50 protein-coding genes (2 of these 50 cut by a window edge) are annotated in these 57,671 nt (G+C 68.3%); 18 read left to right on the plus strand and 32 right to left on the minus strand.

Features of this window, described 5'->3' with window-relative positions:
• Window positions 1–1,798: the 3' portion of a ligase-associated DNA damage response DEXH box helicase gene (locus tag O9271_RS15765; RefSeq protein ID WP_298271755.1), read on the plus strand. It extends 797 nt beyond the left edge of the window; only the last 1,798 of its 2,595 coding nucleotides appear in the window; its start codon lies beyond the left edge, outside the window; the stop codon is at window positions 1,796–1,798.
• Window positions 1,795–2,484 (plus strand): ligase-associated DNA damage response endonuclease PdeM, encoded by a 690-nt coding sequence (gene pdeM, locus O9271_RS15770; RefSeq protein ID WP_298271757.1) that lies wholly within the window; start codon window positions 1,795–1,797, stop codon window positions 2,482–2,484. Before O9271_RS15765 ends, pdeM begins: the two co-directional genes overlap by 4 nt.
• 9 nt (window positions 2,485–2,493) lie before the next feature.
• On the opposite strand, the gene O9271_RS15775 is transcribed toward pdeM, so the two are convergent.
• Genes O9271_RS15775 through O9271_RS15785 form a run of 3 tightly spaced genes read right to left on the minus strand, consistent with a single transcriptional unit; the run spans window position 2,494 to window position 7,878 of the window.
• Window positions 2,494–3,387: a DUF808 domain-containing protein gene (locus tag O9271_RS15775; protein ID WP_298271760.1), complete on the minus strand. Its 894-nt coding sequence runs from the start codon at window positions 3,385–3,387 to the stop codon at window positions 2,494–2,496.
• 31 nt (window positions 3,388–3,418) lie between these two features.
• On the minus strand, window positions 3,419–4,690 hold the full coding sequence (locus O9271_RS15780) for a serine hydrolase (RefSeq protein ID WP_298271762.1): 1,272 nt from the start codon (window positions 4,688–4,690) through the stop codon (window positions 3,419–3,421).
• Complete coding sequence (locus O9271_RS15785) at window positions 4,687–7,878, minus strand: glycosyl hydrolase (protein WP_298271766.1); 3,192 nt, start codon at window positions 7,876–7,878, stop codon at window positions 4,687–4,689. Before O9271_RS15785 ends, O9271_RS15780 begins: the two co-directional genes overlap by 4 nt.
• A 147-nt stretch (window positions 7,879–8,025) precedes the next feature.
• Here O9271_RS15785 and O9271_RS15790 point away from each other — a divergent pair, with 147 nt between their 5' ends.
• A complete protein-coding gene (locus tag O9271_RS15790; RefSeq protein WP_298271769.1) occupies window positions 8,026–9,339 on the plus strand; it encodes a VanZ family protein in 1,314 nt (437 codons plus the stop codon).
• A 4-nt stretch (window positions 9,340–9,343) separates the two neighbouring features.
• Here O9271_RS15790 and O9271_RS15795 read toward each other — a convergent pair whose 3' ends face one another.
• Together O9271_RS15795 and O9271_RS15800 are read right to left on the minus strand one after the other, a co-directional pair.
• Window positions 9,344–10,804, minus strand: a complete 1,461-nt coding sequence (locus tag O9271_RS15795; protein ID WP_298271772.1) for an aldo/keto reductase — start codon at window positions 10,802–10,804, stop codon at window positions 9,344–9,346.
• 40 nt (window positions 10,805–10,844) lie between these two features.
• Window positions 10,845–12,341 carry an APC family permease gene (locus O9271_RS15800; RefSeq protein WP_298271774.1) on the minus strand — a complete coding sequence of 499 codons (1,497 nt, stop codon included), beginning with the start codon at window positions 12,339–12,341 and terminating at the stop codon, window positions 10,845–10,847.
• Between the two features lie 254 nt (window positions 12,342–12,595).
• Here O9271_RS15800 and O9271_RS15805 point away from each other — a divergent pair, with 254 nt between their 5' ends.
• On the plus strand, window positions 12,596–14,272 hold the full coding sequence (locus O9271_RS15805) for a DUF885 family protein (RefSeq protein WP_298271776.1): 1,677 nt from the start codon (window positions 12,596–12,598) through the stop codon (window positions 14,270–14,272).
• On the opposite strand, the gene O9271_RS15810 is transcribed toward O9271_RS15805, so the two are convergent.
• Window positions 14,238–14,543 (minus strand): hypothetical protein, encoded by a 306-nt coding sequence (locus tag O9271_RS15810; RefSeq protein WP_298271779.1) that lies wholly within the window; start codon window positions 14,541–14,543, stop codon window positions 14,238–14,240. The two genes, O9271_RS15805 and O9271_RS15810, sit on opposite strands and share 35 nt — an antisense overlap.
• Before the next feature lie 195 nt (window positions 14,544–14,738).
• Between O9271_RS15810 and O9271_RS15815 the strand changes: the two genes are divergently transcribed.
• From O9271_RS15815 to moeB, 3 genes are all read left to right on the plus strand, one after another.
• The gene (locus O9271_RS15815; RefSeq protein ID WP_298271782.1) at window positions 14,739–14,939 is read left to right on the plus strand and encodes a hypothetical protein; all 201 of its coding nucleotides are present in this window, start codon (window positions 14,739–14,741) and stop codon (window positions 14,937–14,939) included.
• Window positions 14,940–15,062: 123 nt separating this feature from the next.
• The gene (locus tag O9271_RS15820; protein WP_298271785.1) at window positions 15,063–16,673 is read left to right on the plus strand and encodes an alkaline phosphatase D family protein; all 1,611 of its coding nucleotides are present in this window, start codon (window positions 15,063–15,065) and stop codon (window positions 16,671–16,673) included.
• Between the two features lie 60 nt (window positions 16,674–16,733).
• Window positions 16,734–17,876, plus strand: a complete 1,143-nt coding sequence (gene moeB / locus O9271_RS15825; RefSeq protein WP_298271788.1) for a molybdopterin-synthase adenylyltransferase MoeB — start codon at window positions 16,734–16,736, stop codon at window positions 17,874–17,876.
• Here the strand turns inward: moeB and O9271_RS15830 are convergent.
• Both O9271_RS15830 and O9271_RS15835 read right to left on the minus strand, forming a co-directional pair.
• Window positions 17,838–19,151, minus strand: coding sequence for a RuBisCO large subunit C-terminal-like domain-containing protein (locus O9271_RS15830; RefSeq protein WP_298271791.1), 1,314 nt, complete (start codon window positions 19,149–19,151; stop codon window positions 17,838–17,840). The two genes, moeB and O9271_RS15830, sit on opposite strands and share 39 nt — an antisense overlap.
• Before the next feature lie 11 nt (window positions 19,152–19,162).
• On the minus strand, window positions 19,163–19,597 hold the full coding sequence (locus O9271_RS15835; protein WP_298271793.1) for a secondary thiamine-phosphate synthase enzyme YjbQ: 435 nt from the start codon (window positions 19,595–19,597) through the stop codon (window positions 19,163–19,165).
• 123 nt (window positions 19,598–19,720) lie between these two features.
• Here O9271_RS15835 and O9271_RS15840 point away from each other — a divergent pair, with 123 nt between their 5' ends.
• Both O9271_RS15840 and O9271_RS15845 read left to right on the plus strand, forming a co-directional pair.
• Window positions 19,721–20,761 carry a serine hydrolase gene (locus O9271_RS15840; RefSeq protein WP_298271795.1) on the plus strand — a complete coding sequence of 347 codons (1,041 nt, stop codon included), beginning with the start codon at window positions 19,721–19,723 and terminating at the stop codon, window positions 20,759–20,761.
• Between the two features lie 82 nt (window positions 20,762–20,843).
• Window positions 20,844–21,305, plus strand: coding sequence for a DUF1569 domain-containing protein (locus tag O9271_RS15845; RefSeq protein ID WP_298271798.1), 462 nt, complete (start codon window positions 20,844–20,846; stop codon window positions 21,303–21,305).
• 18 nt (window positions 21,306–21,323) lie between these two features.
• Here the strand turns inward: O9271_RS15845 and O9271_RS15850 are convergent, their stop codons facing one another.
• Window positions 21,324–22,154 carry an NAD(P)H-binding protein gene (locus O9271_RS15850; protein WP_298271800.1) on the minus strand — a complete coding sequence of 277 codons (831 nt, stop codon included), beginning with the start codon at window positions 22,152–22,154 and terminating at the stop codon, window positions 21,324–21,326.
• 123 nt (window positions 22,155–22,277) lie between these two features.
• On the opposite strand from O9271_RS15850, the gene O9271_RS15855 reads away from it, so the two are divergent.
• The gene (locus O9271_RS15855; RefSeq protein ID WP_298271803.1) at window positions 22,278–23,246 is read left to right on the plus strand and encodes an AraC family transcriptional regulator; all 969 of its coding nucleotides are present in this window, start codon (window positions 22,278–22,280) and stop codon (window positions 23,244–23,246) included.
• An 84-nt stretch (window positions 23,247–23,330) separates the two neighbouring features.
• Here the strand turns inward: O9271_RS15855 and O9271_RS15860 are convergent, their stop codons facing one another.
• From O9271_RS15860 to O9271_RS15870, 3 genes are all read right to left on the minus strand, one after another.
• Window positions 23,331–23,993, minus strand: a complete 663-nt coding sequence (locus O9271_RS15860) for a hypothetical protein (RefSeq protein ID WP_298271806.1) — start codon at window positions 23,991–23,993, stop codon at window positions 23,331–23,333.
• Between the two features lie 294 nt (window positions 23,994–24,287).
• Complete coding sequence (locus O9271_RS15865) at window positions 24,288–24,587, minus strand: Dabb family protein (protein WP_298271809.1); 300 nt, start codon at window positions 24,585–24,587, stop codon at window positions 24,288–24,290.
• Between the two features lie 68 nt (window positions 24,588–24,655).
• Window positions 24,656–25,543: a LysR family transcriptional regulator gene (locus tag O9271_RS15870; RefSeq protein WP_298271811.1), complete on the minus strand. Its 888-nt coding sequence runs from the start codon at window positions 25,541–25,543 to the stop codon at window positions 24,656–24,658.
• A gap of 160 nt (window positions 25,544–25,703) precedes the next feature.
• Between O9271_RS15870 and katG the strand changes: the two genes are divergently transcribed.
• Window positions 25,704–27,935, plus strand: coding sequence for a catalase/peroxidase HPI (katG, locus tag O9271_RS15875; protein ID WP_298271813.1), 2,232 nt, complete (start codon window positions 25,704–25,706; stop codon window positions 27,933–27,935).
• 86 nt (window positions 27,936–28,021) lie between these two features.
• Here katG and O9271_RS15880 read toward each other — a convergent pair whose 3' ends face one another.
• From O9271_RS15880 to O9271_RS15900, 5 genes are all read right to left on the minus strand, one after another.
• Window positions 28,022–28,858, minus strand: coding sequence for a creatininase family protein (locus O9271_RS15880; protein WP_298272201.1), 837 nt, complete (start codon window positions 28,856–28,858; stop codon window positions 28,022–28,024).
• Window positions 28,858–29,697: a creatininase family protein gene (locus O9271_RS15885; protein WP_298271816.1), complete on the minus strand. Its 840-nt coding sequence runs from the start codon at window positions 29,695–29,697 to the stop codon at window positions 28,858–28,860. The genes O9271_RS15880 and O9271_RS15885 overlap by 1 nt, the downstream gene beginning before the upstream one ends.
• 221 nt (window positions 29,698–29,918) lie before the next feature.
• Window positions 29,919–30,620, minus strand: coding sequence for a polyprenyl diphosphate synthase (gene uppS / locus O9271_RS15890; protein ID WP_298271819.1), 702 nt, complete (start codon window positions 30,618–30,620; stop codon window positions 29,919–29,921).
• The gene (locus O9271_RS15895; RefSeq protein WP_298271822.1) at window positions 30,617–30,931 is read right to left on the minus strand and encodes a transcriptional regulator; all 315 of its coding nucleotides are present in this window, start codon (window positions 30,929–30,931) and stop codon (window positions 30,617–30,619) included. Before O9271_RS15895 ends, uppS begins: the two co-directional genes overlap by 4 nt.
• Window positions 30,932–31,010: 79 nt before the next feature.
• Window positions 31,011–31,643, minus strand: coding sequence for a hypothetical protein (locus O9271_RS15900; RefSeq protein ID WP_298271824.1), 633 nt, complete (start codon window positions 31,641–31,643; stop codon window positions 31,011–31,013).
• Window positions 31,644–31,897: 254 nt separating this feature from the next.
• Between O9271_RS15900 and O9271_RS15905 the strand changes: the two genes are divergently transcribed.
• Window positions 31,898–32,035: a hypothetical protein gene (locus O9271_RS15905; protein ID WP_298271826.1), complete on the plus strand. Its 138-nt coding sequence runs from the start codon at window positions 31,898–31,900 to the stop codon at window positions 32,033–32,035.
• A 48-nt stretch (window positions 32,036–32,083) separates the two neighbouring features.
• Here the strand turns inward: O9271_RS15905 and O9271_RS15910 are convergent, their stop codons facing one another.
• Entirely contained in the window at window positions 32,084–33,826 is a 1,743-nt protein-coding gene (locus tag O9271_RS15910) for a DEAD/DEAH box helicase (RefSeq protein WP_298271828.1), read from the minus strand.
• 60 nt (window positions 33,827–33,886) lie between these two features.
• On the opposite strand from O9271_RS15910, the gene O9271_RS15915 reads away from it, so the two are divergent.
• A complete protein-coding gene (locus O9271_RS15915) occupies window positions 33,887–34,348 on the plus strand; it encodes an SET domain-containing protein-lysine N-methyltransferase (RefSeq protein ID WP_298271831.1) in 462 nt (153 codons plus the stop codon).
• Between the two features lie 20 nt (window positions 34,349–34,368).
• Here the strand turns inward: O9271_RS15915 and O9271_RS15920 are convergent, their stop codons facing one another.
• The 8 genes from O9271_RS15920 to O9271_RS15955 all read right to left on the minus strand — a co-directional run bounded on the left by O9271_RS15920 (window position 34,369) and on the right by O9271_RS15955 (window position 40,315).
• The gene (locus O9271_RS15920) at window positions 34,369–34,881 is read right to left on the minus strand and encodes a GNAT family N-acetyltransferase (protein ID WP_298271834.1); all 513 of its coding nucleotides are present in this window, start codon (window positions 34,879–34,881) and stop codon (window positions 34,369–34,371) included.
• 17 nt (window positions 34,882–34,898) lie between these two features.
• Entirely contained in the window at window positions 34,899–35,927 is a 1,029-nt protein-coding gene (locus O9271_RS15925) for a molybdopterin-dependent oxidoreductase (protein WP_298271837.1), read from the minus strand.
• 8 nt (window positions 35,928–35,935) lie between these two features.
• A complete protein-coding gene (locus O9271_RS15930; RefSeq protein WP_298271839.1) occupies window positions 35,936–36,289 on the minus strand; it encodes a TfoX/Sxy family protein in 354 nt (117 codons plus the stop codon).
• Window positions 36,290–36,399: 110 nt separating this feature from the next.
• On the minus strand, window positions 36,400–36,942 hold the full coding sequence (locus tag O9271_RS15935; protein WP_298271841.1) for a YaeQ family protein: 543 nt from the start codon (window positions 36,940–36,942) through the stop codon (window positions 36,400–36,402).
• Between the two features lie 285 nt (window positions 36,943–37,227).
• Entirely contained in the window at window positions 37,228–38,154 is a 927-nt protein-coding gene (locus O9271_RS15940) for a branched-chain amino acid transaminase (protein ID WP_298271843.1), read from the minus strand.
• A gap of 40 nt (window positions 38,155–38,194) precedes the next feature.
• Window positions 38,195–38,986, minus strand: coding sequence for an SDR family oxidoreductase (locus O9271_RS15945; RefSeq protein ID WP_298271845.1), 792 nt, complete (start codon window positions 38,984–38,986; stop codon window positions 38,195–38,197).
• Entirely contained in the window at window positions 38,986–39,393 is a 408-nt protein-coding gene (locus O9271_RS15950) for a cupin domain-containing protein (RefSeq protein WP_298271846.1), read from the minus strand. Before O9271_RS15950 ends, O9271_RS15945 begins: the two co-directional genes overlap by 1 nt.
• Before the next feature lie 283 nt (window positions 39,394–39,676).
• Window positions 39,677–40,315 (minus strand): NAD(P)H-binding protein, encoded by a 639-nt coding sequence (locus O9271_RS15955; RefSeq protein ID WP_298271847.1) that lies wholly within the window; start codon window positions 40,313–40,315, stop codon window positions 39,677–39,679.
• Between the two features lie 123 nt (window positions 40,316–40,438).
• On the opposite strand from O9271_RS15955, the gene O9271_RS15960 reads away from it, so the two are divergent.
• Window positions 40,439–42,124, plus strand: coding sequence for a formate--tetrahydrofolate ligase (locus O9271_RS15960; RefSeq protein ID WP_298271850.1), 1,686 nt, complete (start codon window positions 40,439–40,441; stop codon window positions 42,122–42,124).
• Window positions 42,125–42,139: 15 nt separating this feature from the next.
• Here O9271_RS15960 and O9271_RS15965 read toward each other — a convergent pair whose 3' ends face one another.
• The gene (locus tag O9271_RS15965) at window positions 42,140–42,736 is read right to left on the minus strand and encodes a YigZ family protein (protein ID WP_298271853.1); all 597 of its coding nucleotides are present in this window, start codon (window positions 42,734–42,736) and stop codon (window positions 42,140–42,142) included.
• A gap of 35 nt (window positions 42,737–42,771) precedes the next feature.
• Complete coding sequence (locus O9271_RS15970; protein ID WP_298271856.1) at window positions 42,772–44,226, minus strand: DEAD/DEAH box helicase; 1,455 nt, start codon at window positions 44,224–44,226, stop codon at window positions 42,772–42,774.
• Window positions 44,227–44,384: 158 nt separating this feature from the next.
• On the opposite strand from O9271_RS15970, the gene O9271_RS15975 reads away from it, so the two are divergent.
• Together O9271_RS15975 and O9271_RS15980 are read left to right on the plus strand one after the other, a co-directional pair.
• Window positions 44,385–45,731, plus strand: coding sequence for a sulfatase-like hydrolase/transferase (locus tag O9271_RS15975; protein ID WP_298271859.1), 1,347 nt, complete (start codon window positions 44,385–44,387; stop codon window positions 45,729–45,731).
• Window positions 45,731–47,860: a prolyl oligopeptidase family serine peptidase gene (locus O9271_RS15980; protein ID WP_298271861.1), complete on the plus strand. Its 2,130-nt coding sequence runs from the start codon at window positions 45,731–45,733 to the stop codon at window positions 47,858–47,860. Before O9271_RS15975 ends, O9271_RS15980 begins: the two co-directional genes overlap by 1 nt.
• Window positions 47,861–47,927: 67 nt before the next feature.
• Here the strand turns inward: O9271_RS15980 and O9271_RS15985 are convergent, their stop codons facing one another.
• Complete coding sequence (locus tag O9271_RS15985) at window positions 47,928–49,742, minus strand: ABC transporter ATP-binding protein (RefSeq protein WP_298271864.1); 1,815 nt, start codon at window positions 49,740–49,742, stop codon at window positions 47,928–47,930.
• A gap of 286 nt (window positions 49,743–50,028) precedes the next feature.
• Between O9271_RS15985 and O9271_RS15990 the strand changes: the two genes are divergently transcribed.
• Window positions 50,029–50,997 carry an acyl-ACP desaturase gene (locus O9271_RS15990; RefSeq protein WP_298271866.1) on the plus strand — a complete coding sequence of 323 codons (969 nt, stop codon included), beginning with the start codon at window positions 50,029–50,031 and terminating at the stop codon, window positions 50,995–50,997.
• Between the two features lie 81 nt (window positions 50,998–51,078).
• Here the strand turns inward: O9271_RS15990 and ppc are convergent, their stop codons facing one another.
• Together ppc and O9271_RS16000 are read right to left on the minus strand one after the other, a co-directional pair.
• On the minus strand, window positions 51,079–53,862 hold the full coding sequence (gene ppc, locus O9271_RS15995) for a phosphoenolpyruvate carboxylase (protein WP_298271869.1): 2,784 nt from the start codon (window positions 53,860–53,862) through the stop codon (window positions 51,079–51,081).
• A gap of 74 nt (window positions 53,863–53,936) precedes the next feature.
• Complete coding sequence (locus tag O9271_RS16000) at window positions 53,937–54,854, minus strand: glycerophosphodiester phosphodiesterase (protein WP_298271872.1); 918 nt, start codon at window positions 54,852–54,854, stop codon at window positions 53,937–53,939.
• Window positions 54,855–55,127: 273 nt separating this feature from the next.
• Here O9271_RS16000 and O9271_RS16005 point away from each other — a divergent pair, with 273 nt between their 5' ends.
• A complete protein-coding gene (locus O9271_RS16005) occupies window positions 55,128–55,796 on the plus strand; it encodes an ankyrin repeat domain-containing protein (protein WP_298271874.1) in 669 nt (222 codons plus the stop codon).
• 22 nt (window positions 55,797–55,818) lie between these two features.
• Here O9271_RS16005 and O9271_RS16010 read toward each other — a convergent pair whose 3' ends face one another.
• Window positions 55,819–57,671 carry the 3' portion of an efflux RND transporter permease subunit gene (locus tag O9271_RS16010; RefSeq protein ID WP_298271877.1) on the minus strand. Its footprint extends 1,258 nt past the window's final position, so the window shows 1,853 of its 3,111 coding nt (coding positions 1,259–3,111); the start codon falls outside the window, past its right edge; the stop codon is at window positions 55,819–55,821.

The following is a 57,671-nucleotide window of genomic DNA, read 5'->3' on the forward strand; positions in this document are numbered from 1 at the left end:
CAACACGAAATTGCTCCCCGAGGTCATGCGCCGCCTCGAGGCGGCGGACAGTGCGATCGTCTTCACCAATACGCGCTCGCAGTGCGAGATCTGGTTCCAGAGCATCATCGCGGCCAATCCGTCGTGGTTCGAGTTCACCGCCATTCACCACGGGTCGCTCTCACGCACACAGCGCGAGGACGTGGAAGACGGACTGCGTTCCGGTCGATATCGCGTGGTGGTGGCCACCAGCTCACTCGACCTCGGCGTGGACTTTGCCCCGGTGGACCTGGTGATGCAGGTGGGCAGCCCCAAGGGGGTGGCGCGCCTGCTGCAGCGCGCGGGCCGTTCCGGTCACAACCCCGGGCGCGTCTCGCGCATCGTGTGCGTGCCCACGCATGCCTTCGAGCTGGTGGAGGTCGCCGCCGCGCGCGCGGCCATCGAGGCGGGCGCCATCGAAAGCCGCGATCCGCTCGACCGCCCGCTCGATCTGCTGGCACAGCATCTCGTCACGCTGGCACTGGGCGGCGGGTTCACCCGCCACGACGTACTCGCCGAGCTGCGCACCACACGCGCCTATCACCTGCTCACCGAGCAGGAGCTGGACTGGGTCATCGATTTCGTCACGCGCGGCGGCGAGGCACTACGGGCCTACCCCGAGTACGCGCGTGTGGTAGACAACGCCGGGGTCTTCCGTGTGACCGACCGCCGTGTGGCGCTGCGGCATGTGCTCAACATCGGCACCATCGTGAGCGACGCGGCCATCGCGGTGCGCTATCTCAAGGGCGGACGCCTGGGCACCGTCGAGGAATCGTTCGTGTCGCGCCTCTCGCCGGGGGACACGTTCATCTTCGCCGGCACGCCCCTCGAGTTCGTGCGGCTGCGTGACCTCACCGCGTGGGTGAAGCGCGCCAAGGGCATGAGTGGGGCCATCCCCCGCTGGATGGGCGCGCGCATGCCGCTGTCCACCGAGCTCGCGGCCGCCGTGCGCGACCGCCTCGAGGAGGCGCGCCGCGGCGAGTATCGCTCACCCGAAATGCAGGCGGTGCGGCCGGTGCTCACCATGCAGGCCGAACGCAGTGTGATTCCGCGCCCCGACGAACTGCTCATCGAGCGCACCGAGACGCGCGACGGTCACCATCTGTTCGTCTATCCCTTTGAAGGGCGCCTCGTGCACGAAGGGCTGGCCGCGCTCTGTGCCTATCGCATGGCGCAGCTGCAGCCGTTCTCCTTCTCCTTCAGCTGCAACGACTATGGCTTCGAGCTGCTGAGCCCCGACCCCGCGCCGCTGGAGGAGGCCCTCGAAGCCGGGCTCCTGGCCACAGCGCACCTGCTGCACGACGTAACACAGAGTCTCAATGCCGCCGAGTTGGCACGTCGGCAGTTCCGGGAGATCGCGCGCGTGGCGGGGCTCATCTTCCAGGGCTACCCGGGGCAGTCGAAGAGCGTGAAGCAGTTGCAGGCCAGCAGCAGCCTGCTGTACGATGTCTTCGTGAATCACGATCCCGGCAATCTTCTGGTGGCACAGGCGCGGCGCGAAGTGCTGGAGCGGCAGCTGGAGGCGAGCCGGTTGGGGCGTGTACTCGAGCGCCTGTCGCGTAGTGCCGTGCGCGTGGTGGATGTGGAACGCCCCACCCCGCTCGCCTTTCCGCTCATGGTGGACATGACGCGCGCCAAGCTGAGCACCGAAAAGCTCGCCGACCGGGTGAAGCGCATGACGGCGGCCGCCGAGAAGCCGTCGAAGAGCGGTGTGGCGAGTGTGTTCCGCATTGGCGATACCGTCTCGCGCCTCATGAGCCACGACGAGCCGCGCCGTTGACTGCCGCGGAAGGTGAACTGAACGAGCAGCTGGAGGGAGCGCTCGAGCTGATCGTGGCAAACGAACGGGTGCTCCTGCTCCCGGAACGTGCGCTCTGGCTGCCGGCGCACGACACGCTGCTGGTGGCCGACCTGCATTGGGGAAAGGCCGCCGCCTTCCGCGCCGCACACGTGCCGGTGCCGATGGGTACGACAAGCAGCGATCTCGCACGACTGTCGAGCGCCCTCGAGTTAACCGGGGCGCGGCAGTTGCTCATTCTGGGCGACCTGCTGCATGCCCGCGGCGGCCGGCACGACGAAACGTTCCGCATCATCGCCGAATGGCGGAAGCGGCACGAGCACGTGACCATGACGCTGGTGCGCGGCAATCATGACCAGCATGCCGGCGATCCACCGGCAACGCTGCGCATCCGGTGCACCGATGAACCGGCGCGGCTGGGCCCGTTCGTGGGCGTGCACGAGCCGGCGCCTCACGCGCCCGGGTACGTGCTCTGCGGGCACCTCCACCCCTGTGTCACGGTACGCGGTCGCGGCAAGCAGTCGCTTCGCCTGCCGGCGTTCGTCTTTGGAGACACACGCGGCGTGCTGCCCGCCTTCTCCAGCTTTACCGGTGGCGGCATGTACGAAATGCAGACCGGCGATCGCCAGTACGCGATCGCCGGAACCGAGGTGGTGCCACTCGCCTGACAGTGCCGCTCAGGGCGTGCTCTTGCCGCGCCCCTTCTGCACCAGCGAGTAGAGCACCACCAGCACACCGCCGCTCACCACGCCCAGCAGCGCGTCCAGCACCGGCTTGGTCACCGGCGCCACCGGCCCAGTGCCCGCGGCCCACGACTGCAGCACTACATCCACCGCGTGCCAGCCGTGCGCAATGATGCCGCCACCCACGGTGAACATGGCGGCCGTGCCCAGCACGGAGAGCGTCTTCATGAGCAGCGGCGCCGCCTTGAGCAGCACGGCGCCAAGGGCGTTGCCTCGCTGGTGCAGCGCCAATCCGGCGTCGTCGATCTTCACGATCCCCGCCACGAGACCGTACACGAACACCACCGCGGCCAAACTGATGAGGGAGAGCGAAACGACCTGCTGGGACAACGGCGCCGCACTCATGGTGCCCAGCGCGATCACGATGATTTCCGCCGACAGCACGAAGTCGGTGCGGATGGCACCCTTGATCTTCCCCTGCTCGATGGCCACCAGCTGCTCCTCGGTGAGCTCCGGCTGCGTGAGGACCGGGGAATGAACCGTCGGCTCGTCGGCGTGCAGGTACTTGTGGACCAGCTTCTCCACCCCTTCGAAGCAGAGGAAGAGGCCGCCGATCATCATGAGCGGCATCACCGCCCACGGCGCGAAGGCGCTGATGAGCAGCGCCACCGGCACCAGAATGACCTTGTTCCAGAACGAGCCCTTCGCCACGGCCCACACCACCGGCAACTCGCGCTCGACGCGCACGCCGCTGGCCTGCTCGGCATTGAGCGCCAGGTCGTCGCCCATGACTCCGCTGGTCTTGCGCGCGGCCACCTTGGACAGCACGGCCACATCGTCCATCATGGACGAGATGTCATCGAGCAGGGCGAGGAGACTGGAGGGCATGAAGTGCAGGCAGTGAGGATGAGGAAGGTGGTCAGCGCAGCGACCCGAGCAACTTCTCGACGAACGTGTTCAGGCTTGCATTCGTGTCCATCCAGCGGATCACCGCCACGACATCATTGGCCGGATCAACATAGATGAAGTTGTTGCCGGCGCCCACATGCACAAACGCCTGCTCCGGTGCCGCCTTGAGATAGGTGCGTTCCGGATTCACGAACCAGTTCATGTAGCCATACGTGCGCTGTGTCGGCGTTGGCGTGAGCGCCTGGGCCACCCACGACTCGCTCAACAGCTGCTTGCCCCCCCAGTTGCCGCGCCGCAGCGTGAGCAGGCCGAACCGGGCCATGTCCCACGCGTTGAGCACCATGCCACCGCCCCAGTGTCCACCACCGCTTACGCTCTGCACTTCGCGGCCGTCGAGCACGATCCACGAGTTGTCGTAGCCGTACCAGCGCCAGGTATGCGACGCCCCGATCGGATCCATGATGCGCTCCTTGAGCACCTCGGGGAGCGGCCGCCGCCACACCTGCAACGCCGCGAGCGCCAGCACGTTCACGCGCGTGTCGTTGTACTCGTAGCTGCTCCCCGGCGCCCTGCGGGCCCTCGTGGTCCAGGTGCTCGCATCCGGCGCCGGACGATCAGCCCACTCGGGCTTCCCCCACAGCGTCCCCTCCCAGTCGCTCGTCTGACGCAGCAGGTCATCCCAGGTGATCGTGCGGTTGTGGGGGGTGTCGAAGGGCATGAGCAGCCGGTCGGTGCCGGGCCAGTCGCGCCCGTACGCCGTGCCGTTCGGCCGCGCCCGCACGATGGGGGGCATGTACGGGGCCACGGTGTCGCGCACACTGCGTATGCGGCCATCATCCACGGCCAACCCCACCACGGTGCTCAGAAAGCTCTTGGTCACGCTGTTGGTGGTTTCGTTGGCCGTCGGGTCTCCCCACGTGGCCACGACATAGCCCTTCCGCACGATCACGCCGGCGGCCGCGCCGCGCGGCGGCAGCGGCCCGATCGCGTCACCCAGCGGCTCGCGCCCGAACGACTGCAGATGATTGAGTTCGAGATCACGTGGCGTGCGGCTCTCCTTGCTCATCGCAAACGCCACCGCATCGGCCAGCTTCACCGAGTCCATCCCCACCGCCATCGGCGCCCGCCGCTCCCACGAGCCGGCCGGCGGTACGTAGGGCGCGGCCGCCCCACGCGCCTTCTGCGCCTGTGCCACGGGAGCGACGAGCAGCAGCGCAACCGCCGCGATACCCGCACCTGCGCGCCTCCCTCCCCACCGTGCCTCCTCTGCGCAGCAGCTCATGCGATCGGCCCCTTGCCCTTCACCTTGCTGATCACGCCGGGCACGTTGTTGGCCTTGAGCAGCGCGTTGAAGGCGGGCACATCGACGGTTTCGATCGCCTCGACTTCGGCGCGAATGCCGGCCCACACCTTCTCCAGCTCGGCCAGCCGCTCCTTCACCGGCTGCGTGAGGCGCGTGTTCCCCTCCACCTGCCCCAACAGGAAGCCGTACTGCCCATTGATGCCGTTGGCGTAGTTGATGATGTCCTGGCCGTTGGCCGCCTTGGTGGTGAGGCGCGGATCCATCTTGTCCAGCTTCCCCGTAAGCGCGCGCCCCGCCTTGCCGATGGTGTCGGCGGCCGTCGTTTCGCGCGCGCGCGTCACGTAACCCTGCACCTGCGTCTTCACATCGCGCAGCCGCAGCACCGACTCGTGAATCTCGTTGATGCGCGTCGCGAGCAGGTTGGCCACGCTGTCCCGCTCGGCGATCACCGCCGTTGGGGCGTCAATGCGGGGGTCCTGCTTCACGGTGAGCGGCTGTGACAGCACCGTCGAGCCCACCGTGAGGCGCACGGTGTAGTTCCCCGGCGAGACGCGCGCGCCGCCATCACCCGGCGCACCGAACAGCATGACGTTCCCGATGCGGGCCGGCATCGCGCGCCGCAGGTTCCACGTAAGCGTATTGAGGCCCGGCTTCACCGCCAGACGGCTCGTCGAGTCGCGCGTGGCGAAGCTGCGCACCACCATCCCCCTGGCATCGAGGAACTCGAGCGTGACGGCCGTGGCGCTGTCGGGCGCCGAGGCCAGACGGAAATGCACCGTGGCGCCATTGGGCGGATTCTTGCCGGCGTTGGCCGGGATACCGAAGCCCCCGCCGCCGGCAAAGAGCACCGCCTCGCGCGGCGCGTACAGATGCGCCTTGGCCTGTTCGAGGCTGTCGGCATGCTGCCGAAGGACCGACAGGTCGTCGAGAATCCAGAAGGCGCGTCCCTCGGTGGCGGCAATGAGATCGCCGTGCTTGACCTGCAGGTCGGTCACCGGCACCACGGGGAAGTTGCTGCGCAGCGGCAGCCACTGGGCGCCGGCGTTGTACGAGAGGTACACCCCCGTTTCGGTGCCCGCGTAGAGCAGCCCCTTGCGCACCGGGTCCTCGCGCACGACACGCACCGGCTCCCCGTCACGCAGTCCGTTCACGATGCGCGTGAAGGTGGCGCCGTAATCACGCGACACGAAGATGTGCGGCGTCGGGTCGCCCAGGCGATCCTTGCGGAACGACACATACAGCGTGCCCGCGTCGTGCGGCGAGATGGCGATTTCGTTCACGAGGCCGTCGCCCCATGCGGCGGGGGTGATGTTCGTCCACGTCTTGCCGCCATCGCGCGTACGCTGAATGAGTCCGTCGTCGGTGCCCACGTACATCGTGCCCACGTCGTGCGGCGACTCCTCGATCACCACGATGGTGCCGTACACCTCGCCACCAGCCCCCTCGTTGGTGATGGGGCCACCGCCCCATCCCTGACGGCTCTTGTCGTTCCGCGTGAGATCGCCCGAGATGGGCGTCCAGCTCTGGCCGCGATCGGTGGTCCGGAACAGCACGTTGCCACCATGATACACGACCTTGTCGTCGTGCTGGCTCACCTCGATGGGCGCGGTCCAGTTGAAACGGTACTTGGTCTTGTCCGTGGGCTCGGTGAGGTTCATCTCCGGCCACGGCATGATGGTGCGCAGCAACCCCGTCTGCGCATCCTGCTCGTCGATCAGTCCCTGATAGCAGCCGCCGTACACGTAGCGCGGATTCTTCGCGCTCACGCCCATGTTCGCGCTCTCGCAGCCCGGCCCCTCGGTCCAGTCCCGAATGCCGATGGCCCCGCCGTCGCTGCGCGACGTGATGATCACGCTTGTGTTGTCCTGCTGCCCACCGTACAGCTTGTACGGGAAGCCATCATCCACCGCCACGTGATAGAACTGCGAGGTGGGCTGGTTGTCCTGCGTGCTCCAGCTCTTACCGCCGTTGAGCGAGATGGAGGCACCGCCGTCGTTGGCGTTGATCACGTAGCGCGCATCGCGCGGGTTCACCCAGATGCCGTGATTGTCACCGTGCGTGGCCGGGACCACGGCAAAGGTGCGCCCGCCGTCGGTGCTGCGCAGCAGCGGCGCATTGCTCACCCACACGGCGTCGGCGTTCTGCGGATCGGCGGTGATGTGCATGTAGTACCACGACCGCGTTTGGATGAGCCGGTCGCCGTTCACCAGACGCCAGCTCTTGCCCGCATCATCGCTCCGGTAGAGGCCACCGTTTTCCGCCTCCACGATCGCGTACACGCGGTCGGGATTGGCCGGGGACACCGACACGCCGATCTTGCCCATCAGCTTCGGCAGCCCGTCGCTGAGGCGGGTCCACGTATCACCGCCATCGGTGCTCTTCCAGAGGCCGCTCCCCGCGCCGCCCGAGCGCACCATCCACGGTGTGCGCTGATGGTCCCAGAAGGCCGCGTAGAGGATGCGCGGATTGGTGGCATCCATGCTGAGGTCACTCGCGCCGCTCGTGGCGTTGGCACCCTTGAGCAGCTGCGTCCAGGTGCGCCCGCCGTCGGTGCTGCGGTAAATGCCGCGTTCGGCACTGCCCTGCCAGCGATCGCCCTGCACGGCGACATACACCACATCGGGGTTCCCCGGGTGCACACGCACCGCCGAGATCTGGCGCGAGGCCGCCAGCCCGATCTTCGCCCATGTGCGCCCCTGGTCGGTGCTGCGGTACATGCCGTCACCGTAGGTGCTCGATTGCCCGCGAATCGCGTGCTCCCCGGTGCCCACGTAGATCACGTTCTCGTCGCTCGGCGCCACGGCGATCGCGCCAATGCTGCTCGACGTGAAGAAGCCGTCGGAGATGTTGCGCCAGTTGGTGCCGGCATCATCGGTGCGCCACAGGCCACCCCCGGTGTAGCCGGCAAAGTAGGTCATCGGGTTCGACGGCAGCCCGGCCACCGCGACCGACCGCCCACCGCGCCAAGGGCCCACATTGCGCCACGGAAGGGCGGCGAAGGTCGCCGAATCGAACGCCGAGGGACCGCTGCGGACACTGGCGACCGGACGGGCACCGCGCGGCTGCGCGTCGAGGCGCACGGGAAGCGTGGCGGGGAGCGCGAGGGGAAGCGTCAGCGCCAGCAAGGCGACACCCGGTCGCTGCGGGAAGGGGGAACGACGAGCCATCGGGGCGAGCTCCTGAGGTGAGGGGTCGGGCGATGCTCAAAGATAGCGGGACTTCAAGCCGCCGTTCCTTGCGGCCGATACCCCTAAGGCGGTCCGGGACGCCCGTCCCGCACGCCGGCATCGGGCTTTGGCGCTTCATCACGGGACATGCAGGCAGGCAACGCGGCAGGAATCGGGTCGGAACCGGGCGTCACGCGCGACGCGATGTCTGCGGTCATCGAACGCATCGCGACCCCATCGGCGGCGACGTCGCGGTCACGGCGCCGGTTCCGGCGAGCCGCCGATGTCACCGCGTTGCGCCTCGGCCGCGCCGTGCTGGCGTACCTCGGCATCATGGTGGGCATCATCACGCTCGCGCCGTTCCGGTTCGCGAGCGCGCCGGTGCACGGCCTGTCGTTCGTCTGGACCTGGTCGGATCTCGTGCTCAATGTGCTGATGTTTGCCCCCGTGGGCTTCGTCCATCAGCTCACCCGGCCGCGGGGCGCCGCCCCCGACCTGTCGCGGGTCTTTCTTCTGGGCCTCGCCGCCAGCGGCATCATCGAGGTCGCACAGCTCTTTTCGCCGCTGCGCTACCCATCGCTCTTCGATCTCGCCACCAACTCCGGCGGTGCTGTGCTGGGAGCCGTGGCGTATTCCCGTCTCTCGGAGCGCGTCCCCGGACGAGCGGCCGTGCAGCGGCTGGCACTCGAACTGCCACTCATGGGCCTGGTCTATCTCCTCGTCCCCCTCTGCTGGCTCATCGGCTTGGGGAGCGAGGACGAGAGTCGCCGGGTGCTGGTGCTGGGCCCGGCGCTCATGGCGGGGGTCATTCTTGGCACGGTCCACGCGGCGGTAGTTCACCCCGCGGGCCCGCGGGGGTGGCTGGTGGGCACCACGCTCGGGTGGTCGTTCGTCGCCCTCGTCCCGGGCGGGCGTGGCGACCTGCCCTTCGTCGCACTGGCGTCGGCCGTGGTCGTGGCCGCAGCGCTGTGCTGTCACGTCGCCACCCGCCGCATGCGGCAGGGAGCGCCCGACGATGGCAGCCGCCGGTTCGAGGTACCCACGTTGCGGCGGGTCCTGCCCGTCTACGCCGCCTATCTCGCCCTGTCCGCCCTCTGGCCATTGGGTGACGTAGACAGTCACTGGCGCGGCACGCTGGCGCTCACCCTCACCGACGCGACCCTCACGCAGGCCACCGTCTTTCGCGCCCTCGAACAGGTCGCGGCCTTCACCCTCGTGGGGTACATGGCCGCCGAACTCCGCGGGCGCGACCGGCGCGCCGAGCGTACGGCCGTGCTGCGCGTCCTGACGTGGAGCGCCGTCGTGTCGGCACTGCTGCAAGGGGCGCGCGGGTTCCAGCCAGCCACGGGTGCCAGCCTCGTGCTCTTCCTGCTCTGTCAGGTGGCGTCTGTGGCCGGCTGCCACCTGTATACGCTGCAACGTGACCACGTGCGGGCGCTGCTCAAGCGGCAGCGAACCTAGGGCGCTACGGCGCCCCCAGGTCTGCCTCCGCCTCGATTTCCACGAGGTACTCGTCGCCGATGAGCGGCGCCTGCACCATGGTGTTGGCCGGCAGGATGTGGCCGAAGCGTTCGCCGTGCGCGCGAGCCACCGCCTCCCAGTCGCGCTCCACATTGGCCACGAACACGCGCGTGCGCACCACGTCTTCGAGCGTCCCGCCCAGCGACTGCAGCGCCCCGGCGATCTTGTCGATGCAGAAGTGCGTCTGTGCGGCGGCATCGTTGCCGCCGATGGCGCGGCTGCCGTGCGTGGCCGTAGTCCCCGAGACATGAATGCGCGACCCCTTGCGCACGGCCCGGCTGTAGCCGGCCATGGGTTCCCACACGGTGCCACTCAGGGCCAGGGTGCTGCCGTTCACACCGGGCTGCGTGGTGAAGGGCGCCGGAAAGCTGGCCAGATGATGTGACAGGTCGCCACTGGCGGTGAGGTACGGCGGCGTGCGGTACTCGTCGCCGCAATCCCCCGGAATGGGCCACAACGCGGCCTGTGCCTCCGCCAGCATCGTGCGATCGGCGTCGTCGAGCGCAAACGAGAACAACCGCGCGGTATCGGCAACATGCTGCGAATGGCTCAAGCGTGCCCCCACGATCACCCCGGCCACGCCCGGCTGCTCGAGCACCCAGCGGCTGGCAACGGTGGCAATCGAGACGCCGTGCCTGGTGGCCACCTGCTGCGCCGCGCGAAGCACCTGCTGGAAGGGCGCCCAGCCTCCTGCGGCCCGAATGAACCGCCCGTACTTCATCTGCGACCACGTCTCCAGCTGTGCCCAGTCCGGTTCCGGCGCATCCACCCAGCGTTCACTGAGAAAGCCGCCGAGCACCGTGCCGTAACACAGCAGCCCCACGCCGTGCTGCTGGGCGAACGCCGACAGCTTGCCGGTGAATCGCCGGTCGATGAGGCTGCCGCTCACCTGGTTGCTCACCAGGCGAATGCCCGACGCCATGGCCACACGCAAGTGCGCCGTGTCGAAGTTGGTTACCCCCACGGCGCGAAGCCGCCCTGCCTCGCGCTCCCCTTCCAGGAGCCACAACGCATCGAGCCACCGCGGATCGGCGAAGGTCCAGGCGTGGAACTGCAGCAGGTCGATGGTGTCGGTTTGCAGCCGCTGACAGGCCTTGTCCACGGCGGCGCGCACGTCGGCCGCCGTCACGGGGCCGGGTTCGGGCACCCACTTCGTGAGGCACTGCACCGTGGCGGCGTCGCCCACCACAGCGCGGCGGAAGCGCCCCGCCACGATCTCCGCCGACCCATAGTGATCGGCCATGTCGAACGTGGTGAGCCCCGCCTGGTGGTAGGGCGCCATGGCCCGCGCGGCGGCATCGAGATCGAGCGTGCGACCATCACGCTCCATGTCGGCGATCTGCCAGAGACCGGTGAGCGCGCGCGAGATGGTGAGGCTGGGGGCCAGGGCAATGCGGTCGATCATGAGTGGGCGGAGAAGTGTGACAGAAGAGAGAACACGGCGTTCATTCCGCCGGGAGCACGTACGTGATGGCCCGGAGATCACCACCACGCGCTGCCAGCGCGCGGGTTTCGCGCCAGTACACCAGCGTCCCGATGGCCATGACGGCCAGCCAGACGAGCGTACTGCGCGCATACCACCCCGGCACATCGGCCGTGAGGTCGCGATAGCTGTGCACCCACAGCAGGGCACTCAGTGTCACCAGCGCCACGATGGCCACCAGCACCTGTGCCCAGCGCGCCCGCAGCACGCGCACCTCGCCCGCCAGTGCCGGATTGTGCGCCGGCAGGCGCAGCACCGAGCAGGCCATGATGATGAAGTTCACCAGCATCGCCGTCACCAGAATGTCGACGCCCAGGAAGAAATCACCGGCGAAGTGCCCGCCAAGAATGCCCAGCGTCGAGAGAATCGCCGAGACGAACAGGGCCGTGCGTGGCGTACCGTTCGTGGCGTCCACCACGGCCATGGCACGCGGAAACACGCCATCCTCGGCCCAGGCGAAGCAGAGGCGTGACACGCCAAGCAGCATACCGGGGAGATCCTTGATGAGCGCCAGCGCGGCGCCCGACATCATGAGCACCCCGACCGCCGGAGACACGAGCGGGGTGAGGAGCCCGGGGGCGGTGACGTCCCCCGTAGCACTCGCCGCCGCCACGTACTGCCAGGGAACGGCGCGATACACGGCACCCGTGAACGCAAAGTAGAAGATGCCGACCGTACCGATGGCGAGACCAATGGCCAGCGGCAGCGTGCGCGACGGATTGCGGGCCTCGCCGCCAGCCTGCGCGATGACGTCGAAGCCGATGAAGCTGGAGAACAGCACGGCGGCCGCGGGCGGCACCACCGTCCAGAAGTCGCCCGACTGACCGGCCAGCATGGCCCCTTCGCCGCGCGCGGTCACCAGAGCGCGGTATTCGTCGGCCCCGTGGCTGAACCCCGTCACGATGACCAGACCGCTGCACACGAACACCAACCCCACCAAGGGGACCAGGGTACGGGTCACGGCCCGGACGCCGCGCAGGTTCACGAGCACGAACAGCCACAGGAAGCCCAGGGCCAGCGCGAGGCGCACCCCGCGCTGGTCGAGCGCCGCCGCGAGCTCCATCCACTGGGCCGCGCGTGCCGTATCGCGGAGAAAGGGGGGGATGACATACGACACCACCCCGATCGCGATGCACAGCCCGAACCATTGGGAAAACGACGCCAGAAAGCCCGTGTAGGGGCCGATCGCGCGGCTCGCGTACACGTACGACCCGCCAGCGCGGGGCATCGCGCTGCCGAGCATGGCGTAACAGAGCGCGGCCAGCACGGCCGGCACCGCAGCCATGAAGTACGCGGGCAGCACATACTCGCCAATCCCCGGCACCGACCGCTGGAGCGCGAAGGGCACGATGTTGATCCCTGCCCCGACCATCGACCCGATACCGGCGGCCGCAAGCCCCACGAGCCCCAGATCGCGTCGTAACCGGCCCCCTGACGGTCCACCCTGCGGGTCACTCACGATCCCTCCGCGGTGACGAGCGGGGGCACTGGCGCAGGGGCGTCTCGTCACTCATCGTTTCCAAACTCCGGATAAACGGGGGGGGGGCGGTCAGCGCGGTGATGACCACCGGGGCGCGACGTCGGAAAGCTGCAGTGCGGCACATGCCAGCGAAACACCCTGACCCGGAGATCCGCCGCCCGCGACCGCTGGACCGGCGCACCGGTGACGGGAGGCAACTGGCGCCGCGGCGCATTGCTCCGCAGCTTCGTCACATGTCTCTCCTTCGACCCCTGCTCATCGCGGCCATGCCGCTCCTGGTCGCGCAGCCACCTGCCGACCGCTATGCCGAACTGCAGCAGCTCTTCCAGCGGTGGCGAACCTTCGAGGAAGCCCCGCAGGTGAACGGCGCCCCCGACTACACCCCGGCGACGAACGCCAGGCGCCTCGGCGAGCTGCGCGCCATGCAACAGCAGCTCACGGCCATCGACACCACCGGCTGGAGCGTGCCGCAACAGGTCGACTGGCATCTGGTCCGTGCGGAGATGAACGGCATGCTGTATCACCTCACGGTGCTGCAGCCCTTCGCGCGCGACCCGGCCTACTACGCCTCCGTGCGCACCGACGAAAGCGATACCCCCGCCGAAGAGGGTCCCACGATTCACGGGGCCATTCGGCTGTGGCAGTATGGCATCTGGCCGCGCACGGTCCTCGATACCGTGCGTGCGCTGACCCCCGACGAGCGGGTGCGCCTCACCGCCGCCCTGCGCGGCATTCCGCCACTGCTCGAGCAGGCCCGCAACAACCTCGCCGATGCCACCGCCAAGGATATCTGGGTGGGCGGCGTGCGCGCGTTCGAGGAGCAGCATGAGGCCCTCGGGCTGCTCGCCATGCGTGTCCGTGAGCGTCATCCGAAGGATGGGGCGCTGGCCAAGGCCATTGCCGACGCCCGCACGGCCACCGACCGCTTTGCGACATGGCTACGCGCCGAAGCCCCCAAGCGCACCGGGCCGTCCGGGATCGGCAAGGCGCAGTACACGTGGTATTTGCGCAATGTGCTGCTGATGCCCCTGACCTGGGAGGAGGAGGTCACGATTACGCGGCGCGAACTCGCGCGCTCCCACGCGTCGCTGCGCCTCGAGGAAGCGCGCAATGCGGCGCTGCCCCCCATGCCGGTGGCGGCGAACCCGGCGGAGTTCGCGGCACTGCAGGACACCATGCTGCCGCGCTACCTCGCATTCTGGCGCGACAAGCAGCTCATCACCATGGAGCCGTGGATGGAGCGGGCGCTGCGCGAGCGCTTCATGGGCTTCTCCCCCGAGCCCACGCGCAACTTCTTCGCCCAGGCCACGCATCGCGATCCGCGCACGCTCTGGACGCATCTGTGGCACTGGTGGGACAACATGCGCATCCGCGTGGCGCCCCACGCCAACCCCATTCGCCGTGAGCCGCTCCGCTACAACGTGTGGATGAGCCGCGCCGAAGGGATGGCCACGGTCATGGAAGAATGGGCCATGCACGCCGGGCTCTACGACGACAGCCCGCGCTCGCGGGAGATCGTGTGGACCATGCTGGCCGCCCGCGCCGCCCGTGGCCTGGGCAACCTGTACGCCCACGCCAACGAGCTCGACATGGCGGGCGCCGGTGACCTGCACGTGTCGTGGACTCCGCGCGGCTGGATGCGTCGCGATCCGCTGCTCGGCTTCGAGCAGCACCTGTACCTGCGCCAGCCTGGATACGGCGCGTCGTACGTCACGGGAGGGCGGCTGATGGAAGAAACCATTGCCGAGCGCGCGCGACAGCTCGGTCCCGCCTTCACCATGAAGCGGTTGTTCGACGAAGTGAACGCGGCCGGCATGATTCCCGTCTCACTGATCTACTGGGAACTCACGGGAGACGACCGCATGATTCGCGAACTCAAGGACGGACAGGGGCCGCTGCCGTTCCGCTGACCGGTGGAACGGTGTAGTGCAGCTGCACGAAGGCGGTGCCCATCTGGCGCACCGCCTTCAGCGTAGGCGGCGGTGTCACCAGACGGCGCGGGAAGAGGGGCATGCCGCGCCCGGAGGGGCGTCGCATGCCCGATGGGCGAACACCCAGGTCGGCGGTGCATACGGCCAGGGAGCGGGTGGGTCTCGTGGCCAAGAAGCCGTCGAGGGTCGCCGCCGTGTCGTTGATGGTCGCCAGGCACGTGCGGGGTGGGGCGAGTCGATGACGGAACATGAATAGCCGCGCCAGTCGGGGACAGAACGAACGGCACCGGGACGAGCATGCGACGCAGGAAACGCACGTTCAGCACGGGAAGGGTCGGCTCGACGGAGCGGAGTGGGAACCAGGACTGCAGGTCTACGGTACAGCAGCCGATATTTGAGTGAATCGCTCTTCATTCACCGACCTTCCCGTTCGAGTACCGTCGACATGTTCAACGATCTTTGCGACGATGCGCACGAAGCGCATTCGCTGAAGCTTATCAATCGTGCCGTGATGGTGATCGCCGTGGTGTTCTTCGGCTTTGGCGGTCTGGCCATCAGCACGCGTCTTGGCGCCGTCGAGCCGCCGGCCTCTGCCGCGTATGGCACGAAGGACGCCGCCCCCGACGCCGCCGTGTTCGGCGACTGAGCCAGCACCTCCCTGCACGAGGGCGCGATACCAACGGGTATCGCGCCCTCGTGTCGTTTGCTCCCACGCCGTCGTGGCGACGTGCAGATTTGCGGGATCCCCCACACCCCTGGAGCACGGCGCATGTCCGACAGTTCGCTGCCCCGTCGCGCGTTTCTCGCCCGTGCCCTCGTCGCCGGCACGACCGCGGCGCTCGCTCCCCGTGATATCTGGGCAGCAGCCGGTCGCGGGCTGCCGGCCGCCCCTGCCCTCATCACCAGCGAACGGCTTCGGCCCCAGTGGCCCAGCGGGGTGCAAACGGGGGACCCGTGGGCCACACGGGCCATCCTCTGGGGCCGCACCGACCGCGCGGCGCAGCTGCAGGTGGAGTGGTCCACCACCGAGGCGTTTCGCGACGTGCGCCGGGTGCGCGGACCGGTGGCCCAGACGGCCAATGCCTTCACCACCCATCTCGACCTGCGCGATCTCCCCCCGGGACAAACCATCTTCTTCCGCGCGCGCTACGAAAGCCTCGCGTCACCGGGCGCCTTCAGCGAGCCGGTCGTCGGGCACTTCCGGACACCAGTACGCGCGACCGCGCGCGCCACGCGCCCGGTGCGCATCGCCTGGTCTGGCGACATGGTCGGTCAGGGATGGGGCATTGATGAGGCACGCGGCGGCATCCGCATGTACGAAGCCCTGCGGCGTGCCGAGCCGGACGTGTTCGTGCATTCGGGTGACAACATCTACGCCGATGGGCCGCTGCAGGCCGAAGTCCCGCTCGGCGATGGCACCGTGTGGCGCAATCTCGTCACGGAAGCCAAGAGCAAGGTGTGCGAGACGCTGGACGACTTCCGCGGCGCGTTTGCCTACAATCTCCTCGACGCCAACGCGCAGCGATTCGGTGCCAGTGTCCCCGTCATCGCCCAGTGGGATGATCACGAAGTGGTCAACAACTGGTTTCCTGAGCTCGTCCTGACCGACGATGCGCGCTACACGGAGAAGCGCGTAGAGGTGCTGGCCACGCGTGCGCGGCAGGCGCTGTTCGAGTTCCTCCCCATTCGGCGTCACGCCATCGATCGCGAGCGGGTCTATCGGGCGTTCAGCCTGGGCCCCCTGGCCGACCTCTTCGTGGTCGACCTGCGCAGCTATCGCGGCGCCAACTCCGCGAACCTGCAGGCCGAGCCGTCTCCGGCCACGGCCATCCTGGGCGAGTCGCAGCTGGCGTGGCTGGAGCGATCGCTCACGGCCAGTCGCGCCACGTGGAAGGTGGTGGCGTGCGACATGCCCATTGGCCTCGTGGTGAACGATCCCGTGCGCGACGGTGTGCGGAACTACGAGGCCATTGCCAACGGCAACGATGGCGCGCCGCGTGGCCGAGAGCACGAGATCGCCCGTCTGCTGCAGCGATTGCAGCAGGCGGGGGTGCGCAACGTGGTCTGGGTCACGGCCGACGTTCACTACTGCGCGGCGCATCACTATGCCCCCGAGCGGGCCGTCTTCACCCGCTTCGATCCCTTCTGGGAATTCGTGGCGGGCCCCATGCACGCCGGCACCTTCGGCCCCAACGCACTCGACGGCACCTTCGGGCCGGCGGTGCGCTTCGCCAGTGCGGCGCCGTCGCCCAACCGGCCACCCAGCGACAACCTGCAGTTCTATGGCACATTGGACATCGACCCCGGAACGCGGGCGCTCACGGCCGCGCTGTGGGATGTGACGGGCAAGAAGCTGTGGTCAACCGAGCTCGCGCCCTAGCCGACGCCACGAAGTTCACGTCAGACGCGCGCACCGATCCCGACTTCATCCGCCAGGCCCATGGCTTCCGATCACGACCACGAAGTGCCCGCGCTCTCCGCTTCCGAGCGCGACCGCTATCGGCGACACCTCATTCTCCCGGGCGTGGGGCCGGAGGGGCAGCAACGCCTCAAGGCCGCCCGCGTGCTGATCGTGGGTGCCGGCGGCCTCGGCTCGCCGGTGGCCCTGTACCTCGCTGCCGCCGGTGTGGGCACGCTGGGGCTCGTCGACCATGATGTGGTAGACCTCACCAACCTGCAGCGCCAGCTGCTGCACGGCACACGCGATGTGGGACGCAGCAAGCTCGAATCGGCCCGCGACCGCCTGCACGAGGTGAATCCGCACGTGCAGGTTGTCCCGCACGACCGCTGGCTTACATCGGCCAATGCGCTGGAGATCATGCGCGGGTACGACGTCGTGGTGGACGGCACCGACAATTTCGCCACCCGCTACCTGGTGAACGATGCCTGCGTGCTGCTGGGCATCCCCAACGTGCACGGCTCGGTGTTCCGCTTCGACGGACAGGCGTCGGTGTTCGCCACCCCCGACGGGCCATGCTACCGCTGCCTCCATCCCGAACCCCCGCCCCCCGACATGGTGCCCAACTGCGCGGAAGGCGGCGTGCTGGGGGTGCTGCCGGGGCTCGTCGGCACCGTTCAGGCCACCGAGACCCTCAAGCTGCTGCTGGGCGTGGGCGACACGCTGGCCGGCCGACTCCTCATGATCGACGCCTTCGGCATGGAGTTCCGCACGGTGCGTCTCACCCGGGATCCCTCGTGCCCCGCGTGCGGCACGCGAACGCTCACGCACCTCATCGACTACGACCAGTTTTGCGGGACACCGGGGCTGCACGCCAAGGCCGACGCGCGAGTCGACGAGGTGACTCCCGCGACGCTGCGCGTCTGGCTCGCCAGCGGAGAGCCGCTGCAGCTCATCGACGTGCGGGAGCCCACCGAAACGGTGGCCGGGATCATCGAGGGCGCCCGCTGTCTTCCGCTCGGCACACTGGCAGAGGCGCTCCACACCGTGCCGCGCGAGGTGCGCACGGTTCTCGTGTGCCAGAGCGGCGTGCGCAGCGCGCGGGCCGCTCGTCAGCTCATGGCCGCCGGCTTTCCGGCGGTGCACTCACTCGCCGGCGGCATGCTGCGCTGGCCCGAAGGCTGAGAGCGCGGCGCGAAGCTCGGGGTGCTGACGGGCATGGACCTCCACCGGCACCCCCGCGGCAATGGCTGCCCACGCCTGCTGCAGGCTGGCCGCCCCCGCCCGCGGGCCCATGGGGTGGGCGAAGACGCCCCGCCCGGGTACAAACCCGAAGTCCACGGTCCCCACACGGCGATACACCGCCTCCAGCGTGGCCGCGGAATCGCTGCCCCCCGGCACCGGGAGACTGGGCTTGAGTGGCCCCATGGGTTCCAGGCAGGCCCGCACGTTCTCCAGCACCTCGCTGGGCGGCGTCATCATGCGATCGCCGAACCCCGGCATGATGACGATGTCCGCGCCGGCCAGCCGCTGCAGCCGCGTGAACACCCGCGAGTGCGCACCGTGCGATGGCAGTCGGCCGAAGGCGGCGATGAACGGGAAGTGCGTCACGATGGGCACGCGCGCCACCCGGCGCAGCGCCCGCACGCCACTGACACCCACCGGCATGGCGTTCACCATCACGAGGTTGGCGCCGGCGGCCACCGCGGTATCGTGCAGGGCCGCAATGCGGTCCACCTCGTCGGTGATGTTGCAGAGGAACCCCTTGGGCACCCCCGTCTCCTGCTCGGCACGCGCCCGCAGGGCGCCCAGCAGCGCGGCCCGCTCGGCCAGTGGCGAGTAGGGGGCGTCAGCCAGCATTTCATCGTCCTTCGCGATGTCGAGCCCTCCCATCCACCCTTCGTAGCCCAGGGGGGCGAAGTCGGTCGGCGCCAGTCCGATGTTGGGCTTGATGACCCCGAAGAAGAGCGGCCGACCGTGTACCTGCAGTCGCTCACGCACCCCCGCCACCCCGAACTGCGGGCCATCGAAGTGCGCGAGATAGGACGCCGGGAATCCGATGTCCTCGAGGCGGATGAGCGGGATCCCCGGGGCGAAGTAGACGCCCTCCCCCAGCACCGCGGAAATGAGGTTGGGCAGGCGCGCACCGAAGTTGCCGTGCGGGTGTGCGATGACCACACGGCATCGATGCACGGGGCCCGGGGGAATCACGCGCAGCGGGACGGAGAACGCCGGCTGCGGCATCGCGTCGAGTTCGAGCACCTTCGCCGCGTGCTGCGGGCGGAAGTCCTCGTGCACGCCGACGCGACGCCACTGTGCGGTGGACTGCTCGCTGGCCAGATGCGCCGCCGCCGCACGCGGATCGCCGGCGCACTCGAAGGTAAAGGTCAGCTCGAGGTAGGCCTCCATGTCGAGCGAAGCCCGAGGAGCGAAGAACGCGTCGATGTCGTGTGGCTGCATGGGATCTCCGGTCAGTCCAGCGCCAGCAGGTGCATCTGCACTTCACGCAACGGGCGCGGGCCGTCGAGTTCAATGAGGAAGAGTGACTGCCAGCTGCCGAGGACGAGTTCACCCGACACCACCGGCACGCTCTCCGTGGCGTTCAGAAAGAGCCCCAGCAGGTGCGCGTGCGCATTGGCCCGGTCATCCACCGGCGCGCGATTGTGACCGTACGGCCGGTCCGCCGGCGCCAGCTGCTCAAGCCACGCCACCATGTCCTGCTGCAGCGCCACCTCGCGTTCGTTGATGGTGATGCGGGCGGTGGTGTGCGGCGACATGACGGTGAGGAGCCCCTGGCGGACCCCCGTCTCCCGCACCCAGTGGCGCACCATCGCGGTGAGGTCGAGGATCTCAATGGCTCGTGTCGTCCCCAGCGTAAGCCGGTGCGTATGCAGGCGCGCAGTCATGGGGCCATCCTCTCGCGCCGACGGGGGCGCCGCAAGGGGTGGCGCTCCGTTTTCCCACGCCCCATGCTCCGGGAGCCGGACAACTGGCCCTGCCTCTCACGCTCCCTTCCGCCTGCTCCGATCATGCGCGCCTTTCCCGTCCTGCGCCTGGCTTGCGTCGCCGGTTTGCTGCTGCTGGCGTCTGTTCCCACCCTGCGCGCGCAGCCACAGGTCGCGCCGGCGGCGCCCCCGGCGCCCCCGGTGGCCCCGGTCGACAGCGCGCTGCAGAGCGAAATGCTGCGGCTGCTCGACGCCCTGCCCGCACAAAGCAGCATGCACGCGCTGCACGTGCCCAGCGGCCGCACGGTGGCTGTGCGCGCCGATCAGCTCATGAGCACCATGAGCGTCATCAAGATTCCGATCATGGTGCAGGCCTACCGCGATGCCGAAGCGGGGCGGCTGCGACTGGACGAACGGCACACCATTCGCGAAGAGGATCTGCGCGGCGGCTCCGGCCTGCTGCAGCGGTTCGCAGTGGGGCTCGCGCCCACCATGCGGGATCTCATCGACCAGATGATCATCACCAGCGACAACACGGCCACCGACATGATTCTGGCGCGCGTGGGCAAGGATCGGGTGAATGCCTCGCTTCAGGCCCTGGGCTTTCGCGACACTCGCGTCATCCACACCATCGGCGATTTCTTCCGCCTGCTGCAGGCGGCGTACGACCCGCAGCGCGCCAGCTGGTCGGATGTGCAGGTGTTCCGGGCGCGTCCGCCCGCCGACATATCGGTGGCGACCATGACGGAGACCCGCTACCGCTTCACCGCCGACGCGGCCATGTGGCTGGGCAGTACGACGGCGCGCGAGATGAATGCCATGCTGCGCGGCATCATGACGGCCAGCTACGCCAACCGCGAGCACAGCGATGCGATGCTGCGCCATCTGCGTGGGCAGTTCTACAATTCGCGGCTCCCCGCCACCCTGCGCTACGCCAGCGGGGTGACCGTGTCGCACAAGACCGGCGATTTCCCGCCCATCAGCGGCAGCGATGTGGGCATCATCGACTATCCCGGCGGCCCGATCGTGATCAGCGTCTTCACGAACAGCAACCGTGGTGACTTCGCGGTGCTCGAGGCGACGATTGGCAGGATCGCGGCGCGGCTGGTCGAGGTGTGGAAGTAGCGACCCATGCCGCGCGCACGCGCGGTCAAGTGCACCCGGCGACCACGCGTTACTGTCACCGGAACGTTTACTCCCGCGAATCATGCCAACCTACCCCGATCTCTTCCATCCCGACGGCGTGGCCGCCATGCGCCGTCGCATCGATGCCCTTACCCCCACCTCACGACCGCAGTGGGGGACGATGTCGGTCAGCGCAATGCTCGCGCACGTCAACGTGGCGTACGAGATGGTGTACACCACCAAGCATCCACGGCCGAATCCGATCATGCGCTGGGTACTCAAAACGATCGCGAAGCAAGGCGTCGTGGGACCCGCGGCCTACCCCCACAACACGCCTACCGCGCCGGCGTTCCGCATCACCGACGCGCGTGACTTCACGGTCGAGCGTGATCGTCTGCTGCGCTACCTGGAGCAGGTGGCTGGCGAGGGGCGCCCTCGGTTCGAAGGACGGGAATCCCTCTCCTTCGGCCCCCTGACGGCCGACGAGTGGAACACGCTCTTCGCCAAGCACCTCGATCACCACCTGCAGCAGTTCGGCGTGTAGTCACGCCGAACACGGCATTCACGCGAATGCCGTGCGATAGTCGTGCGCATACGTTGTGAAGCGCCGAGGCGCCGCACCCGTGATGTCGCGTACGGCCGACGTGACACGCTCGGCGTAGCCCAGCTTGAAGAAGTGCAGGATGGTCAGCAGGAAGTCGGCGTAATCCGCCGGCAGTCCGGCGGCGAGCAGTCCCGGCCGCATGGTCTCCGGTGTGATGTCCTCGTACCGGATGGTGCGACCCAGCGCCTGCGACAGCAGCACCGCGACCTGGTCGTGATCGAGCGCTTCGTCGCCCGTGAGGTCGAACGCGCGGTTGGCATGGGTATCACCCTGCAGCAGCACGGCGGCCACGGCGGCTACGTCACGCGCATCAATGAAGCTGCCCTTCGCCGTGCCGGTCGGCAGCTGAATGACCCCGGCCGTCTTGATGCCATGCAGCCAGAACGTATGGAAGTTCTGCATGAACCAGTTGGGGCGAATCACGTTCCACATGAGCCCCGACTGCTCGAGATGCCGCTCGGCCTTCCACATGGCGCCGTTGGGGTCGGCATCGGCCCCCATGGCGGTTAGGAGGACGACTTTGTGCACACCCAGTGCCTTGGCGGCATCCACGACCGGGCCGAGCAGCTGGTCCTGATTGGTGTGGCCCGGCGGTGACAGCAGGAACACGCCGTCCGCCCCGGCCACAGCGTCGCGCAGCCCTTCGCCCGTCACCAGGTTGACGGGCACCTGGCCAGGACCGGGCTGGCGGCTGGTGGCGCGGCGTACGGTGTGACCAGCGGCTTCGAGAAGGCGGGACACTTCACTGCCGACATTACCGCCGGCTCCGATGACAAGAAACGTGGACATGCAGCCTGCTCCTGTATGGTGAGGGGAGTTGTTGCACGTACAATGCCGCGTATTCACCATACCAAAAATGGCAGAAAATCCTGATTCTTTGTTTTTCCGTCCTGTCGATTTAGTATTCAAGACATGGATATCCTGAGCGATCTGCTGCGTGAGGCTGGGCTGCGGCGCCGGCTGCTCGATCTGCGAGAGGTGCCCGAGCACATGGCGCTGCGCTTCCCCTGTGAGCGCAGCGTGGGCTTTCATGTGGTGCTCGAAGGCACGCTGTACGTGCACACCGACAGCGATCCACATCCCCTTCGCCTCGAGGCGGGCGATGTGGCCGTCATGGCTCGCGGGTGCACCCACCTGCTGACCACCAGCGAGCGCGCCGTCGGACTCCCGGTGTGCACGCTCACCGCCCATGCCGCGAAGAGGCCCGGCACCGGCGGCACGACCGGCACCGCCGGCACGCGCGTCGTGAGTGGCGCCTACCAACTCTGGAACGCGCCGCTGCATCCATTCTTCGCCGAGTGGCCGGCATGGCACCTGGTACGCGCCAGCCGCACGGCGACGCTCGAACCGCTGCAGCTGTGCGTGGCGATGCTCGCGGCAGAGATACACGGCGAGCAGTTGGGACGCGACACGGTGGTGTACAGCCTGCTCGACGTGATGTTCACGCACCTGTTGCGCGACATCGCCGCCGCGCGCGCCGCGCAGGGCGCCTCGTTCAGTCTCGCCGTGCGCGACCCGCTCGTGCGTCGTGCCGTCGCGCTCATGCACGAGGATTGTGCTCACGACTGGACCCTCGACACACTCGCCCGGGCCGTGGGGATGTCGCGGAGCGTGCTGGCCGAGCGGTTCCGCGACGCGATGAACGACACACCGTTGTCGTATCTGCGCACCGTGCGGTTGCAGCGAGCCATGCGCCTGCTCGCCGAAAGCGACGACACCCTCGAGCGCATCGCCATGCAGGTGGGCTACACCGACGCGTTCAGCTTCTCGAAGGCGTTCAAGCGCGCCGTGGGACGCTCACCGGGCGAGTACCGGCGCGAACGCGCGGAAGACCAGTGGGCCAGCATGCGCTTCCCCCCCGCCGCGGCCATCGGCGGCTGAGACGTGAGACGGAAGCGGTGAGGGAATTGAGAGGCTGAACGCTGAGCCTCTGCCCGCTTCCCCTCGCCCCTCACATCGCCATGCTCAACGGGCGATGTAGAGCGTGTGCCAGGGGCCCGACGTCACGTGCGCCCGCACTTTCATCGCCTTCACGTCGAGCCCGGCGTTCTGGAGTGAACGCTCGAAGTCGGGATCGTCGCCCACCGACCAGTAGGCGATCGTGCCCCCGGGCTTGAGCGCTGCCATGGTGTTGGCAATGCCGCGGGTGGCGTACAGCCGCGAGTTCTCCTTCATGATCATCCCTTCCGGCCCGTTGTCGGTATCGAGCATGATCGCGTGGAACCCGCCGCTGTTCTTGCGCAGCACATTCGACACGTCGTCGTGCACGATCCGCACCCGTGGATCGGCCATGGCTTCCGCCGAGAGCGCGTACGCCGGGTTGGCGTTCCACTCGATCACATCGGCCACGAGTTCGGCCACCACCACCTCGGCGTCTGGGCCGAGGTGCCGCAGCGCCTCGCGCAGGGTGAACCCCAGCCCCAGGCCACCAATCAGCACCCGGGCGCCACGTGTGGCGGCGAGTGGGGCACACGCCACCTCGGCCAGCTTGTCCTCGGAATGATGCCGCCGCGTGGACATGAGCTCCACGCCGTCGGCCCGAATGAGATAGGCGCCGTCGTGACGGTAGAGCTGCAGCAGCGTGCCGTCGGGGGTGTGCGCCTCGCCAAGTCGTTCGAGGGGTTTCATCCCCGCAAGCTAGCCCCGTCCGATGCGGGCACACCACCGGCGGCCAGACGGCATGGATGGGGAGCCCCCCGTACCCTCACCGGTGTGCCCGAATGCCCAGAAACACCGGAACCGCCATGAGCTCCGCGTAGTGCCGCGGGTCTGTCGCGCGCATGGCCTCGGTGGGCCGGGGCATGGCTCGCTGGCTGGGGAAGACCGCTCGTCGGAGCACACGGAGCCGTGGAGGCACGGAGCACCGCGGGATGTACTCTCCGTGTCTCCGCCGCTCCGTGCCGCCGACGAGCAGTCACGACATCACTCGGAATCGTAGATCTGGACGCGACTCCACCGGGATTTGTTTTCCGCCACGAACTGCTGGTGCGCGGGATGCACCTGATAGGCATCATGCTCGGCCATGTCGCGGAACAGCAGGACCAGCGCCCACGTGTACGTGCGGTCGATCACGGGGCGGTCGGTGGACGCCGGCGTGCCGATGTAGCACCCCTGGGAGGGGATGGCGGACAGCGCCTGGAGGTTGCGCTCGAAGCTGGCGCGCTCGTCTTCGGACAGATCCGGGCGCAACCAGAAGTACACGGCGTGAACGAGCATGGGCATGGGGCTGGAGAGAGTGACAACGGACCTCCCAAGCTCACCGGCACGCCCCTCCCCCCGCAACCGCCACCCTACCAGCCGCGCACCACGTCCCGCACCGCATCGACGAACGCCCGCGCCTCGGTCGAGGGTACGGCGCCGCGCCGCCACACGGCGACCACCTCGCGCTGCAAGTCATGATCGACGAGCGGGACATATACGCACTGCGGCGTGTTGTGCCGGGTGGCTGCCATGGCCGGCACGATGGAGACCCCAACATCGGCGCCCACGAGTTCGAGCACCGTGGCCAACTGCGCGCTTCGGCAGACCACCGACGGCCTGACCTGCCGGCTCGAACAGAAGCCGGCCACCTGTTCGCCCAGGCAGTGCGCCGGGTCGAGCGTCACCGCCGGCGCATCGTGCAGCTGGGCCAGGGTGATCCGGCCGGCGCGGGCCGCTGGATGCGACGCCGGCACCGCCACCACCAGAGCGTCGGAGCCCAACGACTCGGTGTCGAGATGGTCGAACGCGTACGGGAGCGCCGCGATCACCAGATCCAGCGTGCCCTCGAGCAGCAGGCGCGCCAGGACCGCGCTGTAGTCCTCACGCAGCTCCACGGTGGTGGTGGCGTGATGGGCATGGAAGCGGCGCAGGGCGCCCGGCAGCACATAGGGGGCGACCGTGGGAATGGCCCCCACGTACAGCATCCCGCCCCCACTGGCACCTTCCCGCCGCACCGCTTCGGCGGTGGCCCGCATCTCGTCGAGCAGCCGTCGGGCGCGTGGATACAACGTGCGGCCGGCGTCGGTCATGTTCACCCCCCGACCATGGCGGGCAAACAGGACCGCCCCGAGCTGCGCTTCCAGCCGCTGGATCTGCCCGGTGAGCGACGGCTGCGAAACGCCCAGCACCCCGGCCGCCCGACTGAGGCTCCCGGCATCGGCCGTCTCCACGAACGCCCGCAAGAGATCGATGTCCATGAAGAGCTATCATACTTGGCTATGGGAATTATAGGAATACTCCCATTGCTGCCTATAATTGGACCCTCTAGTCTTCCTGACAATGTACCCGTGCGTACGGGGCCCCTCCGCACGCACGCCGCTGCTACGCATTTCCACCCCTCCGTTCGGAGAGAGCACGATGGAAGGACATTCCGCTGGAAACGGGGGCAAGTGCCCCGTGATGCACGGCGCGACGGCCACCACGGCCACGCCTGCCCCGGTCGGTCGCACCAACCGCGACTGGTGGCCGAACGCCCTCAACGTGGGCATCCTGCGCCAGCACTCGTCGCTCTCCAATCCGCTGCCGGGCTACAAGTACGCCGACGCCCTTAAGGGGCTCGACGTCGAGGCGCTCAAGGCCGATCTCGTGGCGCTGCAAACGGACTCCAAGGACTGGTGGCCGGCCGACTACGGCCACTACGGTCCCTTCTTCGTGCGCATGGCGTGGCACAGCGCGGGCACCTACCGCACGGCCGACGGCCGCGGTGGCGCCGGTAGCGGCACGCAGCGCTTCGCCCCGCTCAACAGCTGGCCCGACAACGGCAATCTCGACAAGGCGCGTCGCCTGCTGTGGCCCATCAAGCAGAAGTACGGCAACACGATCTCGTGGGCCGACCTGTTCATTCTCGCCGCCGACATCGGCATGGAAACGATGGGCTTCAAGCCCTTCGGCTTCAGCTTCGGCCGTGAGGACGTGTGGGAGCCCGAGCAGGACATCTACTGGGGCAGCGAAGGTGAGTGGCTCGCCACCAGCGAGAAGGAACACAGCCGCTACAGTGGCGATCGTGAGCTCGAGAATCCGCTTGCGGCCGTGCAGATGGGGCTCATCTACGTGAACCCGGAAGGCCCGGACGGCGTTGCCGATCCGATGGCCTCGGCGCGCGACATTCGCGAAACGTTCGCGCGCATGGCGATGAACGACGAAGAGACCGTGGCGCTCGTGGCCGGCGGCCACACCTTCGGTAAGATGCACGGCGCGGGCGATACGGCGCTCGTGGGTCCGGAGCCGGAAGGCGCGCCGATCGAAGCGATGGGCTTCGGTTGGCTCAACAGCTTCGGCACCGGCAAGGGCGCGCACACCACTACGTCCGGTCTCGAAGGTGCGTGGACGCCCAACCCCACCAAGTGGGACAACGGCTACTTCGACACGCTCTTCGGCTTCGAGTGGGAGCTCACCAAGAGCCCGGCCGGCGCGCAGATCTGGGAGCCCACCGACAAGGAGGCGTCGCTCGTGGTGCCCGATGCGCACGACGCGACCAAGAAGGTGCGTCCGGCCATGAGCACCGCCGACATCGCGCTACGCACCGACCCCAAGTACCTCGAGATCTCCAAGCGTTTCCACGCGAACCCGCAGGAGTTCCACGACGCGTTCGCGCGCGCCTGGTTCAAGCTCACGCACCGCGACATGGGCCCCAAGACGCGCTACGTGGGTCCGTGGATTCCGCAGGAAGAGCTGCTGTGGCAGGACCCGATCCCGGCGTGCGATCACCCGGTCATCGACGCGGCCGACGTCGCGGCGCTCAAGGGCAAGATCCTCACCAGCGGCCTGCCGATCGCGCAGCTCGTGTACGTGGCGTGGTCGTCGGCCAGCACCTTCCGCGGCAGCGACAAGCGCGGTGGCGCCAACGGCGCGCGCATCCGCCTCGAGCCGGCGAAGCAGTGGGATGTGAACCAGCCCGCGAAGCTTACCCGCGTGCTCGACATCTACGAGACCATCCAGAAGGAATTCAACGCCTCGGCCACCGGCGGCAAGCAGGTGTCGCTCGCCGATCTGATCGTGCTGGGCGGGGCCGCCGCCATCGAGGCCGCGGCGAAAAAGGCGGGCTTCGGCATCACGGTGCCGTTCACGCCCGGCCGTATGGATGCGTCGCAGGAGCAGACCGACGCGCATTCGTACGCCGTGCTCGAGCCGCAGGCCGATGGCTTCCGCAACTACCAGAAGACGGTGTTCCGCAAGCCGGCCGAAGAACTGCTCGTGGACAAGGCGCAGCTGCTGGGGCTAACGGCGCCGGAAATGACGGTGCTGGTGGGTGGCATGCGTGCGCTTGGCGCCAACTACGGCGCCACGAAGCACGGCGTGCTTACCGACCGTCCGGAAACGCTCTCGAATGATTTCTTCGTGAACCTGCTCAGCATGGACACGAAGTGGACGCCCATGGCCGGCAGCACGGAAGTGTTCGAAGGGCGTGACCGCATGACCGGCGATGTGAAGTACACCGCCACGCGCGTGGACCTCATCTTCGGTTCGCACAGCGAGCTGCGTGCCGTGGCCGAGGTGTATGGGCAGCACGACAACCAGGAGAAGTTCGTCCACGACTTCGTGGCCGCCTGGAACAAGGTCATGAACGCCGACCGCTTCGACCTCGCGTAAGGGGCCGGGCACGGGCACAACGCAGCGGGGCACGCCGGATCGGCGTGCCCCGCTGCATATCCGCCTCCTGCGACGTTCGACCGGCGCTACGGCTGCCCGCCGCGAAACTGCTTCACCGCCGCGTTCACCTTGAAGTCGATCGCGATCTTGCCGATCTCCGCACTGGCCTTGGTGGGGTCACCCTGCACACCGGCGTCGGGGCTGCCACCGTTGAGCGCCAGCTTGTCCTTACGAATGCCCTGCGCGAACACGTACAGCAGCTGCGACGTGTCGCTGGTACCGGCGTGCGAGCCCACCACCTGCTCGCTCCAGCCGTACGTCTTGTTGAGGTAGTCGCGAATGAGCAGGCGCCCCTGCTCGTAGTAATCGGTGAGGGCGTGCACCCGCACACCGCTCCCCGCCCATTCGGCATTGAGCGCCTTCGCGATGTTCGTCATGCCGCGCTGATTGGGGCCGCTGTCGCCAATGAGAATGATGTCGGTGAAGCCGTGCTCCTTGAGCGAGCGCACCGCGGCATCGAGCACCTTTTCGTAGGCAGGGTCGGGCAGCGAGATCACGCCGGGCTTGTCACCCCAGTTGGGGCGGTTGTAGTCGCCCTCGGGTACGTACTGCAGCGTAGGGGCGATCAGCGCGTTGCCCAACCGCTGCGCGAGCACGCCCGCCGCGAAGGTCACGATGTAATTGTGCTTCCCCATCACCATGTGCGGGCCGTTCTGCTCGGTGCCGCCGGTGGGGATGATCGCCACCTTCTTGCCACCGGCAATCGCGTCGCGGATTTCCGTCCACGTCATGGATTCCATGTACGGCGCGGCGTACGGATCGGGGCGATCCTGTGCGGGCAGGGGCGTCCCCACGAGCGGCGCAGCGAGTGCCAGTGCCGCCGTCGCGGCCGTGCGCACCGCGCGATGCACGATCGACCTCATCACTTGCTTCCTCCCGCCCGCAGCGTGCGGATCTGATTGAGTGCGTTGTCGATCTTGATCTTGAGCAGTTCGGCGCCGAGTTCGGCGCTCGCCTTGGTGGGATCGCCGTTCACCCCGCTGTCGGGTGCACCGCCGTTGCGCGCGAAGCGCTCCGTGCGCACCAGTTTGGGATTCACGTACAGCAACTCCGACGTGTCGAGCATCCCGGCGTGGCTGCCGATGTCCTCGTCGGTATAGCCCTTGGCGCGCAGCATCACACGCATGTCTTCGCCGGCCTTCGTGTAGTAGTCGCCGATGGCCATCGCACGCGCACTGCCGCCCCACTCGGCGTTCAGCTGATCGGCGGCCTTTTGCATGCCGCGCTGATTGCCGCCGCTGTCACCGATGTAGATGATCTGCGCGAAGCCACCGTTCTTGAGCGAGCGCCCGGCGTGCACGAGCAGCTCCACGAATCGGTCTTCGGGGAGCGTGATGGTGCCGGGCTTGGTCATGTGCCCGCGCGGCGGATCCCAGCTGCCTTCGGGCACATACGTGACGATGGGTGCAACCAGGGCATCGCCGAGCGCGCGGGCGATGCGCTCGGTGGTGTGCGTGAGCACCCACTTGTGCTCACCATCCACCATGTGCGGCCCCTTCTGCTCCTGGCCCGCCGTGCCGATGATGACCGAACGGGTACCGGCCTGGATGCGGTCGCGGATTTCGGTCCAGGTGAGTTCGTCGATGAAGACGGGGGGCGCCGGCTTCATGGAGGCGGCCTGCGCCACGAGGGCATCGGGCGTCGCCACGAATAGCGCAGTGGCGGCCGCCAGCAGCAGCGGAGAGTATCGAACGGGGCGCATTAGGCTCGGGAGGGAGGAGCGTGGCGGCAGCTTCGACGGACGATCGCCGACGAACTTCGCGTGCGGGCGCGCCGTCGGCAACCCAGCGCCATAGCGCGTGTCGCCACGGCCGAACTGACCATGGGAGAACACGAGAAAGGGAGAAGGGGAGGATGTGCTCCCGTTCTCCCTTTCTCCTGTTGTCAGTTCAACCCGGACCCCGACCCAACCCGACCCGCCGCCTACGCGCTGCCTACGGGAACCGGGACCGAGTTGAGGCCGCCAAAGCGCCGGTCGCGCTTCACGAAATCGGCAAAGACCGCATCGAGATCCGACGTGGTGAGGTCGGGGAACAGCGCATCGATGAAGGCGAGCTCCGCGTACGCGCACTCCCACAGCAGAAAGTCGGACAGACGCCGTTCACCACCGGTGCGCAGCAGCAGATCCACATTGGGGAGCAGCGGGTCGGCCGGCCATTCCTGCCCTTCGGCCTGCGCCCGTGCGAATGCTTCCTGGAGCGCCGCCTTGCTGGAGTAGTCGATGGCCACACGCAGGTGCATGCGCGTACACTGGGCAGTGCGTGCCTCGACATCCTCCATCTTGGCCACGAGCGCCGTCGGCAGCCGGTCACGACGCCCAATGATGGAGAGACGAATGCCGTTCGCCCGCAGCTCGGCGAGCTGCCGGTCGAGGTGCGATGCGAACAGGTCCATGAGGAAGCCCACTTCCTCGCGCGGACGCTTCCAGTTGTCGCTCGAGAAGGCGTACAGCGTGAGATGCTGCACGCCGGCGCGGGCGCAGTGCGCCACGATCTCGCGTGCCGTCTGCGCGCCGCGGGCATGCCCCATCCACCGGGGACGCCCGCGTTTGGCAGCCCATCGCCCATTGCCGTCCATGATGACGGCGAGGTGCCCGGGCGCACCGGCATGGGGAGCAAGGCTCACGCGCCCCCCACGCGCCGGATCAGCGCTTCCATGTGAGCGAGGTAGCGCTCCAGCGCCTGGCGCCCTTCGCCGGTGAGTCGATACTCGGTACGCGGCACACGGCCGTCGAAGCTCTTGGTACAGGTCACGTAGCCGGCGTCCTCGAGTTTGCGGGCATGCACCGACACGTTGCCATCGGACGTGTCGAGCAGGGTGCGCAGATCAGTGAAAGTGAGCGAATCATGCACCGCCAGCGCGCTGACGATGGCGAGACGAATGCGCTCGTGAATCAGTCGGTCGAGCGCCATCGGCAAGGCAGGGTCCCCTGTCACGGCCGTCAAGGTAGGCCGTGCCTCGGAAAGACGATCACCAGCCGGTGACGTTTCGGCCCTGAACGCGTTGCCATGTCGTTTACCCACCGTAGTGCCTCGCGATGCGCATACCGAACCCGATCTGCAGCAGGCCGAAGCCCAGGGCCATCATGAGATTGCCATTGGCCATGGGGAGCAGCAGCGCGATGACGCCGAGGACGAGGAACCCCACGCCCATGAGCGGCACCGCCCGAATGGAGTGCGCGCCTGCGGTCGTGACGCCCACGCCGTAGAGCAGCAGCCAGAGCCCCGGCAATACACGCGACGCCAGTCGCAGGTCGAGTCCGGGGAGAAAGGGATTCACCAGCGCGAAGGTGAGCACCGCGCCGGCGAAGATGGCCGGCCAGAAGCCGAGCAGGAACTTCCGGGCGGGGAGGCTGAGCGTGAACGCGCCCTCGCCCGACACACGCCGGCGCATCTTCTGCCACATCGCCCAGCCGCCCCCAGCCGTGGCCAACGGCGCCGTGAGCATCCACACCGCCAGCCACCGCTCCACACTGGGCTGCATGGCCGCCACCGGGGTCGCGGCCAGCGCCGTAAGGCCCATCCCCACCAGTCCCCACCCCGGTACGTCGGTAAATGCCGCCGCCCCCTCCATGGTCCGCCGGATGAAGGACAGCTCCTGAAGGGCGCGGTCGTGCAGCGCGGGAGAGGGATGAACGGGGGGAGCCATTGCGGGAAGTATCGATGGGCAGCAACCATGCGTCAAGTACTTTATCCTACAAAGTCGAACACTCTGAGGTTCCGCGATGGACTCGTGTAATGGAGAACACGTCAGGCGTTCCTGGCGCAGCCAAACGCGCGCAGTGACGTTACCTGCTCGACCTGTCGCCACGCCGGGTCGGCCTCTGGGGCGCGGCAGCCGGTGTCGCCGCAGGCGCCCTGCCCTTCTTCATCGGCGATCCGGCTGGGAGCATCTCTGTCCCCGTGCTCGCAGCGGTCGTGATGACGACGACAGGCAGCCTGAGCACGCTTTCCGCCGTCGGCAGCCTGCTGCTGGCCCAGCGCGCTGAGCGACGCGCGCTGAAGCGACTCGAACAGCAATTGCTGGCCGCCAACTTCTGATGCTCGCCGTGGGGTGACCACCTGCTGGCCACCCCACTTGCGAGCGCCTCAGCGCATGCGATCGCGCCGCACCTGCACGCGCAGCCCCTTGATCTTGGTGTTCTTGAGCGCCGAAATCACCTCGTCGGCCATCGCTTCGGGCACTTCGACGGTGCTGAAGTTGTCGGCGATCTGAATCGACCCGATATGCGCCGAGTCGAGGCCGGCCTCGTTCGCGATGGCGCCCACGAGATCGCCCGGACGCATCTTGAGCTTGCGTCCGGCCCCGATCCAGAGGGTGGCCGCCGTCCACGGGGTGTCGCGCTTGGCCTTCTTTCCCTTGGCGCCGCCCTCCGGGCGACGCTCGCGCGCGTCACCGCGCGATGACGTGTCCCGTTCCCGACCGAACGGACGATCGCCACGCCCCTCGAAGCGCTCCCGCGGCTCGCGCGGCGTGACCGCCGGGATCTCCGCCTCTTCGCCACCGTCACGCGCCGCTACCAGCTTCACCGCGGCCGCGGCGAGATCCATGAGATCAAGCTCGCCCGCCAGCGCCTCCACGATGCCGCGATACGAATCGAGCCCGCCTTCGAGGACCGCCTCCCGCAGCGTGGCCTTCACCAGCTCCTGACGGTGGGCGCGCAGGTCCGCCACCGTGGGCACCTGCGCCACGTCGATCTTCTGGCTGGTCTGCCGTTCGATGTTGCGCAGCAGCCGGTGCTCACGCGGCTCGGCGAGCGTGATGGCCACCCCTTCGCGTCCGGCGCGACCGGTGCGTCCGATGCGATGCACATAGGTCTCGGCATCCGCCGGCACATCGAAGTTCACCACGTGACTCACATGCTTCACGTCCAACCCGCGCGCGGCCACGTCGGTGGCGATGAGCAGGTCCACCTTCTTCGCGCGGAACTTCTGCATGACCCGATCGCGCTGATCCTGCGAGAGCCCACCGTGCAGCGATTCGGCCCGCAACCCGCGCGCGGTGAGGGTTTCGCTCAGTTCGTCCACCTCGGTGCGCGTGCGGCAGAAGACGATGGCACTGGTGGGCTGTTCGATGTCGAGGACCCGCGCGAGCGCGGGCATCTTGTGCGCACGCGACACGATGTAGGCCATCTGCCGCACCCGCGCCGACTCCCCTTCGGCCACCACTTCCCGCTCCACGGTGACCTGCTGCGGGTTGCGCAGATACTTGCGCGTGAGTCCCGCAATGCGCGGCGGCAGGGTGGCGCTGAACAGCGCCGTCTGCTTCTCGGTCGGCGTGGCGTCGAGAATCGCCTCCAGTTCGTCGGCGAAGCCCATATCGAGCATTTCGTCGGCTTCATCGAGCACCACCGCCCGCAGCGTGCCCAGCTTGAGCGTATGGCGCTTGATGTGGTCGAGCGCGCGACCGGGGGTGGCGATGACCACGTCCACCCCGCGCTTGAGGGCGCGGATCTGCAATTCCATGCTGGCACCGCCATACACGGCCAGGGCGTGCAGCCCCAGCGGCTTACCGTAGCGATGCACCGCTTCGGCCACCTGCATGGCCAGTTCGCGTGTGGGGACCAGAATGAGGACCGACGGGCCGCCATCGGTGGCGCGGTGGCCGGCGCCGACGCGCGTGAGCAGCGGCAGCGCGAACGCCGCGGTCTTGCCGGTGCCGGTGGCCGCCTGCGCCAGCACGTCGCGCCCCTCCAGCAGGGGAGGAATGGACGCCCGCTGGACCGGCGTGGGTTCTTCGTAGCCGAGGGCGGAAAGCGCGTCGGCAATACGCGGGTCTACCCCGAGGGTTGCGAAGCCGTTGGTGGCGTCGCCCGCGTTGATGTTCGTCATGGGATTCTCCTGTAATCGTCAAAGGTAGCACATTGGGCCCTCGGGCGGAGAAATTCCGGCATGTCGCCCCCCGAACCGCTCCCGTTCGATGTCCGTCCCAGTCCCATTCAAGGGCTGGGCGCCTTCGCCATCAGGCCCATGCCGGCCGGGACGCGCATCATCGAGTACGCGGGGGAGCGGCTCACGCCCGCGCAGGCGGACGCGCGCTACCCCGACGTGGCCGGCGCGCGGCATCACACGTTTCTGTTCGCCATTGACGACGACGTGGTGGTGGACGCCTCGGTGAATGGCAACGAGGCACGTTTCCTCAACCACTCGTGTGCCCCCAACTGCGACGTCGTCGTGGACGAGAAGCGCCTCTGGATCGAGGCGCTGCACGATATCGAGGTGGGGGAAGAGCTCGTGTACGACTATGCCTTCGTGCTCGAGGAGCGTCACACCCCGGCCGCCAAGCGACGCTATCCCTGTGCGTGCGGCGCCATCACTTGCCGGGGCACCATACTCGCCCGCAAGCGCGGCTGAGCCAACGGCGCACAGCGCGCCTACAACTCCCTCCGCATCACCGCGTCGCGCTGGGGATCGGAGCCGAGCAGGAAGGTCTGCGTGCCGACGGTGACAAAGCCCCACCGGGCGTAGAAGCGCATGGCGCGCGCGTTACGCTCCCAGACACCGAGCCACAGCGCGTCGCCACCGCCTTCGCCACCGGCGAGCAGCACCGCCTGCATGAGCGCGGTGGCGACGCCGCGACCGTGCCAGGCGTGATCCACATAGAATCGTTCAAGCTCCGCCGGATGCGCGGCCGCCACGGCCTCGTGCGCTGTGCCCTGCATGAGGTACGCATACCCCACCAGCACGTCGTCCAGCTCGGCCAGCAGACAAATGCGCCGAGGCTCCGCCAGTTCGCGATGCTGCTTGGCGGGACTGAACGCCGATGCCAGGTACGCCGCCATGTCGGCGGGATCGTTGTCGGCCGCGAACGTGTGGGAGAAGGTGCGCCGCGCGAAGCGACTCAGCGCGTCCGCGTCGTCGATCCCGGCCCGGCGAAGGCGTGGCATCGCCGGATCCGTGTCCATCACGGCCGCACCAGCACCGAAATCGCGCGCACGGCGTTGTTGCCATAACCGAGCCGATTCCACACGATCGCCTCGGGCTGGATGGCCCCGGTGGCGTCGGTGGCGCGACTGCGCAGCATCACGTCGCCCGTGGGGAGCTCGGCCTCCAGGGAGAACGGGGTCCAGGCGTAGGGGGACGCCGGGGCCGCCACCGTGGCACGAGACCAGCGCTCGTTCACGGCCACCTCCACCAGCGTGATGGGCCCCGACCCCGACCAGGCCCAGCCGCGTACGGTGCAGTGGCGCGTCGTGATCTGCTGCGGCAGGGGCGAGACGATCATGCTTTTCACCAACGCGCGTGTCACGGGACGCACGTCGCCGTCCATCTCGTACACGTAGCGCTGCTGCTGGAAGTACCCGGTGTAGGGCGCGCTCAGCAGCTGCACCCCGGCGAGCCACTTCACACTCGCCATGCCGTACCAGTTGGGGACCACGAGTCGCACGGGCGCGCCGTGTTCGGCGGTGAGTGGGTCCCCGTTCATGTGCGTGGCCACCAGCGTGTCGGGGTGCATGGCCACCTCGAGGGGCAGCGCCCGCTCGAAGCGCACCACGCCGGCGGCGTCGTCGCGCGGTCCCGAATCGGCACCGCACGCCAGCACCTCCACCGCTGTGCTGGCCGGCATCGCCTGGGCGAGTACCGTCGCCAGGGACACCCCGCGCCACCGAGTGGTACTGACGGCCCCGTACTGCCACGGTTCGCCGGCAGGCACCGGGTCCATCCCCAGCCGCCAATTCCCGGCGCATTCCATGGTCATCAGCACCTCATGCTGCGGCATGGCGGCCAGCGCGTCGAGCGAGACCCGGGTGACCTGCGCCACGTCGCCCGAGACGAGAATGGACCAGTCGGCGTGCGCGGTGGGCGTCTCGAAGTTGCTGCGCACGTACACACTTGGCGCCGGGGTGATCGCCTGCTGCAGCAGGGGCAGGGGGGTTTCGGCGCACAGTGGGTGGGCCCGCACCACGTCGAGCACCGAGGCGCGATCAGGCACGTCGAGCACTACGCCGACCGCTTGGCCTTTCGCTGCTTCGACTTGCGCCCCACGGACACCGCCACCGCCGCCCACTCGCGCAGCGCGTCCGTATCCTCGATCACATCCACCGGCACCTCGTAGTACTGCATCACCTCGCCACCCTCGCCGAAGGGACGAAAGGCGCGCATACCGCGCGCCTCGAACTCGCCGCGGGTGTGCTCATCCACCTTGAAGTACAGCACATCGTTGCCAATGAGCGCAAAGAAGGTGGTCCCGGCGTAGAGGCCCACCCCGCCGAACATGTCACGGGCCCGCACGTCCGGCAGGGCGCGCTGCAGCCGTTCGAGGACGAAGGCGCGGTAGGTGGCGGTGACCGACATCCCTCAACCTCAGGCCGCAGCGGCCATCCGTCAATCCGGGCGCTTCGGACCCAGGCGTCCGACCGCGATCACGACCCCGGCAGGGGCCCGCCGCCTGGTGCCCCCGTGGCTCACACGCTCAGCGGTACTCGCTCCGTCGTGCCCGTCAGCGTGGTGTTCCCCACGTTCACGAAAAGCGTCCCATCGGTGACCGACAGGTCGAGCGACAGGCGGCGATCGAGCCGGTCGACGAGGGCATCGACCAGAGCGCGATCAAGCACATGGCAGACAATCTGCTCGACCTTGTGAATGCGCGTTCCCTGAAGCTGCCGGCGCCACACGGTGGGATCCTTGTGTGTGTAGACGGCCACGTGCGGCGCCGCCTTGCTGGCCTTGTGCAGCCGTGCCGCGTCGGGAAGCCCGATCTCGATCCAGTGGGTGATCGTACCCGTCAGGTCGCGTACGCTCACGGTGGGATCATCGGGATCGGACACCCCCTTGGAGAAGGCGATCCCTTCGCGATACTCGAGGCAGTACGCGAGGAGGCGCGCGACGAAATACTCCGGCGCCTCCGACGGATGCATGGCCATGCGGAACTCGAGCGACTCGTACACGCCGCGGTCCACGTGGGCGAGCTGCACCTGCAGCGCGTACATGGTGGAGGTCAGTGCCATCGTCGTAAGGAGGCCGTTGGGCGAAGGGGGAGAGGATTCGGAGACCGGATGATCGGAGTGGTCGGATGCCCGGACGTGGGATGAATGCCCGAAATCGGAGCCGGGAAACCGCGTTCGGAGGTCCGAGGCCGGACGCACCGCGCGCGCGCATCAACAGGCCGCACACACCTCCGACCGCCGATTTCCGAACGCCGTTTCCCGCCTCGGACCTCCGGCATTCACCCGACCTCCGGGCATCCGACCAATTCGACCGATCGGAACACTCCGTTCAGTCCGACCGTCCCCTCACCGGCAGTGCGTCAGCCAGCCGTGCCGGTCTTCGATCTGACCCTTGACGATGCCCAGATACTCCTGCTGCAGCCGCTTGGTGATGGGCCCCACCTTGCCGGCACCGATCGTGATCTTGTCGATGCTGCGCACGGGGGTGAGCTCGGCAGCCGTGCCGGTAAAGAACACCTCGTCGGCCATGTACAGCATTTCGCGGGGAATGTGCAGCTCACGCACCGGGATGCCCGCGTCCTGCGCCAGCTGCATGATGGTGGCGCGGGTAATGCCGCCCAGGATGCTGCCGTCGAGCGGCGTGGTGATGAGCGTGCCCTTGGACACGACGAACACATTCTGCCCCGACCCTTCGCTGACCACCCCACTCGGGGAGAGCGCGATGCCCTCGGCGTACCCGTTGGCGAGCGCCTCCATCTTGATGAGCTGCCCGCTGAGGTAGTTGCCGGCGATCTTGGCCATGGCCGGAATGGTGTTGGGCTGCACGCGATGCCAGCTCGAGATGCAGGCATCCACCCCGGCATCGAGCGCCTCGTCGCCCAGATAGGCTCCCCACGGCCAGCAGGGGAGGTAGGTCTCCACCGGCGCGCCAATGGGCACCATCCCGGCCGTGCCGTAGCCGCGCACGACCATGGGGCGCAGGTAACAGGCGTCGAGCCCGTTGCGCACCACGAGTTCGCGCGAGGCCTCCACCAGCTGCTCCATCGTGTACGGCACTTCCATGCGGTAGATCTTGCACGAATGAAAGAGCCGCTCGAGATGCTCGCGCAGCCGGAAGATCGCCGGACCGCGGGGCGTGCTGTAGGCACGAATGCCCTCGAAGGCGGACGATCCGAACTGCACGGAGTGACTGAGCACGTGAATCGTGGCGTCGGCCCACGGAATGAAATGGCCATCGCGCCAGATCCACTGCGTCTCGGTGATGCGGCTCATGTGTGGTGGTGCTGAGGGAGCGGAGGTGACGGAGCGGTGATCAGACGAGCGACTTGACGGCACCACCGTCCACCAGGACGGCCTGCCCCGTCATGAAACCGGACCGCGCAGAACAGAGGAAAGCTATCACCGACGCCAGCTCCTCGGGGCGCCCCACCCGCCCCAGCGGTGACTCGCTCGCCCAGCCGGCGAAGATCGCCTCCTGCGACTGCCCGGTGCGGCGCGAGGTAGCCAGCGCCAGATCGTCGAGGCGCTCCGTGGCCGTGAACCCCGGCAACACCGTATTCACCGTCACACCGTCCTTGCCCACGTCATCGGCCAGCGTGCGCAGGAAGCCGGTCACCGCCGCGCGCAGGGCATTGCTCAACACGAGGGACCCCTGCGGGCGCCGGACGGCCAACGACGTGATCGCGATGACGCGCCCCCACTTCTTCTGCTGCATGGCCGGCACGAAGGCGCGCGTGAGCTCCACCACGCTGCGCAGCAGCAGGTCGCTGGCTGCGCTCCAGGCCGACCAGTCGTGCGACAGCGGCGCACCCGTTGGTGGGCCACCTGTGTTGCAGACGAGAATGTCCACCCCCGTGGGATACGCGGCGCGCGTGCGCTGCACCACATGCTCGATGCCGGCCATGGTGGACAGGTCGGCCTCGAGCGCAATGACGGTCACCCCGAGGGCGCTCAACCGAGTGCGTGCCTCGCGAATGGCGGCGCCGTCACGGGAACAGATGACGAGGTCCACGCCCTCTCGCGCCAGCTCCTCGGCCGTGGCGTAGGCAATGCCACGACTGGCGCCGCACACGAGCGCCACCTTTCCCTGGATACCGAGATCCATCAGCCCTGCCCGCCGTTGCTCATGGGCACGCCCGTGCGCAGGTAACCGTCGCTCTTGTCGATCCAGTCCTGCCGCGGCGGGTTGAAGATGTCCACGTCGAGGGTGTCCTCGAGCGCCTCGGCGCGATGCCGCACCATGCTGGGAATCACCAGCACTTCACCCGCACGCACATCCGTGAACGTCGCACCCGGGTTGTCGGCGTGCTCACCGATCCAGAAGCGCAGGGCCCCGCTCAGAATGTAGGTGATCTGCTCGTTCACGTGATCGTGCGCGGGTACAATGGCGCCCTGCTTGAGATACACGTGGGCCAGCATCTGCCGGTCCGTGTAGATCAGGCGCCGGCCGATCAGCGGCGTGAGCTCCTCGACGGCCAGGTCGTCCCAGGAGAGCTTGCGAACGTCGGTCATGTGCAGGGATGAAGGCAGGGTGGGCAGGTGGGGCGCGCCGCCCGAGGGGCGGGGCGGACGAACAACAGCGGGGGATACCGAAGGGGGGCGAGGGGGCGCGGCCACCCGCAGGAGCGGCGCCGGCGGGCCAAAGCTGGCGGCGGCGGCGAGTGCCGCCTGTTTGCGTGCTGCCGCCTTCTTGTTCTCTTTGCGGAGGTCCCAGAACATCCAACCGCAGAAGAGCATCCCGGCGCCGAATGTCAGCAGCGTATCGTACGGCAGCATCAGGAAGCGGCCCCGACCCTCAGCGCTCGGCCACGTAGACCGCCTGCTGCGTGAATCGCGGCTGCTCGATTTCCTGAAGGAGCACCCGCGCCAGCGTGGCGCGCGACACCTGGCTGCCGGCGCCCATGGACAGGGTGCTGTCGACCTGCACCTTGTCGGTCGCCGACGTGTCGGTCAGCGTGCCTGGCTTCACGACCGTCCATCCGTCGAGTCGGCTGGCGCGTATCAGTCGCTCCTGTTCGTCCCGGTCTTCCATCATGCCGTCGTGCGCCGACCGACGGGCGAACAGGTTCTTGAGCTTCATGGTGAGCCCCATGTTGCCGGCGCTCTCCCCCACCATCGCCCCGGTCACCACCAGCAGGCGTGACTGCTCGAGTGTCTTCATGGTGCTCACCACCAGCTTCGTGGCGGCGGCAAGGTACGGCACGCGGGCGTCATGCTTGTGCCCCAGCAGCACCACCGCCACATCGGCGCCGCGCAACACTTCGCGCACGGCGGTGGGGTCGGCCAGCGATCCGACGATGACCGTGGCATTTTCCGGCACCTGTTCGGCCGGCTTCGCCCGGTAGTGCAGGCGCAGGGCATGCCCGGCCGCCGCCGCGACGCCAATGAACTGGTGCCCAAGCCGACTCGAGGCTCCGTACACCCCAATGATCATCGCGACGCCTCGGTGTGACAGGCAGGCGGTCGGGCGCAGGGCGCTCGGCGAGTCCCGGCGTTCTGTGCTAGTATGGAAAAAAGCGCCATCCCACAACATGCACCCGCAACCCGCCGGACCGCCATGACAGTGCAACCTGCCGCCGTCCCCACCGACATCGAGATCGCCCAGCAGGCGGTCATACGCCCGATTCGCGACGTGGCCGCCGATCTGGGGCTGGAGGAGGACGACATTGACCTGTACGGAAAGTACAAGGCCAAGCTGCCGCTCTCCCTGGCGGCCGCCCCGGCCAAGGGACGACTGGTGCTCGTCACTGCCATCAACCCCACGCCGGCGGGCGAGGGCAAGAGCACCGTGAGCGTGGGGCTCTCCCAGGCGTTCCGGCGCCTCGGGCACAACGCCATCCTCTGCATGCGCGAGCCGAGCCTCGGCCCGGTATTCGGCGTCAAGGGGGGCGCAGCGGGGGGCGGGTATTCGCAGGTGCTGCCCATGGACGACATCAATCTGCACTTCACCGGCGACTTCCACGCCATCGCCAGTGCCCATGCGCTGTTGTCGGCGATGATCGACAATCACCTCTACCACGGCAACGCGTTGGGGATCAACCCCAAGGGCATCACGTGGCCGCGCACGATCGACATGAACGACCGCGCCCTGCGCACCGCCATCATTGGCGTGGGCACCGGCAACGGGACCATGCGCGAGGAGCGGTGGGTGATCATTCCCGCCAGCGAAATCATGGCCATTGTGGCACTGGCCGCCGACGCGGACGACCTCGAGCAGCGGCTCGGCAACATCATCGTCGGCACCACGTTGGGCAAGGACAAGAAGCCGGTGTACGCGCGGGATCTCGGCGCCACCGGCGCCATGACGCTGCTGCTCAAGGATGCGCTGCGCCCCAATCTCGTGCAGACGCTCGAAGGGGGGCCCGCCATCCTGCACGCGGGCCCGTTCGGCAACATTGCGCACGGCTGCAACTCGCTCGTGGCCACACGGGCGGGGCTGGCGCTCGGCGACATCGTGGTCACCGAGGCAGGGTTCGGCAGCGATCTGGGCGCCGAGAAGTTCTTCGACATCAAGTGCCGGGCCGGGGGACTCACCCCCGAAGCCGCAGTGCTCGTGGCCACGGTGCGCTCACTCAAGATGCAGGGTGGTGTCCCCAAGCCCGAACTCGATCGCGAGAATGTGGGCGCCCTCGAGCGTGGGCTGCCCCATGTGGCGCACCATGTGCGCAATGTGCAGCAGTTCGGCGTGCCGGTGGTGGTGGCCATCAACCGGCGCACCAGCGACAGTGCGGCGGAGCTCGAGCTGGTGCGCACTTTCGTGGAGCAGCTCGGGGTGCCGGTGGCGCTTTGCAATGTGTGGGCCGAGGGCGGGGCGGGCGGCGAAGCGCTCGCGCGCGAAGTGCTCACGCTGCTGGAAAGCCGACGCGCGGCGTTCCGTCCGCTGTACGACACCAGCCGCCCCATTCGCGAGAAGATCCGCACGGTGGCCCAACAGGTCTACGGCGCCGACGGGGTGGACTTTTCCAGTGCCGCGGAAAAGAGCATCGACTGGCTCGAGGCCAATGGACTGGGCCACACGCCGGTGTGCATGGCGAAAACGCAGTACTCACTCACCGATGACGCCTCGCGCCTGAACGTGCCCACCGGGTTCCGCATCACGGTGAACGAAGTGTACGGCAGCGCCGGCGCCGGATTCGTGGTGGCCAAGTGCGGCGACATCATGACCATGCCCGGCCTGGCCAAGAAGCCCGCGGCCGAAGGCATGCGCCTGCGCCCCGACGGGACGATCGAGGGGCTCAGCTGAGCGACGCCGCCAACCTCAATCCAGCAGCTGCACGGCGCCACTGCCGCGGGTGAGATTGGCCACCGTCGTGGCGAGTGCCGCCACCGACGCGCGGGGCAGCTTCACCGTGAAGCCAGCCTGTTCGCGGAAGTCCTGCGACAGGACCTCCGCGTCGAGGGTGGGCAACAGCTGCTGGATGGCGCCGATGTGGGCGTAGCCCACGGCGAACCGTACGCGCACCGTGTCGACATGCACGACCGTAGGGAGCGACGCCAGCGCCTCCTGCACCGCCCCGCCGTAGGCCTTCACCAGCCCGCCGGTGCCCAGCTTCGTGCCACCGTAGTAGCGGGTGACCACCGCCGCGATGTCCCCGAGGCCGCTGTGCTGCAGCACCGTGAGCATCGGCCGACCGGCGGTGCCGTGCGGCTCGCCGTCGTCGCTGAGGCCGATGCGATCGGTGCTGCCGGGGGCGCCGATCAGATACGCCCAGCAGTTGTGCGTGGCGTCCGCGAACTCGGCCCCCATGGCCTTGATGAACGCCTGCGCCTCGTCGATGCGGGTGGTCGGCGCGACGGTGCAGATGAAGCGACTGCGGTCGATCACCTGCTCCACACGGTGGGGGCCGCGGGGCATGGGGTACCGCACGTCATCCATGCGGCGGCAGTGGCTTACTTGTAGGGGCTGTCGTTCCGGGCGCCACCGCCGCCGCCACCGCCACCGGGACGGCGCGGACCACGACGACGACGGGCGCCGCCCTTGGGCGCCTCGCCGGCCACGGGCGTCGAGCGATTGCCGGCGGCCGGCGCAGAACGCGGCCCCCGCTCGGTCTTCGCCGGCTTGGCCGTGCGCCGCGCCGCCTCGGCGTCCTGCGCTGCCGTTCGGCGCGCCGCCTTCTCCGCCGCGCGCGCGCGATCCTCCGCCTTCTTCTTGCGAATTTCGGCGATGCGCTCGGCGATGGGCACCTCGAGCTTCGCCTGCGGCTTGGCCGTGTAGTCGAAGTCCGGCACGGTGACCCGTGGCAGCTGCTTCTTGATGGCGCGCTCGATGAGCTTGAGTTCGCCCTCTTCTTCCGGGCTGACGAAGGTGAAGGCCTCACCGGTCGCTTCGGCGCGCGCGGTGCGCCCCACGCGGTGGATGTAGTCCTCCGCCGCCACCGGCACATCGAAGTTCACCACATGGCCCAGTGCCTCCACATCAATGCCGCGCGCGGCAATGTCGGTGGCAACGAGCACCTGATACGTGCCGTCCTTGAAGCCGGCGAGTGCCTGTGTGCGCTGGCTCTGCGAGCGGTTGCCGTGAATGCGCTCGGCCTTGATGCCGGCCGTGACGAGTTGGCTGGCCAACCGGTTCGCGCGGTGCTTGGTGCGGGTGAACACCAAGGCCTGCGGCATGTCGCCACGCTTGAGCAACGCCACCAGCAGGGCGCTCTTGAGGTCCTGCGACACCGGGTACACCGCCTGCGTGATCCCCTTGGCCGGGGCGGCCTGACGCTGAAGGTTGAGGGTGGCCGGCTTGTTGAGCATCTCCTGCGCGAGCGCCGCAATTGGCGGCGGCATGGTCGCGCTGAAGAACAATGTTTGCCGCTTGGTCGCCGGCAGGTGCCGCAGGATCTTCTTGATTTCGGGGAGGAAGCCCATGTCGAGCATGCGATCGGCCTCGTCGAGCACGAGGAACTCGAGGGCGTCCAGCTTGGCGTACGACTGCCGGAAGTGATCGAGCAAGCGGCCTGGCGTGGCCACCATGACATCCACGCCACTGCGGAAGGCGTGCTCCTGCGGCCCCATGCCCACCCCGCCGAACACGGCGGCCCCGGTGAGCGGAGTATGTGTGGCCACATCGTTGAAGCTCTGCACGATCTGGGCGGCCAGTTCACGCGTGGGCGTGAGCACCAGGGCGCGTGTCTTGCCACGCGGCCGCGTCATGAGATGATGCAGGATGGGAAGCAGGAAGGCGTACGTCTTGCCGCTGCCGGTCATGGCGCAGGCCAGCAGGTCGCGCCCCTCGAGTGCCGGCGGGATACTCTCGCCCTGAATGGGCGTGGGCCGGGCGAAGCCGAGGTCCTTGAGGCCTTGCAGAAGACTCGGGTGCAGCTGAAGCGAAGTAAACGTGTGTGAAGCAGTCACGAAGTCTGGTCTGGATAGTTTGTGTTCGTCAAAGCTCGCCGATTGCTCTAGCCGACGCCATGCCCGCGGCCGGATATTGGCGCATGACCCGTTTCACTGTCCGTGCGTCGCGGTCTCACCGGTGGCGCGTAATCGCGTGCAGCATACTCGCTTGCGGCGTGTTGACCGCCGTGCCGCCGGCGGTGCCGGCGCAATCGCCACCGCCCGCCGCTCCCGCGGTGCGGCCCAATGTGGTCCTCATCATCACCGATGATCTGGGCTTCGCCGACATCGGGCCGTACGGCGCCACCGACGTGCGCACGCCGCATCTCGACCGTCTGGCGCGCGAGGGGACGCGCTTCACGCAGTTCTACGCCAACGGCGTGCTGTGCACCCCCACGCGCGCCGGCCTCATTACCGGACGCTATCAGCAGCGCTACGGCCTCGAGGTGCCACTTGGCGGGCCGGCCTCCGGTGAACGTGGTGGCCTGGTGCCGACGGGCACCTCGCTGCCGCAGCTGCTGCGGGCCAACGGGTACACCACCGCCCTCGTGGGCAAGTGGCACCTGGGCTACGCGCCAACGATGTCCCCGGGGGCGCATGGCTTCGACTGGTTCTGGGGGCTCAAGAGCGGATATCACGACTACTACCAGCACACGGACGGTGCCGGACTCCCCGACCTGTACGAAAACGACACCCCCATTCGGGCGGAGGGGTACAGCACCGATCTCATTGCGCAGCAGGCCGTGGCCTTCGTTGAGCGGGAACGTCACCGCCCCTTCTTCATCGACGTCGCCTTCAACGCGCCGCACTGGCCCTTCCAGCCACCCGATCATCCCAGCGTGGCCCGCGCCAATGGCCGACTCCTGAGCCCCAGCGATTCGGCGGCGGGGACGCGTGCCGATTATGTGGCGATGGTGGAGCGTCTGGACCGCGGGGTGGGAACGATTCTGCGCGCGCTCGACCGGCTGGCGCTGCGCGAACGCACCATCGTGATCTTCACCAACGACAACGGCGGCGAGTGGCTCTCGAACAACGGCCCCTTCTTCAACCGCAAGTACACCGTGTGGGAAGGCGGCATTCGAGTGCCCACGATTGTGCGGTGGCCGGGGCGGGTCCCCGCCAATGCGCGCACGGCGCAGGTGGGCATCACCATGGATCTGACCGCGTCGGTGCTCGCGGCAACCGCGACCCCCGTGCCCGATTCCGCTCGCCTCGAGGGCATCGATCTCTTCCCGGTGCTGCGCGGCGCACGGCCCATTGTGCCCCGCACGCTCTTCTGGCGGTCGACCTTCGAAGGCCGGACGCAACGCGCCGTGCGCGACGGCCGCTGGAAGTATGTGCGCGATGCCAATCATGATTTCGTGTTCGACCTGAGTACCGACACCGGGGAGCGCCGCGATCTCACGCGCACGCACCCAGAAATCGCCCGCCGGCTTCGGCAGCGCCTGCTCGCCTGGGAGCAGGAGGTCGATACCGAAGCCCATTCCCGCCGGGTCACGCACGGCGACCCGAAGGAGCCTTGATGCACTGGCCGCTCTCCCCCCGCACGCCGGTGGCGCTGCTGGTCGCCCTGTTGGTGGCGACTGCTGCACCCGCCACGGCGCAAACGCCGCCCTCGGTGCGCGCCATCGAGGCCGCCCCGTTTCCGTCCGCCATGGTGGCCTCGCCACGGGGTGACCTCGTGGCCTGGGTACACAACACCGAAGGGGTACGCAGCATCTTCGTGGCCGCGGCGCCCGCGTACGCCGCCCGGCGCGTCGTGCATTTCGGGGCCGATGACGGACAGGAAGTAGCCCAGCTCGCCTTCTCCGCCGATGGACGGACGCTCTGGTTCGTTCGCGGCAGCGGTCCCAACCGTGCGGGAGAGAACCCCAACCCCACCAGCGATCCGACCGGCGCCGAGCAGGCGATCTGGCGGGTGCGACTCGACGCGAACGGGGCCGGAGCCGAACGCGTCACCGAGGGGAGCACCCCAACGCCCGCGCCATCGGGAGAGGGGCTGCTGTTCGCGCGCCGCGGCCAGGTCATGACATTGACCACCACGGGAAGCACGGGGGAAGCCGCACCACTCTTCCGCATGCGTGGGAGCGCGAGTGAATTCCGCTGGTCTCCCAACGGCGACATGGTGGCTGTGGTGTCGAGCCGCGGGACGCACGCCTATGTGGGCGTGTACGACCTGCGGGCGAAGAGCCTGCGGTGGATGTCGCCCAGCACCGACACCGACGGTTCGCCGGTGTGGTCGCCCGACGGCACGCGGCTGGCTTTCCTGCGACAGCCCTACGAACGACGCCGCATGATCTTCCTGGCGGTGCGCACGGCCCAGCCGTGGAGCATTCAGGTGGCCAATGTCGCCACCGGCGTGGCCTCGCCGGTGTTTCGTGCGTCCCCCGGCACCGGCTCCGCCTTCTGGCCCATGCAGGCGGAAACGCAGCTGCTCTGGAGCGCCGACGACCGCCTCGTGTTTCCGTGGGAGCGCGACGGGTTCCTGCACCTGTACAGTGTGCCGGCAGCAGGTGGCGCCTATACCCAGCTCGATCGCGGCCCGCACGAGGTGGAATTCGTCACGCTCGACCGCACGCGCACCCAGCTGCTCTTCAACTCCAACCAGGGTGATCGTGATCGCCGGCACCTGTGGCGTGTGAGTCCTGCCGGCGGCAATGCGCCCACGCCCCTCACCGGCGGGGCCAGCATCGAGTGGATGCCCACGCCACTGGCCGACGGCAGTGTGGCCTTCCTGCGGAGCGATGCACGGCTGCCGGCGCATGCGTCCATCATCACGGCCACGGGCACCACGTTCGCCGCCGCCCGGTATCTCGCCCCCGAAACCATGCCGGCTGACTTCCCCAGCCGGGAGCTCGTGGTGCCGAGCGCCGTGGACATCACGGCGGCCGACGGCATCACGAGTCATGCGCAGCTGTTCCTGCCACCGGCCGGTCGGTTCAGTGGCAGGCGGCCGGCCATCATCTTCCTGCATGGCGGCTCGCGCCGGCAGATGCTGCTGGGATGGAACTACGGGGCGTACTACCACCACGCGTACGCCTTCAACCAGGCACTCGCCCTGCGCGGATGGGTGGTGCTCTCGCTCAACTTCCGCAGCGGCATCGGCTACGGACGCGACTTCCGCGAAGCGCTCGACTACGGCGCCGGCGGCGCCAGTGAGTACCGCGATGTGGTGGCCGCCGCGCGGTGGCTGCGTGCGCGCGCCGACGTGGACACCGGCAAGGTCGCGCTGTGGGGAGGCAGTTACGGCGGCTATCTCACCGCCCAGGGGCTGTCACGCAACCCCGAACTCTTTGCGGCCGGCGTGGACGTGCACGGCGTGCACGATTGGAACGTGGGGATCCAGACGTTCCTCACCGACTACAACGCGCTCGAGGAGCCGGCCGCCTCCCGCCTGGCGTTCCTGTCGTCACCGCTCTCGCAGGTGCGCCAGTGGAAGGACCCGGTCCTGCTCATTCACGGGGACGACGATCGCAACGTGCGCTTCATCGAGACGCTCACGCTCATACAGCGGCTGCGCGCGCAGAATGTGCCCGTGGAACAGCTGGTGCTGCCCGACGAGATTCACGGCTTCCTGCGGCACGAGTCATGGATGCGCGTGTTCGAATCGGCCCTCGACTTCCTCGACCGGCGGGTGCTGCGGCAGAAGTGAGCGGTGAGATGCGAGCGGTGCGTGGGCGAGTCGACCATGGAGCTGGAGCATTGAGCCCGGATCGCCGTCAGCCCGTGGCGGCGATCTCTTCGCCCGGATTGATGAACTGGTCCTGCTCGAGCTGGTACTGCCGGTTGTACAGATCGCGATAGCGTCCGCCCAGCGCGAGCAGTGCGGCGTGGGTGCCACGCTCCACGATGCGCCCCTTCTCCAGCACGAGAATCTGGTCGGCACTGGTGATCGTGCTGAGGCGGTGCGCAATCACGAAGGTCGTGCGTCCGGCGCGGAGACGGCGCAGCCCCTCTTGAATGAGGTGCTCACTCTCCGAATCAAGACTCGAGGTGGCTTCGTCGAGGATGAGCACCCGCGGGTCGGCCAGGATGGCGCGGGCGATCGCCACGCGCTGCCGCTGTCCGCCCGACAGTTTCACGCCGCGCTCGCCCACGATCGTGTCGTACTGCTGCGGGAAGCCCATGATGAAATCGTGGGCATTGGCGATCTTGGCCACGGCCATGATCTCCTCGTCGGTGGCGCCCGGCTTGGTGAAACCGATGTTGTCGCGCACGGTGCCGTCAAAGAGGAAGTTGTCCTGCATGACCACGCCCAGATGGCGGCGATAGTCGCGCAGCTTGAGCTCGCTGACCGGCGTACCATCCACACGGATGCGCCCCTGCTGCGGCTGCGCAAAGGCCATGATGAGCGAGATCATGGTGCTCTTGCCACTGCCACTCGAGCCCACCAGCGCCGTCGTGGTGCCCGCCGGTGCATCGAAACTCACATGCTGCAGCACGGGCACGTCCGGCTCGTACTCGAAGGTGACGTCCTCGAACTGCACGTGCCCCACCACGGCGGGGACCGCCTGCTTGGCCGCGTCCTCCTGGTCCTCGGTGGCCATGTCACGCAGTTCGCGAATGCGATCGAGGCCCGCGAAGGCTTCGGTGATCTGCGTGCCGATGCTGGCAATCGAAATGAGCGGTGCCGTGACCATGCCGATGAACACCACGAACGTGATGAGGCTGCCCAGCGTCATGCGGCCGCGAATGACATCCCCACCGCCCACGTACATCACGATCACGCCGATCACGCCCACCACCCCGAGTCCCAGCGTACCGGTGAGCGACGTGCCGGTGATCGTCTTCGCGATATTCTGGAAGAGACGCTGCACCCCCTGGCCAAACACCTGCTTTTCCCGTTCCTCGGCGGTGTACACCTTGATGAGACGGATGCCGCCCAGCGTTTCCGTGAGCCGGCCGGTCACTTCGGCCTGAATGACACTGCGCTCACGAAAGATGGGACGGAGGCGCTTGAAGGCGATGCTCATGCCGGCGCCGAAGAGGGCCAACGGGAGCACCGTGGCGAGGGTGAGCTTCCAGTTGAGATAGAGGAGCACGCCCATGGCCCCGATGGCGCTGAGGATGCCGCCGGTGAGCTGGATGAGCCCCGTGCCGATGAGATTGCGGATCCCCTCGGGGTCGCTCATGACCCGGCTCACCAGAACGCCACTCTTGGTGCTGTCGAAGTAGCGTACCGGCAGGCGAATGAGGTGCCCCTGCACCTCCTCGCGCAGCTGGGCGATGGCCTGCTGCGCCGCCACGCTCACCACCTGCGACAGGGCGTAGCCGGTCACGGACTGCACAAGGGTCGCGGCGAGGCCGGCGAGCGCGACATAGCCGAGCAGCCGCAGGTCGCCCTGCGGCAGCGCCTCGTCGAGCACCCGCTTCGTGCTGTAGGGGAGCACGAAGCTCGAGGCGCGACTGATGAGCATGAGCACGAGGCCGATGCCCACCGAGCGGCGATGCTGTATGATGAGCGCACGGGCTTCGCCCCAGGCTCGGCGGCTGTCGTACTTCGGCTTCTTGGGTGCGGCAGGGGGAGGAACCATCGTCGGAATTTAGTCGCGATGTCCCGCCCTCGTCGTGCGACAGAAAGATCATTATCACGTCAGTAACACGCCAGCATAAGCGTGTCATTCATTCATCCTGAACCAGGTTCGGGGCTGCCGTTTCGCGGGCGAGGCGCGGGCGAGGCGCGGGCGAGGTGCGGGCGAACGGTTCCGCCCCCCGATACGTTCACGCCGGTAGGAGCACGTCGCGAGGCGCGCGTCTGGTTTGGTCCCCCGCGGCGACCTCCGGTAGTTTACGGAGTGACCCGCTCCCCATCGGAACTGCATGTTCATACCAAATAAAGAAACGCTGGCCAAGGTCGAGGTGCTCGCCGACCTCGAGAAGGACGTGGACGAGTTGATGACGGCGCACGAAGCCAAGCGCGTGCTGTGGTTCCCGTCCGAACTGCTCGCCCCCGAGCCGGACACGGACCCCGATCTGCACGTGCGGCAGCTGCGCGAGCGGGCCCGTGGCATCAGCATGCCCGCCCGGGTGGCCCTGGCGCTGAATACCCTCACCGAAGAGGGGTTGCCGCATTTCCATCGCCTGCTCGCCACCTACCTGGGGGGCGACACCTTCTGGGCCAAGTGGAACAACCTCTGGACTGCCGAGGAAGACCGGCACGGGGCGGTGCTGCATGACTACGCGCACGACAGCCGCATCCTCGACAATCCCGTGCTCGAGCGCATGCAGTTCGAGTACCTGAAGGCGGGCTTCGAGCCGGAATGGGACAAGGACCCGTACCGGGTGTTCGTCTATACGTCGCTGCAGGAGCGCGCCACGCAGGTGAGCCACGCCAACACCGGCAAGCTCGCCGGTGAGTACGAGCCGCTCATCGGCGAAGTCCTGGCCAACGTGGCCAAGGAAGAAGCGCGGCACTACGTGTTCTACCGCGAGATCTTCAAGCGCGTGCTCGAGCGCGACGCCAGCAACGCCATGGTGTCGGCGTCGCTGATCATGCCCAGCATCGAGATGCCGGGGGTGAGCATGCCGCACTTCCGCGAGATGGCCGACGTGATCCGCCGCGCGGGCATCTACGGGCCGCGCGACTACATCCGGATCGTCGAGGATCTCATCAAGTTCTGGGCGCTCGACAAGGTCGAGGGGCTCAACGAAGCGGGGAAAAAGGCGCAGGAAAAGATCATGGCCATCACGGCGCGCCTCGAACGCGTGGCCGACATGATGGAGACGCGCAGCAAGGCCAAGACCTTCGCCTTCAACGTCGCCTTCGCGCGCGAATTCGCGATGGACTGACACGCACGGCGCGAGCACCGGCCGCAAGGCGGGGGACGGTTGGCGCCGCACCGGCGCGAACGCCGTCCCCCGCGTTCGTCTTCAGCCGGAGTTCCTGAGCCCCGCCGCAATGCCGTTGATGGTGATGTGGATGCCGCGTCGGACGAACTCGTCCACCGCCGCCCCCGCCTCGGCGGTTTCCCGATGCCGCTGCAGCAGCGCGATCTGCAGGTGATTGAGCGGGTCCATGTAGGGAAAGCGGTTCGCGATCGAGCGGGCCAGCAGGGGGTTGTCCACGAGCAGCCGGTCGGTGCCCGTGATCAGGCGCAGGGCGTCCCGGGTGCGCTGCCACTCCGCCTCGATGGCGCTGAAGATGCCGCGCCGCAACGCCTCGTCACGCACCAGCTCGGAATAACGCGACGCCACGCGCAGGTCACTCTTGGCCAGCACCATGTCCACGTTGCTGAGCAGCGTGCGGAAGAACGGCCAGCTGCGCGCCATGCGCTGCAGCACCGCCAGGCCGTCGGGCTCCTCCGCCAGCCATTCGGTGACCGCCGTGCCCACGCCGTACCACCCCGGCAGCATGCACCGGCACTGCGCCCACGAAAACACCCACGGAATGGCGCGCAGGTCCTCGATGCGATCGCCCGGCTTCCGGCTCGCCGGCCGACTACCAATGTTGAGGGTCGCGATCTCGGCCAGCGGGGTACTCTCGCGGAAGTACTGCGTGAAGCCCGGCGTGTCGTACACGAGAGCGCGATAGGCGCGATAGGCCTTGGCCGACAGCTGCTCCATGACCGGATGAAAGGTGGCCGCGCGGTCGGCCTGGTTCTCGTGGTCGGTGAGCGTGGCCTCGATCGTGGCCGCCACGAGCAACTCGAGGTTGCGACGCCCCACGTCGGGGGCGGCATACTTGCTCGCGATCACCTCCCCCTGCTCGGTAAGGCGAATCTGCCCGGTCACGGCACCTGAGGGCTGCGCGAGAATGGCCTCGTAGCTGGGGCCACCGCCGCGCCCGACGCTGCCGCCGCGCCCATGGAAGAAGCGCAGGCGGACCCCCGCGTCGGTCGCCACGCGCATGAGATCGAGTTCGGCGCGGTACAGCTCCCAGCCGCTCGTGAGAAAACCGCCGTCCTTGTTGCTGTCGCTGTAGCCCAGCATCACTTCCTGCCGGTCGGCGCGCGAGCGCAGGAGCGCGCGGTAGGCCGGGAGCGCGAAGGCGGCCGCCATCGTGGCGCCGGCACGCTGCAGATCGCTGATCGTCTCGAACAGCGGAATGATGTGCAAGCCCAGCGTGGGCGCCTCTCCGCTCGTGACCAAACCCGCCTCCTTGAGCAGGAGCGCCACTTCCAGCAGATCCGAGACCCCATCGCACTTCGAGATGATGTAATGGGGTAACGCCGCCGCGCCGTAGCGCGCCCGCCACTCGCGGAGCGCAAACACGATGGCCAGCTCGCCGCGGGCCTCGTCCGCGTAGGTGAGATGCGGAGAGTAGAGCGGGCGAGCACTCACCAGTTCGCCCGCCAGCAGCGCCACGCGCTCCGCCTCGGAGAGCGCGGCATAGCTGGCACACACACCGGCCCGCGCCAATAGCTCCGCCACCACCCGCTCGTGCACATCGGCGTTCTGTCGCACGTCGAGCGGTGCCAGATGGAAGCCGAATACATCGACGGCCGTCAGCAGGTGGCGCAGGCGTCCGCTCGCCAGCAATGGCAGGCCCGTGTGCACCAGGGCGTCGTGCACCACCTGCAGGTCGGCGCGCAGGGCGTCGGGTGCCTCGTATGGCGCCGCATCCCCCAGCGCAGCGCGCGTGGGCGGGGGCAGCTCCAGCCGCTGCATGGTGGCCACCAGTCGTGCGTACACGCCGCTCAAGGCACGCCGGTACGGCTCATCCAGTCGCTGCACCGACCGATCGGGCGAGGCGGCGGCAAGAGCAGCGAGCGACGGCGTGGGCGGATGCAGGGCACTGGAGATACTCAGGACCCCGCCCAACGCGTGCACCTCCTGCAAATAGAAGTCGAACGCCGCAGCCGCCTGCAGCCGCAGGGTGTCGCGCAGGATGTCGGCCGTGACGAAGGGATTGCCATCGCGGTCGCCGCCGATCCAGCTGCCCACCTGCAGGAAGGTGCCACAGTCGCCCGCGTCGTGCGGGAACCGCTCCGCGAGGAGCGCCGCGGCGTGCGCGTACAGTCGCGGGACTTCGGTGAAGAAGGTGGCACGAAAGTAGGCGATACCGTTCTTCACCTCGTCGAGCACACGCAACCGCTCCCCGCGCACCAGACGTGTGTGCCAGAGGGTGAGCACCTGACGCTGCAAGGCCCGATCGTGCTCCGCCTGCTCTTCGGGGGTGAGCGCCAGCCGATCACGCGCCGTCAGCAGATCCGCAATGTGCTGCATGGCCACCTGCGTACTCTGCCGCTGCACTTCGGTGGGGTGGGCGGTGAGCACCGGCATCACCAGACCGTGCGCGAAGAACTCACGCAGCCGGGCGAGCGCCACCGCGTCGTTGCCCAGGGCCTGGCGTACGGCATCGATCGCATACGCAAGCGAGCCCTGGCGGGGTGGCGATCCCTCGCGTTCGTGGGCACGGCGCCGGCGGGCGCGATGCGTATCTTCGGCGATGTTGGCCAGCTGCAGGAAATAGGCGAATGCCCGCACCACGCTGAGCGTGACCCGCGGCGGCAACCCGTCCAGCAGGGCGTGCAGCACCGCCCGGTCCTCGGCGCGGCCGTCACGCGCAAAGCGCACGGCCGCCTGCCGCGTCTGCTCCACCAGTCTGAAGGTGTCGTCTCCCTCCTGCTCGCGGATCGCGTCACCCAGCAGTCGGCCCAGCTCGCGAATGTCGTCGCGGAGCGGGCGATCCTTATCGTCGCGGTCGTCCGTCATGCGCCCAAGCTGCGCTCGGGGCTTCGCGCCCGCAACGCGCGCCGCCGACGTTCAGCGCGACGTGGTCGCCATGCTCAACGCCGCGGGGGCGCCACGTCGAGCCCGCGCGCCACTACGTCGGGGAAGTCGCCGAAGATGCCGTCCACCCCGAGCCGCACCATTTCGCGCACCTCCGCGACCGGGTCACCACCGTACCGGGCGGCCAGGAAGACCGGCTCCGACCGCAGCGTCCACACGTGCACCTTAAGGCCGGCATCGTGTGCGTCGCGAATCACACGGGAGGGGACCGCCGCCGAGTCCGGTGCCACCACCAGTCGCTGGTTCACGCCCACCGCGTCGGCGAACGTGGCAATGTCCCGCAGGCGGGCCGGCGTGAGCGCCCGCTCACTCACGAGATATACCAGCCGCACACGCGTCTGGCCGCGCAGCGCCCGCAGGTTGCCGTCCTCGAAGCTCTGGATGTACACCGGGGCATCGCGCCGGTCGAGCCCGCGCGCCCGCAACGAGGCCAGCAGCGCCGGCTCGAGCGGCAGCCCGATGGCGCGATGGTAGCTGGGGTGCTTGGTCTCGGGGTAGACCCCCACAACCCGCCCGTGAGCGCGCCCCAGCGAATCGGCCAGCGCCAGTACCTCGTCGAAGGTGGGAATGGGGAACTGCCCATCGTAGGCGTGCGACCGGAAGGACAGCCGTTCTCTGGCCCGCAGCGTACGCAGTTCGGCGAGCGTGAAGTCTTCGGTGAACCACCCGGTCACGCTGTCGCCGTCCACCACCTTGCGGGTGCGCCGCTCGGGAAACTTCGAGGCGACATCGGTGGTGCCACCGATTTCGTTCTCATGACGCGCCACCAGCACCCCGTCCTTGGTGCTGACGAGATCGGGTTCGATGAAATCTGCGCCCATCTCCACGGCCAGCGTGTACGCGGCCACCGTGTGTTCGGGACGGTGCCCGCTGGCGCCCCGGTGCGCGACGATGATGGGGCGATCCGTCGGCACGGGCTGAAGCGCGGGACGCATGCATGCCGTGGCGGCAAGCAGGACGGCGAAGCACAGGGTGCGGCGTGGCGGTATCACAGGCGGGAGACGAGAGGGACGCGGGACGATGAACCAACGGACGACCACCACCTCACGGTACCTCCTCGTGCGACGGGCTGCAGGAGCGTGCGCGAATTGGTGGCCACTCTTTACCGGCTCGTCACGCATCCCCCTGCCTCGACGGATCGTTTGCCCGCCATTGACGCCGCCGCAGGCGCCTCGCAGGATAGTCCCATGGTCTCCATCGCCCCCGAGTCGTTGCTTGCCGCCATCCGCACCAAGGACCAGCTGGCCGTCGTGCGCCTGCTGGACGAGGACGCCAGCCGGGCCGGCATGCGGGCCAGCGGCGGCGAGTCGCTGGTGCTGCATGCGGCGTATGTGGGTGCGTTCGACCTCGTGCCGCTGCTGCTGCGCGGGCGTGCGCTCGACGCGTGCGAGGCGGCGGCCATTGGGGATGTGGAGGCGCTACGGGCCGCCATCGAGAACGACGATGATGCCCGGGTGCGCCGCAGCAGCGACGGGTGGACGCCGCTGCACCTCGCGGCATTCTTCGGTCGCGACGACGCCGTGGCGCTGCTCATCGACCACGGCGCGCCGCTCGACGCGCACGCCACGAACGCGACGCGCAATACGCCGCTCCATGCGGCGCTGGCCGGCGCCACGAGGCCCGGCATCGTGCGCCGGCTCATCCTGGCCGGCGCCGATGTCGAGGCGCGTGGCGCCGGCAACAGCACCCCGCTCCACCTGGCGGCGTCGCGGGGCGATGAGGCCCTCTGCGATCTCCTGCTGGCCCGTGGCGCCGACCCACTGGCCATCATGGAAGACGGTACGACCCCCGGTGCTCTGGCCACGGCGCGTGGCTTCGGCGCCCTGGGCGACCGCCTCGCCATGATCGCCGAGTGAGCCGCCCACCGCACGCGGCCGGCTAGGCCGCGTGCGGATCGGTCGTGGCAAACCGCGGGATCGACGCCGAGGCTGACGCCTCCGCATCGTCGAGCGCCGGCGCGAGCAGCTTGTACATGACGGGCGTCACCAGTCGGGCGATGAGCGTGCTGCTCACCAGCCCGCCAATGATGACCCAGGCCAGCGGCGAGTACAGGCCACTGCCCTGAAACGCCAACGGGAGCAGCCCACCGATGGCCGTGAAGGTGGTCAGTACGATGGGCAGGAAGCGCACTTCACCGGCGCGCTGGATCGCCTCGTCCAGCGCCACGCCTTCGCGCCGCAGCTGGTCGGTGAAGTCCACGAGCAGGATACTTGTCTTGATCTCGATGCCCACCAGCGCCACGAAGCCGATCATGGCCGTGAAGCTCAGGGTGTACCCGCTGAACAGCAGGGCCACGATGCCACCGACGACGCCGAGTGGAATCACGCTCGCCACCACCAGCGTCGTACGGAAGTCGCGGAACTCCAACACGAGGATGGCGAGGATGGCGAACACCGCCACCACGACCGCCCCGCCGATCCCGCCAAAGCTCTCCTCCCGGCTTTCGATCTCGCCGGCCGGTACGAGCGTGTAGCCGGTGGGCAGCGGAATCGCCTGGAGCCGCTCGATGATCTCGCGGGTCACCGCATCGGTGTTGTAGCCCGACTGGACGTAGCTCGTCACGGTGACCGCGCGCTGCCGGTCACGCCGGTCGATGGACGTGGGTGAGGAGGCGAAGCGCACCTGCGCGATCTGCGCGAGCGGCACCATGGCCCCGGTCACACTGCTCACGGAAATGCGCTCGAGCGCCTCGGGCGCTGGACGCCCCTCATGCGCCATGCGCACCACGATCGGATACTCGTCGCCATTGTCGGCGCGCATCTTCCCCGCCTCGAGACCGGCGATGCCGAGGCGCAGTGTGCGCTCCACTTCGGCACTCGGGACCCCCAGCAACCCCGCCTTCTGCTTGTCCACGACGAGGCGCAGATCCGACCGGCGCAGGCGCACGGGGTTGTTCACGTACTGGGTACCGGCCGTCTCCTTGAACACCGTCTCGTACTGTGCGGCGATGCGCGCCAGCGTGTCGAGGTCCGTGCCTTCCACCCGCATCGCGATGGGCGCATCGATGGGCGGACCATTCACGAATTCCTTGAGTTCGATGCGCGCGCCGGGATACAGCGCCAGCAGGGTGCGCAGCGAGTCGAGCGTGCGTGGCGTCCGCTCCTCGTGATAGGCCTTGAGCAGCACCAGCAGCTGGCCGCGGTTGGGCGCCTCGGCGCGCTGAAAGACGTTGTAGTACACCTCCGGATTGTCCTTGCCCACGTTGGCGAAGACACCGCGCGTATTGGCGTCCTGCATCACCACCTGTTCGGCGTACCGCACCGCGGCATCGGTCTCCGTGAGCGACGTGCCTTCCGGCATGGTGACGTCCACGTGGTACTGCGGCGTACCCGCCTTGGGGAAGAGCGAGAAGCCCACCAGCGGCACGAGCCCCATGGCCGCGACCACCAGCGCGAACGACGCCACCAGCGTGGCCCGCGGCCACGCCATCGCGCGGCGCAGCAGCGGGGCGTAGCTCCGCTTGATCCCACCGTCGAGCCACTGCAGGACCGCGTTGCCATCGGCGTGCTCGTGCCGCGGCATGAGGCGGCTGGCGAGCCACGGAATGATGGTGAGCGACACCACGAGCGACGCAAGCACGGCATAGACCACCGCCAGTGGCAGCGACCGGATGTAGCGCCCCGACAGCCCGGGGAGGAACAGGAGCGGCACGAAGGCGAAGATGAGGGTGCCGGTGGCCCCGAGGACCGCGACGCCGATCTGCTTCGTTGCCTCGATCGCCGCCTGCGTGC

This window comes from Gemmatimonas sp. (assembly GCF_027531815.1).
GTDB lineage: Bacteria > Gemmatimonadota > Gemmatimonadetes > Gemmatimonadales > Gemmatimonadaceae > Gemmatimonas.

Bases quoted from the DNA above. Each gene is read 5' to 3' on its own strand.
- O9271_RS15915 (WP_298271831.1), top strand. From the start codon at position 33,887: ATGTCGCCCCCCGAACCGCTCCCGTTCGATGTCCGTCCCAGTCCCATT.
- O9271_RS16005 (WP_298271874.1), top strand. From the start codon at position 55,128: ATGGTCTCCATCGCCCCCGAGTCGTTGCTTGCCGCCATCCGCACCAAG.
- O9271_RS15785 (WP_298271766.1), bottom strand. From the start codon at position 7,878: ATGGCTCGTCGTTCCCCCTTCCCGCAGCGACCGGGTGTCGCCTTGCTG.
- O9271_RS15930 (WP_298271839.1), bottom strand. From the start codon at position 36,289: ATGTCGGTCACCGCCACCTACCGCGCCTTCGTCCTCGAACGGCTGCAG.
- O9271_RS15900 (WP_298271824.1), bottom strand. From the start codon at position 31,643: ATGGCTCCCCCCGTTCATCCCTCTCCCGCGCTGCACGACCGCGCCCTT.
- O9271_RS15880 (WP_298272201.1), bottom strand. From the start codon at position 28,858: ATGAGGTCGATCGTGCATCGCGCGGTGCGCACGGCCGCGACGGCGGCA.
- O9271_RS15945 (WP_298271845.1), bottom strand. From the start codon at position 38,986: ATGGATCTCGGTATCCAGGGAAAGGTGGCGCTCGTGTGCGGCGCCAGT.
- O9271_RS15795 (WP_298271772.1), bottom strand. From the start codon at position 10,804: ATGATCGACCGCATTGCCCTGGCCCCCAGCCTCACCATCTCGCGCGCG.
- O9271_RS15955 (WP_298271847.1), bottom strand. From the start codon at position 40,315: ATGATCATTGGGGTGTACGGAGCCTCGAGTCGGCTTGGGCACCAGTTC.
- O9271_RS15815 (WP_298271782.1), top strand. From the start codon at position 14,739: ATGTTCAACGATCTTTGCGACGATGCGCACGAAGCGCATTCGCTGAAG.
- O9271_RS15910 (WP_298271828.1), bottom strand. From the start codon at position 33,826: ATGACGAACATCAACGCGGGCGACGCCACCAACGGCTTCGCAACCCTC.
- O9271_RS15960 (WP_298271850.1), top strand. From the start codon at position 40,439: ATGACAGTGCAACCTGCCGCCGTCCCCACCGACATCGAGATCGCCCAG.
- O9271_RS15790 (WP_298271769.1), top strand. From the start codon at position 8,026: ATGCAGGCAGGCAACGCGGCAGGAATCGGGTCGGAACCGGGCGTCACG.
- O9271_RS15850 (WP_298271800.1), bottom strand. From the start codon at position 22,154: ATGTCCACGTTTCTTGTCATCGGAGCCGGCGGTAATGTCGGCAGTGAA.
- O9271_RS15985 (WP_298271864.1), bottom strand. From the start codon at position 49,742: ATGGTTCCTCCCCCTGCCGCACCCAAGAAGCCGAAGTACGACAGCCGC.
- O9271_RS15870 (WP_298271811.1), bottom strand. From the start codon at position 25,543: ATGGACATCGATCTCTTGCGGGCGTTCGTGGAGACGGCCGATGCCGGG.
- O9271_RS15885 (WP_298271816.1), bottom strand. From the start codon at position 29,697: ATGCGCCCCGTTCGATACTCTCCGCTGCTGCTGGCGGCCGCCACTGCG.
- O9271_RS15980 (WP_298271861.1), top strand. From the start codon at position 45,731: ATGCACTGGCCGCTCTCCCCCCGCACGCCGGTGGCGCTGCTGGTCGCC.
- O9271_RS15940 (WP_298271843.1), bottom strand. From the start codon at position 38,154: ATGAGCCGCATCACCGAGACGCAGTGGATCTGGCGCGATGGCCATTTC.
- O9271_RS15775 (WP_298271760.1), bottom strand. From the start codon at position 3,387: ATGCCCTCCAGTCTCCTCGCCCTGCTCGATGACATCTCGTCCATGATG.
- O9271_RS15950 (WP_298271846.1), bottom strand. From the start codon at position 39,393: ATGACCGACGTTCGCAAGCTCTCCTGGGACGACCTGGCCGTCGAGGAG.
- moeB (WP_298271788.1), top strand. From the start codon at position 16,734: ATGGCTTCCGATCACGACCACGAAGTGCCCGCGCTCTCCGCTTCCGAG.
- O9271_RS15805 (WP_298271776.1), top strand. From the start codon at position 12,596: ATGTCTCTCCTTCGACCCCTGCTCATCGCGGCCATGCCGCTCCTGGTC.
- O9271_RS15810 (WP_298271779.1), bottom strand. From the start codon at position 14,543: ATGTTCCGTCATCGACTCGCCCCACCCCGCACGTGCCTGGCGACCATC.
- O9271_RS15860 (WP_298271806.1), bottom strand. From the start codon at position 23,993: ATGAAACCCCTCGAACGACTTGGCGAGGCGCACACCCCCGACGGCACG.
- O9271_RS15820 (WP_298271785.1), top strand. From the start codon at position 15,063: ATGTCCGACAGTTCGCTGCCCCGTCGCGCGTTTCTCGCCCGTGCCCTC.
- katG (WP_298271813.1), top strand. From the start codon at position 25,704: ATGGAAGGACATTCCGCTGGAAACGGGGGCAAGTGCCCCGTGATGCAC.
- O9271_RS15855 (WP_298271803.1), top strand. From the start codon at position 22,278: ATGGATATCCTGAGCGATCTGCTGCGTGAGGCTGGGCTGCGGCGCCGG.
- O9271_RS15835 (WP_298271793.1), bottom strand. From the start codon at position 19,597: ATGACTGCGCGCCTGCATACGCACCGGCTTACGCTGGGGACGACACGA.
- O9271_RS15990 (WP_298271866.1), top strand. From the start codon at position 50,029: ATGTTCATACCAAATAAAGAAACGCTGGCCAAGGTCGAGGTGCTCGCC.
- O9271_RS15865 (WP_298271809.1), bottom strand. From the start codon at position 24,587: ATGCCCATGCTCGTTCACGCCGTGTACTTCTGGTTGCGCCCGGATCTG.
- O9271_RS15840 (WP_298271795.1), top strand. From the start codon at position 19,721: ATGCGCGCCTTTCCCGTCCTGCGCCTGGCTTGCGTCGCCGGTTTGCTG.
- O9271_RS15965 (WP_298271853.1), bottom strand. From the start codon at position 42,736: ATGCCCCGCGGCCCCCACCGTGTGGAGCAGGTGATCGACCGCAGTCGC.
- O9271_RS15935 (WP_298271841.1), bottom strand. From the start codon at position 36,942: ATGGCACTGACCTCCACCATGTACGCGCTGCAGGTGCAGCTCGCCCAC.
- O9271_RS15845 (WP_298271798.1), top strand. From the start codon at position 20,844: ATGCCAACCTACCCCGATCTCTTCCATCCCGACGGCGTGGCCGCCATG.
- ppc (WP_298271869.1), bottom strand. From the start codon at position 53,862: ATGACGGACGACCGCGACGATAAGGATCGCCCGCTCCGCGACGACATT.
- O9271_RS15830 (WP_298271791.1), bottom strand. From the start codon at position 19,151: ATGCAGCCACACGACATCGACGCGTTCTTCGCTCCTCGGGCTTCGCTC.
- O9271_RS15920 (WP_298271834.1), bottom strand. From the start codon at position 34,881: ATGCCACGCCTTCGCCGGGCCGGGATCGACGACGCGGACGCGCTGAGT.
- O9271_RS15780 (WP_298271762.1), bottom strand. From the start codon at position 4,690: ATGAGCTGCTGCGCAGAGGAGGCACGGTGGGGAGGGAGGCGCGCAGGT.